We start from the raw sequence: 54,620 nt of genomic DNA, 5'->3' as shown, positions 1-54,620 counted from the left end.
GGCCGCCCTGCAGCCCCGGGAACACCGCCTGGTCGATCGCCTTGCGGAACGGCTCGCGGCACAGGATCAGCCCGCCGCGCGGGCCGCGCAGGGTCTTGTGCGTGGTGGTGGTGACCACGTCGAAGCCGGCCGCCAGCGGGTTCGGCAGCGCCTTGCCGGCGATCAGCCCGCCGATATGCGAGACATCGGCCATGGTGATCGCCCCGACCTCGTCCGCGATCGCCTTGAAGGCGGCGTAGTCGATGTCGCGCGGATAGGAGGAGAAGCCGGTGATCAGCAACTTCGGCCGCTCGCGCCGCGCGGTCTCGCGGATCGCATCGAAGTCGAAGCCGCCGCCGGAGACGGTGCCATAGCGGACGAAGCGGAAGATCCGGCCCATCGCCGAGACCGGCGCCCCATGGGTCAGGTGGCCGCCATGCGACAGGTCCATCGCCAGGATGGTGTCGCCGGGCTGCAGCAGCCCGAAATACACCGCCTGGTTCATCGGCGACCCGGACAGCGGCTGGACATTGGCATGCTCGGCGCCGAACAGCGCCTTGGCGCGACCCTGGGCCAGTTCCTCGATCTCGTCGGCATGGAGGTTGCCGCCATAATAGCGCCGGCGCGGCTGGCCCTCGGCGTATTTGTCGGCGAAGACCGAGCCGAGCAGCGGCCGCAGCTCCGGAAAGGCGTGATTCTCCGACGCGATCAGGGTCAAGCCCTGATGCTGCCGGCGCTCCTCGCGTTCGAGGATGGCGGCGGCGTCCGGATCGGCGGCGGCCAAGATGGCGCGGACATCACGAGCGGCGAGCGCCGGGTCGGGCTGATGCTGGTATTCCATGGGGACTGCTCCGTTTCGATGCCTGGACACGAATCGCCCGACCAGCTTCCAAGGAAGGCTGCCCAGGCGAGCGGCATCGAAACGGTCCTCCACGCTCCCTCGGGGTGCTCCCCGTCTCGCCAGTCACGTGGAGGGTATGGCTGATCCTGCGATCGCGGGAATGATCGGCGGGATGCGTCGGCGCGTCAATGGCGGATCAGATCGGGGGGATCAGACCGGCCCCGCATAGCTGTCGCCGAGATAGGCCGCATGCGCGGCGGCATCGCGGGTGGAGCGCAGGTACCGCCGCCACGCCTGCTGCTCGTGCCAGACCGTGCCGAGTTCCCAGACGCAGAAGGTGCCGCGATGCGGCCCGGGCAGCGGGAACAGCTTGAAATCGGTGTCGGCGGCGGTCTTGGCGTAGACCGTCTCCCACAGCTCGTTCTCGTTGCGCCAGGTGCAGACCGCCAGGAAGTAGAAGTCGCCGCCGCAACGGTGCAGGACGGCGAAGCCGGGCTCGCCCGAGACCCTGAGAGATCCGGCCGCGACCTCCCGCGCGATGAAATCGCAGGCCAGGGCGTGGATCTCGACCGGCACAGGCGTATCGGCCAGGGCGATGTCGTACCATTTCAACCGGCTGTCCGGCAGCACGACCAGATCGCCCGGCGTGATCAGCTTGTCGCGATGGATATAGTCCGCGGCGACGCTGGTGATCGGGGGCAAGTCCACCCCGGCTGCGATTCCGTCCGGCATCGAACTCTCTCCGAAGCTGTCGGAGCACAGCTTGAACCCTGGTCTCCTGCCGGTCCAGCGGTCTGGCAGGCCGCCTAGTAAAGCCGCCCGCCATTCGGCACCGCGCGCTCGATCGCGGCCAGCACGACGTTGCCCTCGGCATCGGGGAAGCCCAGCACCAGGATCTCGGAAAGGAAGCGGCCGATCTGCTTCGGCGGGAAGTTCACCACCGCCGCCACCTGGCGGCCGAGCAGCGTCTCGGGCGTGTACAGCGCCACCAGCTGGGCCGAGCTGCGCTTCCGGCCGATCTCCGGCCCCAGATCGACGGTCAGCTTGTAGGCCGGCTTGCGCGCCTCGGGATACGGCTCCACCGCCACGATGGTGCCGACCCGGATATCGACCTTGGCGAAATCATCGTAGCTGATCGTCATGCTGCCCTCCGCGAGACCGGCGGCACCCTGCCGCGCCGGCGCCCGGATGGCAAGAAGGCCGCCCGGGGACGGCCTTCTTTACGTCGGGATCAGCGCGTTCAGCGCTTCGTCGTCGGAGCCTTCAGCACGCCCTTCAGCTCGTCGAAGCTGGCGCTGACGCGCTTGCTGACGATCTCGGCGGCCTCGGTGTTCGACTTGGCCAGGAGCTCGGCCAGTTCCTTCATGTCGGCGATCGCCTTCTCGAAAGCGGACTTCGCCAGCTCGGTCTGCTTCGCCAGCTTCTGGTCCGGCGCGCCGGGTGCGGCGATCGAGGAGAACTGGCTCTGCAGCTCGGCCAGGTTCTGGCGCAGGATCTCGCCCTGGCGGCGGGCGAAGGCCTGCACCCCCTCGGCCGCGGTGCGGTTGGCGGCGGTCAGCGCCTCGATGTTCTTGCGCTGGGCCTGCAGCACCGCGTCGAGATCGACGCCCGGCACCTTGAACTCGCTCAGCAGCTTGGTGAAGTCGACGTCCCAGACCGGCGGCACCTTGCTCATGACCTGCTCCCACTATGCATAATAAAGTAGCAGCCTACACGGCACGACCGCATTGCAAAAGAAAATTGTGCGCTGCAGCAAAGTTGTCATTCAGCGCAGCGCGACTCTCATTCTAGTGCAGCGTCGGCTCCTGACCCGCCGAGGCCGCCGGCTGGGCCGGCTGTTCGGTCCGACGCGCGCCGCGGCGGCGACCGAAGGTGTTCTGCCACTGCTCGGCCTGGCGCAGCCGCTGGTCCAGCGCCTTCATGGTGCGGTCGAGCTCCGGCGAATCATCTTGCTCCCAAGTCCGCAGCACCAGGCCGTAGACCAGGCACAGCGCCTGCACCCGCGCCCGGCCGAGCAGGCCGGCGGTCGAGATGCCGGCTGATTGCAGCGTCCAGCGCATCGACAGCTCCAGCTGCCGCGCCTGCAGCAACGTGGCCAACGGGTCGCGCCGCAGGTCGCGCAGGATCGCCTTGACCCCGGCGCGATGCGCCGACAGCACGTCGAAGCGGCGCATCATCAGGTCGAACAGCCGGTCGCGCGGGCTCTCATCGGCGCTCGGCAGGCCTTCGGACAGCACCGCCTGGTCGATCATCCGGCTGAACCCGGCCAACAGGGCCGGCTTGGTCGGGCAATGGCGGTACAGCGCCGACATCGGCACCCGCGCCGCCTGGGCGACATCGGAAAGCGTCAGGGCGCGCCACCCCTTCTCCGCCGCCAGGTCGACCGCGGTGGTGACGATGTGGTTCGCAATATCGGCCTTCTTTGCCATGGTCCCGGCCCTCGCGCCATCGGCCTTGCGGCCCCGAGCGCCCGCCGGGGCGGGCGCGATCGGTTCCAATCTAGCGTAATTCGGCCGGAAGGCGAGCGGGACCCGCTCAGACGCTCACGACCGCAGATGCTCCAGGATCTGGATGGCGTTGAGGGCGGCCCCCTTCAGGAGCTGGTCGCCGGAGACGAACAGCGACAGCGAACGCCCGGTCGGGTCGCCCAGATCGGCCCGGATACGGCCGACCAGAACGTCGTCCTGCCCGCTCGCCTCGGACGGCATCGGGAAGTGGTTGGCGGCCCGGTCGTCGACCAGGCGAAGGCCGGGCGCGCCCGCCAGCAGGTCCCGCGCCTCCTCCGGCGTCACCACGGTGTCGAATTCGACCGTCAAGGCGATCGAATGGGCCCGCAGCACCGGCACGCGGATGCAGGTGATGCCGATCGGCAGGTCCGGCGCGCCGAGGATACGGCGGCTCTCAGCGATCGCCTTCAACTCCTCGCCATTATAGCCGCTGGCCGGGTCGACATCGGCATTGTGGCTGAACAGGTTGAAGGCATAGGGGTGCGGCAGCACCTTGGGCTCGAAGGGCTGGCCCTGGAGATGGGCGGCGGTGGCAGCCTGCAACTCCTCCATCGCTGCGGCGCCAGCACCGGAGGCGGATTGGTAGGTCGCGGCCGTGACCCGCCGCAACGGATGCGCCCGGTGCAGCGGCGCCAGCGCCACCGTCATGATCGCGGCGACGCAGTTCGGGTTGGCGATGATGCCGGCATGGCCGGCCAGCGTCCCGGCATTCACCTCGGGCACCACCAGCGGCACCTCCGGCAGCATGCGGAAGGCCGAGGAGTTGTCGACCACCACCGCCCCGGCCGCCACCGCCGCAGGTGCGTAGCGCCGGGAGATGCCGGCCCCGGCCGAGAACAGGGCGATGTCGACACCGGCAAAGCTGGCCTCGGTCAGCTCCGCCACGGCCAGGTCGCGGCCGCGGAACGGGATGCTGCGGCCGACCGATCGGGCCGAGGCCAGCAGCCGTACCGCCGCGGCCGGGAAGCGCCGCGCCTCCAGGCAGCGCAGCAGCTCGACGCCGACCGCCCCGGTGGCACCGACGATGGCGATCACGGGTTCGGGCGAGCGGACGCCGCGCACAGCGTCTCGGAGATCGGGGGATGAAAGCATAATGTCGTCCTTCCTGTGGGTCGGGAGGGACGATGGCTGCACCGTTAGGCCCCGTCCGTCCTCGGCGGGGCCTCTGGCTGCTATGTCGCGGTGATCACCGCACGCGCCAGAGAACGCCCGCCGCAGCGGTCGTCTTGGTGGTGCGCTTCAGGGTGATCATCGTCGCCATGCAACCGTCGTAGCGTCCGGCCGTGGGGCTCGTCAAGCCGCCGCAGCTCGGCTCGCTATTGGCAGACGGCTTCCAGCTTGTGGCCGTCCAGGTCGAACACGAAGGCGGCGTAGTAGCTGGGCCCGTAATGCGGCCGCAGCCCAGGCCCGCCGGCGTCCCGCCCGCCTTCGGCCAGCGCGGCAGCATGAAAACGGTCGACGGCCTCGCGCGTCGGCGCATTGAAGGCCAGGTGGAAGCCCGGCCCCGGCGGCACCACCGGCTGCTTCTGCCGCTTCAAGGCGAGCGTGTCGTTGCCGCCCGGCGGGCCGTAGCCCGCGGCGGTGGCGTCGGCCCACACCCGCACCATGCCGACCGGGGCCAGCACCGCATCGTAGAAGCGGACAGCGCGGTCGAGGTCGAACACGCCCAGGGAGAGATGGCCGATCATTTTTGCCCTCCTTCTTTGCCGAGGCGCGCTCAGAGATCGTTCGAGACGGCGCTGGTGTGAGTCGGCTGGCGGTGGTTTCGAGAACCGGAGCGCAGCGGACGTTGGTCCGTGAGCACCGGAAGCTTCGAGTCCGCCGTCAGACGGCCGCACCAGTAGCCGTATCGGACAGTCTCTGCGCGATGTCGGCGACCACGCCGCCGGTCAGCGCCACCAGCTGGTCCGGCGTCAGGGCGAAGACCGAGTTCGGCGTCCCGGCCGCGGCCCAGATCCGCGGCAGGGCCAGCAGGTCGCGGTCGATCACCACATGCGGCGGCGTGGCATGGCCGACCGGGGCGACGCCGCCGATGGCGAAGCCGGTGGCGTCGCGCACGAAACCGGCATCGGCGCGCTCGATCTTCAAGCCGTCGATGCGCCCGGCCAGAGCCGCGGCAACGGCAGCCTCGTCGACCCGGTTGACGCCGCTGGCGATCACCAGCACCGGCCGGTTGCTGCCGCGGGCCCGGAACACCAGCGACTTGGCGATCTGCGCGACCTCGCAGCCGATCGCCGCCGCGGCATCGGCCGAGGTCCGGGTCGACGAGTCGAACACCCGGATCTCGGGCGCATGCCCCGCCGCCGCCAGCGCCGCGGCGACGCGCTCGCTGCTGCTCGCCACTACGCCAGTTCCCGGCCGCGCTGCGTCGCCGCGGCGACGGCCTTGGTCATCAGCGGCTGCAGCCCGTCCGGCGCCATCAGCACGTCAAGCGCCGCCTGGGTGGTGCCCTTCGGGCTTGTCACCGCGATCCGCAGCTCGGCCGCGCTCTCGGTCGCGGCGCCGGCCAGGGCGCCGGCGCCGACCACGGTCTGCCGCGCCAGCTGCATGGCCAGGTCGGCCGGCAGCCCGGCGGTGCGGCCGGCCTCGGCCAGGGTCTCGATCAGGTAGAAGACATAGGCCGGGCCGCTGCCGGAGACGCCGGTGACCGCGTCCATCAGCGCATCGTCCTCGATCCAGGCGGTCTGCCCGGCGGCCTGCATCAGCGTCTCGGCCCGCTTGCGCTGGTCCGGCGACACCGCGGGGTTGGCCACCAGGACCGAGATGCCCTGGCCGATCGCGGCCGGCGTGTTCGGCATGGCACGGACCACCGCGGCCTCCGGCCCCAGCCCCTGCTCGAGATACGCCAGAGTGCGGCCGGCGGCGATCGATAGGAACAGCGCTCCAGGCCGGACGAAGCGGCGATAGGCCGGCAGCGCCTCAGGCATCATCTGCGGCTTCACCGCCAGCACCACCACCTCGGGCGCCAGCTCGGGCGGCAGACCGGCGGTGTCGCGGACATGGTGCAGCCGCGGATCGGCGAGGCCGAGATCCGCCGGCTCCACCGCCCAGATCCGGTCGGCGGCGTTGCCCGCCAGCCAGCCCTTGACCAGTGCGCTTCCCATCCGGCCGCAGCCGACCAGCAAGAGATCGGACACCCTGTCGCTCCCCGTTCCATCGAGACGCGCCATCATGGCGCCGTCCCGGACGGGCGCAAGGTTCTTCGCGAAGCGAAGCGGAACCTGGACGGATGCTCTCCGTTTCTTAAGCTGCGGAGATCCCGGTTTTGCCGGAGATTGAGGCGTTTCCGCCGCCGTGCGACCGCCCGGCGCCGAAGATGGAGAGCGAACCATGATGACCCGCGCAGCCTCAATCCTTCTCGCCGGCCTGGTGGCCGCATCGCCGGCCTGGGCCCAGACCACCGTGATCCCCACCGCGCCGGGCCCGACGACCGTGCCGGAGAAGGCGATGCCCTATCCGGTGCCCCCGGGCACCCAGGTCGAAGAACCGCGCCGGGCACCGGTCGCGCCCGACCCCACTCATCCCGCGGTATCGGCGACGGCAGGCGGGGCAGCCCCGACCGATCCGCGCGAATACGCGACCAGCACGCCGATCACCGTGACCGGCCGGATCGACGGCGTCTCCCACCGCAACGGCGTGACCTCGTTCCGCCTGCAGACCCCGACCGAGGCCTGGACCGTCGTGGTGCCGCCGGACCAGCCCGGCAAGCTCGCCGGCGGCCGTCGGGTCACCGTGGTCGGCTCCCCGCATGTCGAGATCCGCAACCAGCTGCTGGCCCAGAGCGTCACCGCAGGGAAGTAGCCGGCTAGGCGACGCAGATGCCTGGCACCGCGACGGCCTGGAACAGGTGCGGTGACGCCACGGCCGAGGCCGGATAGGCCGACAGCTTCGCCCGGAACTCCGGATGCATGAAGGCGGCCCGGAAGTCGGCGGTGGATTCCCAGACGGCATAGTTGAAATAGGTCGGGCTGTCGCCGATGGCGCGGTGCAGCTGGGTCGAGATGAAGCCCGGCTGCCGCTTCATCACGGCCGCATCGGCTTGCCACGCCTGGAGGAACGCCGGCTCGTCAGCCTGGTCCAGCGTGAACACATTGACCAGCACGACCGGCGAGGCGTCGACGGCGATCTGGCGGTCGATCGGAAAGGCCGGATCCAGGGGACGCATCTGCGGCATGACAAGCTCCGTTCGATATGGTTGCATGATGTCAAATTGGCACAACGACGCCAACAAGCCACATTGACATCATGATGTCAATGTCACTCTATGGTGACATGTGAACCACACGACGCTGACTCCCGCAGGGACTGCCCTGACCGATCTCATTCTCGACCTGTTCCGGCTCAACAGCCGGGTGGTGAATGCGGGCGACCGGCTGGTCGCCGGGCTCGGCCTGACCAGTGCCCGCTGGCAGATCCTCGGCACCATCATCGCGGCAGACCGGCCGCAGCCGGTGGCATGGCTGGCGCGCGACCTGGGGGCCAACCGCCAGAACGTCCAGCGCATCGTCAATGATCTGCAGAGCGACGGGCTGGTGGAATTCCAGCCCAACCCGCATCACCGCCGGGCGCAGCTGGTCGTGCTGACCGACAAGGGGAGGGCGACCTTCGACGCCGCCATGCGGCTGCAGGCCCCCTGGGTCAACCGGCTGGCCGAAGGACTCCCGGTCGAGGACATCGCGACGACGCATAGCGTCATGTCAGCGCTGCGCCGGACGCTGGAGTCCGACGGGGACGCCCGCGGACCGGACTGACCTATCCCTTGGTATGATCCGCTCTAATCGCATGTCCGATAAGCTTCGTGGCCTCGTTCCTCTACCTTGTCATTGCACAGCGGCTCTCCCCCCGACACCGCTGATGTTAACGCCCGCCACTGTCCCTGCCCCCCCGACAGTGGCGGGCGCCCCCTTCCCGAAGACGAGAGTTCGAGCCGAGCATCATTCCCGCTCTCCTTGCCCAGCGGAGGCGCGATATCCTCGGATCGAACTCCCGAGTCCCTGCACAACGAGGCTGGAATGCCGCAACGATCGCCCGGGCGCTCCGCCCTCGGGTCGCTGGTCCTAATCGCAGCCATTGTTGGCGCCGGCGGCGCGGCCTTCGCCTATACGGCGGGCTGGTTCTCGCCCCAGCGCCTGACCCCGGACAAGCTGGTGGCGGCGCTGGCACCGCCCGGCGGCGCGGCACCCGGCCATCGCCGCAACCACGCCAAGGGCATCTGCTTTACCGGCGTCTTCGACTCCAACGGCGCCGGGGCAGAGCTTTCGAAGGCCCAGGTCTTCGCCAAGGGCCAATACCCGGCCCTTGGTCGTCTCAACCTCGCCACGCCCAATCCGAACGCCGCAGATGCGACGGTCCGCGTGCGCGGCATCGGGCTGCAGATCTCGACGCCGGACGGGCAGGAATGGCGCAGCGCCATGATCGACCCGCCGGTCTTCGCGGTGGCGACGCCGCAGGCCTTCTATGAGCTGCTGACCGCCTCCGGCAGCAAGGATCCGGAGGCGATGAAGAGCTTCGCCGCGGCCCACCCGGAATTCGGCGCCTTCGTCGCCTGGGCGCAGAGCGCGCCGTGGACCGGCAGCTTCGCCGAAGACCGCTTCAACAGCCTCAACAGCTTCGTCTTCACCGATGCCGCCGGCGCCGACCACACCGTGCGCTGGTCGCTGCTGCCGGCGGCGCAGCCGGTGGCCGTGGCGCCGGACGAGCTGGCGAAGCGGGGGCCTGATTTCCTCGACCAGGACATCACCCAACGCGTCGCCGCCGGGCCGCAGCGCTGGACCCTGGCGGTGACGGTCGCGAACCCGGGCGACCCGACCGCGGACCCGACCAAGGCCTGGCCGGCGGACCGCCGCACCGTCGAGGTCGGCACCCTGGTGGTGCAGAAGATCGAGACCGAGCCGGACGGCCCCTGCCGCGACATCAACTTCGACCCGACCGTGCTGCCAGACGGCATCCGCACCTCGGACGACCCATTCCCGGCCGCGCGGTCGGCCGCCTATGCCAAGTCCTATGACCTCCGCACGGCGGAAGATCAGGCCTATCCGCGAACCGAGACCGGAGCCAAGCCATGACCGGCCGCCGCCACTTCACCGCCTCGCAGCGCCTGGTGCACTGGCTGATGGCGATCTGCATCCTGGCCATGCTGTTCATCGGCGTCGGCATGGTGTCCACCGTGATGCCGAAATATCTGACGCTGGTGGCGATCCACAAGGCGCTCGGCATCGCCATCCTGGTGCTGGTGCTGATCCGCCTGGCGCTGCGCCTGCGTTACGGCGCGCCGGCGCTGCCGGCCGACATGCCCGAGCCGATGAAGCTCGCCGCGCATCTGTCGCACATCGCCTTCTATCTGCTGATGATCGGCATGCCGCTGATCGGCTGGGGCATGCTGTCCGCCGCGGCCTACCCGGTCGTGCTGTTCCCGGGCGTGACCCTGCCACCGATCCTGCCGCAGAGCGCCAGCCTGCATGCGCTGCTCTGGACCGCGCATGTCTACCTGGCCTTCGCCTTCTTCGCGCTGATCCTGCTGCATGTCGCGGCGGCCCTGCACCACGCCTTCGTTCGGCGCGACGGCGTGTTCGAGGCGATGGCTGCCGGGCCGGGCCGCGACGACGCCACCCCGTCCAAGCGACGGATCGCCTGAACGGAGCGGCGCCGCGGGGTCAGCGCCCGCCTTCGATCTTCCGGCGGCGCTGGTTGATGCCGCCGGTGCCGTAGGGGTACTCCGCCATCTCGGGCTTGCTCACCGCGTCGAGCGCGGCGATCTCGTCAGCGGTGAGAACCAGCGTCGCCGCGCCGAGATTGTCGGCCAGCTGTTGCCGGGTGCGGACGCCCAGGATCACCGAGGTGACCGCCGGCTGCGCCGCGACCCAGGCCAGCGCCACCTGCGCCATACCGACCCCGCGCGCCGCGGCGATGTCCTCGACCGCCCCGATCACCGCCCAGGTGGTCGATTTGGCGTTGCGGGCGTCATAGGCCTCCATGCCGCGCTGGGGGTTCTCACCCAGCCGGGTGGCGCCGGTCGGCATCTGGTCGCGCTTGTATTTCCCGGACAGCCAGCCGCCACCCAGGGGCGACCACGGCAGCAGCCCGATGCCGGCGTCAAGCGCCGCCGGCACGATCTCGTGCTCGATGTCGCGGACCAGCAGGTTGTATTGCGGCTGCAGCGTTACCGGCGGCGCGTAGCCGTTGGCCTTGGCCAGCCACACCGCCTTGGTCAGCTGCCAGCCGAGGAAGTTCGAGAAGCCGTAATAGGCGATCTTGCCGTTGCGCACCGAATCGTCGAGGAAGCGCAGCGTCTCCTCCAGCGGCGTCAGCGCGTCCCAGGCGTGCATCTGGTAAAGATCGACCTGCTCGACCCCCAGCCGCCGCAGCGAGGCGTCGAGCGCCGCCCCCAGATGCTTGCGCGACAAGCCTAGGTCGTTCGGCCCCTGCCCCATCGGGAACCGGCCCTTGGTGGCGATCACCAGGTCCTGGGCGATGCCGGGCCGGCTCTTCAGCCAGCGGCCGACGATCTCCTCCGACACCCCGGCGCTGTAAACATCGGCGGTGTCGAGGAAGTTGCCGCCGGCCTCGACATACTCGTTCATCAGCACGAAGGACGTGGCCTCGTCCGACTCCTTGCCGAAGGTCATGGTGCCGAGGCAGTAGGCCGTCACCACCGCGCCGCTGTTGCCGAGCTTGCGATACTCCATGGTCTTCCTCCCGTGGGGATGTCGAGGTCGAGCGCCCGGGCCATGGCCGGGAGTCGCTGTCTTCTGGAGAGCAATCGAACAGGAAGTCCGGCCCTGCCGCGCCGCCTGGATCCGAAGCCAGAATGGGACGCTCGGTTAGATCGGACAAATAGATTGTGCAGATCCGATTGATCGGATTCTCAGCACAATGGCGGCGAAATCAGACCCGCCCGAGGAACCCGAGCACCCGCTGGGTCAGCAGCGCGGTCGCCGCCGCATCGTAGGACGGCAGCGAGCTGTCGGCGAAATAATGCTGGTCGCCCGGGTACAGGAACAGCTCCGCGTCCGCGACCTTGGCCACGATCTCGCGGGCGGCGTCGACATCGCCCTCGCCGACGAAGATCGGGTCGGCATCCATGCCATGAATCTGCACCGGGACATCGTCCGGCCAGGGCCCGAAGGCCCAGTCGCCGCTGATCGGCAGGCAGGAATAGAACAGCAAGGCGCCGCGCGCGCCCGGCCGGGTCTGGGCCAGCTTCTGCGCCGGCAGCACGCCGAAGGAGAAGCCGGCATAGACCAGCCCGGGCGGCAAGCCATCGGCGAGCCGGACGCCACGCTCCCGCAACTCGTCGAATCCGGCCTGGTGGATATGGGCCATCCCCTCTTCGATGCTGCCGAAGGTGCGTCCGTCGAACAGGTCGGGCGTGTGCACGGTGTGGCCCGCGGCCCGCAGGTCGTCGGCGAAGGCATGGACGCCGGGGGTCAGCCCCTGGGCGTGGTGGAACAGCAGGACCTCGGTCATGGGAAACCTCCGGGTCTTGGGTTGAGTGGATAAGATTCGCTACCGCGGCTCTGTATAGGGCGTGCCGTCCTTGTGCAGGAACCGGCCATCGGTGCTGGGGCTCATCATGTCGATGTCGGAGCAGGTGATCACGTCAGTCGGCGAGCGCGTGCCGACCTCGAGATAGACCGCCATCACTCCCGACCGGTTGATCATGTGATGGCCGTTGCCGGAGTTCTTCGGAAAGGCCGCGCAATCGCCGGCGCGCAGCACCGTCTCGCCGCCATCCTCGATCAGAACGAGCTCGCCCTCGAGCACGTAGACGAGCTCATCCTCCTCCGAATGCCAGTGGCGCTGGCTCGACCAGTTGCCCGGCGGCAGGCGCATCAGGTTAACCCCGACATCGGTGAGGCCTCCCGCATCGCCCAGCCGCTGCCGGATGCGGTCGGCGCAGGGGGCGTCGAAGGGCGCCGGATAGCCGGTGCCCTTGCGCTCCGGTACGGCGGTGATGTCGATCTTCGGCATGGCGGTCTCCCCGCGAGCGCTGGCCCGCCCGCACTGTCGGGCAAAGCACAGCCAGGAGACAAGGCCGAGAAAACCCGCCGCGCGCAGTCGCTGGGCCTTCCGCTAACCGAATAGTCGGGACATCAGGAAGATCGCGCAGCCGACCAGCGCCCCGACGATCGTGCCGTTCATCCGGATATATTGCAGGTCGCTGCCGACCACGAGCTCGAGCCGATCGGTCAGCGTGCGCGTGTCCCAGCCGCGCACCACCTCGGCAACGAAGCCGCCGAGCTTGCGCCGCCAGGCGACGAGCTGGACCGCGAGCCGCCGGACCACGGCATCGACATGCGCCTGCATCGCATCGTCCGCGGCCAGGGCGCGGCCGACCAGGGCGATGCCGTGCTCGAGCGCCGCGCGCGTCTTCGACGCCGGGTCGGCCAGGTCCTGCAGCGCCGTCCGGGACAGCTGGCCCCAGATCGAAGCCAGCCAGGCCTGCACCTCCGGGCTGTCGAGAATCCGGTTCTTCGAGGCGTTGATCTGGTCGCGCCGGGCCGGCGAGCGCAGCAGTTCCTCGATCAGCCCGGTCAGCGCCTCGCGGAACTTGAGCCGCGCCTCGCTGTCCGGCTGGCGCAGATCGCCCAGCAGGTCGGCAATGGCCGAGACGATCGCGGCGGCGATCCGGCGGTCAACCGTCTTCGGAACCCACCAGCGGCTGCGGGCCTCCACCAGCCGGTCTATCTGGTTCCGGTTCTCCTCCAGCCAGCCGACGCCGATGCCGATCGCCCGCTCGAACAGGATGTCGGCCTCGCCGCTGGCGGTCGCCAGCTCGACCACGCGGCCGAGGATCGGCGCGAGGTCGGCGCGCCGGAGCTGCTCGCCCAGTGTGCGGTTGGCGAAATCCTGCAGGTCGTGGTCCTCCAACGACCGGATCAGGCCCGGCAGCGCGCCGGCGACCAGCCCGGCGATCACCGGCGCGCCCGGTGCCGCCAGCCAGGCCGCGAAGCGCTGCCCGACCTGGCCATCGGCGAGCTTCCGCAGCAGGATCTCCTCGGTCAGGAAGTTCCGCTCGATAAAACGACCGAGGGTGCGCGCGATCCGATCCTTGCTGTTCGGGATGATGGCAGTGTGCGGGATCGGCAGGCCGAGGGGGCGGCGGAACAAGGCGGTGACCGCGAACCAGTCTGCAACGCCGCCGACGATCCCGGCCTCGGCCCCGGAGCGCAGCAGCAGCACGGCGAAGCCGGGCGCCTCGGCCAGATGCGTGCCGACGAAAACCACTCCCATCCCCGCCAGCAGCCCGGTCGCGAGCCGGCGGTTGCGCCGGAGACGGCGGCGCGCGGCCTCCTCCGCCCGGTCGGACGCGAAGGGCGGGGCCACGAGCAAGGCGGCGGATTCGGGCTGCGGCTGTGGGCCAGAGGCCATGTCTCGGCCCTCCTCTCTCTCGGAACGAAGCTGAGGTCCGCCAGTCCGGATTCAGCGCTTCGATCAAAACTCGTCATGGCGAGACCTCTTCGGAATCCCCACGCCGTCATCCCCGTGAAAGCAAGAATTTGGTCACGCTTGATCGGAAGGAGAGTCCCGCTTTCGCGGGAGTGACGGCAACGGGCTGGATTGCCGTTCTGAGACGGCCTCGCCTGGCGGCAGAGGCAATCCGCTGTCCCTCGGCTCGCCGCCGACGCGAAAAAGCCCGGCCTCTCGCGAAGCCGGGCTCGTCGTCTTGCCGATCGGTCGGCTCAGGCTTCGCCGACCGTGTCCAGGATCGCGGCGGAGACCGCCTCGCCGACGCTCTTGCCGCCCCGGAGGATGAACTGGAAGGCCGGGTAGAAGCGCTCGCATTCGGTCAGCGCGATGTCGACCAGGTCCTCGAGCTGCTCCTGGCTCGCCGCCTGGGCGCCGCGCAGCAGCGTGGTGTGCCGGAACATCGGCGTCAGCTCCTCGGAGTCGACATCGAAATGGCCGAGCCACATCCGCTCGTTGATGATGCCGAGCAGCTCCGCCACGTCGCGGCGCTTCTTCTCCGGCACCTTCAGGTCGAATTGGCAGGAGAACTGCATGGCGCTGATCTCCTCCTGCCAGAAGAAGAACAGGCGATAGCTGCACCACCGGCCGGCGACCTCGGCCAGCATCTCCTCGTTGCTGGCCCGCTCGAAACTCCAATCATTGGCACCGATGATTTCCTCGAGCGTGTCGAGGGGGTTTTGGGTGAAGGCGGCTTCCTCGAAGATCTCGGACGCTGTGGTCATGATCCTCCGCTCCCGTACCGCGGCGAGGCACATCTATGGCGCTCGCACTCGGCCAATACCCAATGTGTAGTGGTGTTAACCATTACAGCCTTTCCAAGACAACGGTCGCACAAGGGCTTGTTAGGCGCAACCGATATGCCATCGCTGTCACGATAAAGTTGTGGATGATTTATGACGAAATTCAGTCCACGACCTTGGCACGGGGCCTGCGGCCCTTCAGCGCAGGTGCCGAATCCGCGGCCGGTTTGGCCTTGCGGGCGGGCTTGGCCGCTGCCGCGGGAGCCGCACGTTTCGAAGTCGCCGGCTTGGCCGCGGCCTCTAGCGCCGCCACCCGGGCGGCCAGCAGCTCCTGCTCCTCACGCGCCCGCTGGGCCAGGGCGCGGACAATCTCGAACTCCTCGCGGGTGACGACGTCGAGCCGCGACAGGATATGCTCGAACTGCTCGCGCAGACGGGTCCTCGCCTCCTCGCGCACGCCGGCGACGGCACCGAAGGCTCCGGTCGCGACGCGGACCAGATCGTCGATCAGCTTGGTGTCGAAGGGCATGTCAGGCGGTATCCGGAACAAATCATCATCATCGGACAATATGGCCGCCGGTCCCCCGCGTTGCAACACGCTGGACCGCGCGCCTATAACGGCACGCTTCGCCACCCGGAACGGGAACACACATGGGCTGGTTCGATCCGGTCGCCCTGCAGATCGGTCCTATCGCGATCCGCTGGTACGCCCTCGCCTACATCGCCGGCTTCATCCTCGGCTGGCGCTATGCCCTCTGGCTGACCCGCCGCACCGCGCTGCCGCCCGACCGGACCGCGCTGGACGATTTCCTGACCTGGGCGGTGGTCGGCACCATCCTGGGCGGCCGGCTCGGCTATGTCCTGTTCTACAATCTCGACGAATACCTGGCGGCCCCGTTGTCGATCCTGGAGATCTGGCATGGCGGCATGTCCTTCCATGGCGGCTTCCTCGGGGTCAGCGCCGCGATCATCCTGTTCGCCCGCAGCCGCGGCTTCTCGCCCCTGCTGCTGGGCGACGTGGTCGGCGCCGCCGCGCCGATCGGGCTGTTCTTCGGCCGCATCGCCAATTTCGTGAATGGCGAGCTGTGGGGTCGCGTCACCGACGAGCCATGGGGCATCGTCTTCCCCAATGGCGGGCCGCTGCCGCGGCACCCCAGCCAGCTTTACGAGGCCGGGCTGGAAGGGCTGGTGCTGTTCCTGATCCTGCTGCCGCTGGCCGCCAGCCCGCGCATCCGGGCCAGGCCGGGCATCGTGCTGGGCGCCTTCATCGCCTGGTACGGCGTGTCGCGCTTCCTGGTCGAGTTCGTGCGCGAGCCGGATGCCCAGCTGGGCTATCTGATGGGCACCGACTGGTTCACCCGGGGCCAGCAGCTGTCGATCCCGATGATCCTGATCGGCCTCGCCGTGGTGCTGTGGGCCGCGCGCCGGCCGGCGGTCCAGGCCCCTGCCCCGGCCGCCTCGTCACCGGCCGCGTGACCGCGCTGCTCGACCTGCTGCGTCGCCGCATCGCCGTCGACGGCCCGCTGACGGTGGCGCAGTACATGGCCGAGGCGCTGGGGCATCCCCGGCACGGCTATTACGTCAAGCAGGACCCGCTGGGCGCGGCCGGCGACTTCACCACCGCGCCGGAGATCAGCCAGGTCTTCGGCGAACTGATCGGGCTGTGGTGCGCCGATCTGTGGCAGCGGATGGGCACGCCCGATCCGGTGCTGCTGGTCGAGCTCGGCCCCGGCCGCGGCACGCTGATGCAGGATGCGCTGCGCGCCATCGGCCGTGCCGCCCCCGGCTTCCGCGCCGCGCTGCGGCTGCACCTGGTCGAGACCAGCCCCGCCCTGCGCGCCGCCCAGGCGACGCGGCTGGCCGATGCCGCCTGGCTGGACCGGCTGGCCGACTTGGCCGAAGGGCCGGCGGTGGTGGTCGCCAACGAGTTCTTCGACGCCCTGCCGATCCGGCAATGGCAGCGCGGCGCCAAGGGCTGGCACGAGCGGCTGGTCGGCTGGGACGAGGAGACCTGTCGGCTGCACTGGGAGCTGTCGGCCCGCGCCGATCCGGGGCTGGCGCTGATCCCGGAGGCGGTGCGGGATGCGCCGGAGGGATCGATCGCCGAGGCTTGCCCGGCCGGGCTGTCGCACGCCGCCCTGCTCGGCCGTCGACTGGCGCAGCAGGGCGGCGCCGCGCTGATCGTCGATTACGGCCCGGCCCGCAGCGCGCCCGGCGACAGCTTGCAGGCGGTGCGGCGACACGCCTTCGCCGACCCGCTGGAGGCGCCGGGCGACGCCGACCTGACCGCCCATGTCGACTTCCAGTCCCTGGCCCAGGCCGCAAGCCAGGCCGGAGCCATTGCCCACGGCCCGGTGACGCAAGGCGCGTTCCTGGAGACGCTGGGGCTGCGCCCCCGTGCGGCGCAGTTGCAGAAGGCCTCCCCGGCCCGCGCTGCCGAGATCGACGCCGCGGTCGCCCGGCTGGCCGGCCCGCAGCAGATGGGCACGCTGTTCAAGGCCCTGGCCCTGACCGCGCCGGGCCTCGGTACGCCGGCAGGATTTCCCTGACCCGGCCGGCAATGCTATTCCGGTCCCGTCCGAATCGGCCGGAGCCCGCCCCGTGATCACCGTCGACGCCCTCGCCCTGCCCGGCATCGGCCATGGCTTCTTCCCGCGCACCGGCGGCGTCAGCGAGGGCATCTTCGCCTCGCGCAACTGCGGCTTCGGCTCGGGTGACCGGCGCGAGGCCGTGGCCGAGAACCGCGACCGTTGCCGGCGCGAGCTCGGCCCGGCCGAGACACTCCTGACCGTCTATCAGGTGCACAGCCCCAACGTCGTGACCGTCACCGAGCGCTGGACGCCGGAGACGTCGCCCCAGGCCGATGCCATGGTCACCGACCGCCCCGGCCTGGCGCTCGGCATCCTGACCGCCGACTGCGCCCCGATCCTGTTCGCCGATGCCGAGGCCGGGGTGATCGGCGCCGCCCATGCCGGCTGGAAGGGCGCGCTCGGCGGCGTCACCGACGCCACCGTCGCGGCGATGCAGGCCCTGGGCGCGGTGCCGGAGCGGATCACGGCGGCCATCGGCCCCTGCATCGGCCCGGACAGCTACGAAGTCGGCCCCGAATTCCGCGACCGGTTCCTGACCGAGGATCCGGACAGCGCCGGCTTCTTCCACATGCCCGGCGCGCGGCCGCATTTCGACCTGCCGGGCTATGTCGCCCAGCGCCTGCGCCGCGCCGGCCTCCGTGGCGTCTCGGTCACCGGGCTCGACACGTTGGCGCGCGAGGACCAGTTCTTCAGCTACCGCCGCACCACCCTGCGCAAGGAGCCGGATTACGGCCGGCAGATCTCGGCCATCCTGCTGACGGGTGGATCGTCGTGCCGCATCTGATCACCCTGTTCCTGTTCATCATCGTGGCGCTGCTCGGCGGCTGCGTGCTGATGCTGATGTGACAATTCGGGGTCAGGGTTGCGTGAAGTCCGTTTACACCCCGGTGCGCGCGGGATATACGCAGCCGCATCCGGCCCCGGCCACCGCCCGAGACCACCGAGCCGCCCCGCATGAAAATCATCGCCTGCAACAGCAATCGCCCGCTCTGCGAGGCGATCGCCGCCTATTTGCAAATTCCGCTGACCAAGGCTCAGATCCGGCGCTTCGCCGATATGGAGGTCTTCGTCGAGATCCTCGAGAACGTCCGCGGGGAGGACGTGTTCGTGATCCAGCCGACCAGCTTCCCGGCCAATGACAACCTGATGGAGATGCTGGTCACCATCGACGCGCTGCGGCGCGGCTCGGCCCGCCGGATCACTGCGGTGATGCCCTATTTCGGCTATGCCCGGCAGGACCGCAAGACCGGCGGGCGCACGCCGATCTCGGCCAAGCTGGTGGCCAACCTGATCACCCGCGCCGGCGCCGACCGGGTGCTGACCCTCGACCTGCATGCCGACCAGATCCAGGGCTTCTTCGACATCCCGCTGGACAACCTGGTGGCCGCGCCGGTGTTCGTGAAGGACATCCGCAGCCGCTTCCCCGGCGACAACCTGGTCATCGTCTCACCCGATGTCGGCGGCGTGGTCCGCGCCCGCTTGGTGGCGCAGCGTCTGGGGGCCGACCTCGCCATCATCGACAAGCGGCGCGAGCGCGCCGGGACGTCGGAGGTGATGAACGTGATCGGCGACATCGACGGCCGCCGCTGCATTCTGATCGACGACATCGCCGACAGCGCCGGCACGCTGTGCAATGCCGCCGTCGCGCTGATCGAGCGCGGCGCGGCCGAGGTCTTCGCCTATATCAGCCACGGCGTGCTTTCGGGCGGCGCCGTCGCCCGCGTCGGCGCCTCGCCGATCAAGGAGATGGTGACGACCGACAGCATCCTCGCCACCGAGGCGGTGCGGCTGAGCCACAATGTCCGCCAGCTCACCATCGCGCCCTTGCTGGCCGAGGCGATCCTGCGCATCGCCGAAGAGAAGTCGGTCTCCAGCCTGTTCCAGTAAGCGCGGGCCGCCCCCGGGAGCCGGCCCGCTTCGTCTGTGCGATCCTGCGTCAGAGTGCGAAGTCGCCGGCGGCCAGTCCCAGATGGCCGGAAAGAACGACGCTGAAGTCGGAGGCGCCGTCGCCATTGACGTCCCCGGAGACCACGGTGTCGGAGCCGCTGTAGTAATAGTGCAGCTCGCCGGCATGATGGGTGTAGGCGCCGGCGCCGAGGAAGTGGAAGGCCTGGTTGCCGGTCGCGCCGGTGCTGGCGTCGATGCCCGACAGGTCGATCTTGTCCCCTTGGGCGTGGCTGAAATCGGTGATCCGATCGGCATTGGCCCCGGCCACGCTGTCGCCGAGGGCAGTGAAGTGGAAACGATCCGCCCCGGCACCGCCGGTGAGCGTGTCCTGGCCGGCCCGGCCGACGAGCGCATCGTTGCCGTTCCAGCCTTGCAGCGCATTGGCGCCCGCATTGCCGTAGAGGCCGTCGCTGCCCTGGCTGCCGGAGAGATTCTCGATGCCGAACAGGGTGTCGCCCTGGGCCTCGCCGCCGCTGCCGGTGCCGCTGGCGAGGCTGACCAGGATTCCGGTGATGCCGCCGTAATAGCTGGCGGTGTCGCTGCCGAACTGGCCATCGAGCCGGTCCGCCCCCGTCCCGCCGCGGAGCACGTCGCTGCCGTCGCCACCGGCCAGCACATCGTTTCCGGCGCCGCCGTCCAGCGTGTTGGCAGAGGTGTTCCCGGTCAGGTGATCGCTGGCCTGGGTGCCAATCAGGTTCTCGATGTTGGAAAGCCGGTCGCCCTCGGCATTGCCGCCATGCCCGATGCCGACCCCATCGGTCCCGTAGAGGTCGACGGTGACCCCGATCGTGCCCTCGCTGTAGGACGCGGTGTCGCTGCCCGCCCCGCCATCCATCTGGTCCGCCCCGGCGCCGCCGCGCAGCTGGTCGGCATCCGGAGTGGTGCTGAGCGTGTTGGCGCGGAGGATGTCGTTGCCGGCGCCGCCATCGAGGATATCAACCCCGTCCTCGGCCTCCAGCACGTCGTTGCCGTCCCCGCCATAGAGCTGGTTGTTGCCCTGGTAGCCCTTGAGCGTGTCGTCGCCGGCGCCGCCATAGAGCTGATCATGGCCCAGGCTTCCCCACAGCACATCATTGCCGCCCAGGCCGTAGAGGATGTCGTTGCCCCAGCCATTGCCGCCGTTGAGGAAGTTGTCTGCGGCGGACCCCGTCAGCCGGTCGGAATAATCGGTGCCGACAACGTTCTCGATGTCGCCATGGATGACGTCGCCATTGGCCTCGCCGCCGGACGCGGTCAGGGCGGTCAGGTTGATGGCGACGCCGACGCTGCGATTGTCCCAGTAGCTGATCGTGTCGATGCCGGCGCCGCCGAACAGCTCGTCCGCGCCGGAGCCTCCGAACAGCTCGTCATCGCCGGCACCGCCGTTGATCAGGTCGTTGCCTTCCAACCCCCAGATCCGATCGTCTCCGGCGTTGCTTTGGTCGGGCCGGGGCAGCTGGTTGTCGTTCTCGTCGCCTCTGATATCCGTCATCGAGTTCTCCTGAATGGGTGGGTGAGGACGCGGACACCCCTGTCGGCATGCCGCATCCGGGGCCGATCTCGACGTCCGCATTTGCCTCCCAAGGTGATGAAACAGGCATTAGGACAGCAATCCCCGACGATTGGGGGGTGGACATCCTTTCCCTTGCCCGGCGACGCCGGCTAGTCTGGCGCGGCAGCACAGGGCCGGCATGACCGCGACGCTTCCTCCCTTCTTCGATCCGGCCCGGGCCGGGGACTGGTCGTGCCGGCCGGACATCGCCGGGCTGCGCGCCGCCGCCGAGCGTTGGCGTGGCGAGATCAGGACGGTCGAGGGGACGCGCACGGACCTGCTGCTGATCGACCTGCAGCGCGATTTCTGCCTGCCGGAGGGCGCGCTCTATGTCGGTGGCCGGTCCGGGCGCGGCGCGGTCGAGGACACGGTGCGGATCGCCGCCTTCATCTACGGCAACCTCGACACCCTCGACCGGATCGTCCCGACCTTCGACACCCACACGCCGCTGCAGATCTTCCACCGCTCGTTCTGGGCCGATGCCGAAGGCCGCGCGCCCGAGCCCTTCACCGTGATCACCGAGGAAATGCTGGCCGACGGCACGCTGCGGCCGAGCCCGGGCGTGCTGGAGCTGCTGCCTCGCAACGTTGCGGCGGAAGGGATGGCCTGGGTCGAACGGCAGCTGCTGCACTATGTCCGCAGTCTGGCGCGGCAGGGTCGCAACGCGCTGATCATCTGGCCCGACCACTGCCTGATCGGGTCGGAGGGCCACGCCATGCCGGGGCTGGTCCAGGAAGCTTGGCTGTTCCACGCCATGCTGCGCGGCGCGCCGACACCTGTCATCATCAAGGGCGACGATCCCTGGAGCGAGAGCTATTCCGCCTTCGCGGCCGAGGTGCCGGACCGCTGGGACGGCGGGCGGCTGGTGCGGCCACAGGACGATTCGGCGCTGCTGGAGCTGCTGCGCGCCGACCGGATCGTGGTTGCCGGCCAGGCCGCCAGCCATTGCGTGCGCTGGTCGGTCGACGACCTGCTCGATCGGATGCGGGCGCTCGACCCGGCCCTGCCGCGCCGCGTCTTCGTGCTGCGCGACTGCATGTCAGCGGTGGTCGGGCTCGACCCCGAGGGCCGGCCGATCCCGGCGCTCGACTTCACCGCGCAGGCCGAGGAGGCCTTCGCCCGCTGGGCGGAGCTCGGTGTCCACATCGTCCAGTCCGGCCAGCCGATGGCGGAGTGGCCGCGATAAGGTTCAGGCCGGCGCCAGTCCGCCCGTCACCGCCTTGAGCCCGAGCTTGGCCAGCAGCCGGGCATCACGATCCGGGCCGGGATTGGCCGTGGTCAGCAGCACCTCGCCGAGGAAGATCGAGTTGGCACCGGCGACGAAGCACAGCGCCTGCAGCTCGTCGCTCATGGTCTGCCGCCCGGCAGAAAGGCGGACCACGCTGCGCGGCAGCAGGATCCGCGCCACCGCGACCAGCCGGACGAAGGCGATCGGATCGGGCGCCTCCGCCGTCGTCATCACCGGGGTCCCCGCCACCTCGTTCCACAGGTTCAGCGGCACGCTTTCCGGATGCGGATCCATCCCGGCCAGGAGCAGCAACAGGCCCAGCCGGTCGTCGACCGCCTCGCCCATGCCGACGATGCCGCCGCAGCACACCTTGATGCCAGCGGCGCGGACATGGCCCAGCGTCTCCAGCCGGTCCCGCAGCGTCCGCGTGGTGATGATCCGGCCGTAGAATTCGGGCGAGGTGTCGACGTTGTGGCTGTAATAGTCGAGTCCCGCCGCCTTCAGCCGKTCCGCTTGCGGCCGGGTCAGCATGCCGAGGGTGACGCAGGTCGACATGCCGAGCGCCTTGACCGCCGTCACCATCCCGCAGATCCGGTCGAGATCGCGGTCCTTCGGGCTGCGCCAAGCCGCGCCCATGCAGAAGCGCCCGGCCCCAGCAGCCTTGGCCTCTGCCGCCCGATCGACCACCGCGCTGGGATCCATCAGCCGCGTGGCCTTGACCCCGGTGTCGTAGCGGGCGCTCTGCGAGCAGTAGCCGCAATCCTCGGGACAGCCGCCGGTCTTGATGCTGAGCAGGCTGGCGGTCTCGATCGCCGCCGGATCGAAGCTCTCGCGATGAATCAGTTGAGCCCGGTGCAGCAGCTCCGGGAACGGCAGGCCGTACAGCGCCTCGGCCTCGGCCCGCGTCCAGTCGAATCGAATCGCGGGCCTGGAACCGGCGTCAGTCGCCGTCACGCGGCCCGCCGGACGCGGCGCAGGGCAACGGTCACCGCGGCAGCCAGCAGCACCTTCAGCGCATCGCCGAGCAGGAAAGGCGCAACGCCGGCGGAGATCACGGCCGCCCAGCCGGTGAACTGCGCCAGCCAGAGGCAGCCGAGCAGATAGACCACGGCTAGGCCTGCGAGCATCGGCACGGCCGTGGCGATCATCCCCCGCGGGCGGCGCCGGATCCACTCGCCGGCGAGGAAGGCGGCGACGACGAAGCCGACGAGATAGCCGCCGGTCGGCCCCATCAGCGGTGCCAGCCCGCCGCTGCCGCCGGCCAGGACCGGCAGACCGACCGCGGCCTCCGCCAAGAACGTTGCGACCATCGCCGCCGCCAGCCGGCCGCCGGCCAGCCCGGCGAGGAGGAAGGTGGCGCAGACCTGCATGGTCATCGGCACCGGCCAGAATGGGATCTGGATCTGGCCGCTGAATGCCATCAGCAGGCTGCCGCCGATGATGGCGGCCGGGATGCGCCAGCCGGTCTGGGCGAGTGCGGACAGCGGTGTTTCGACGGGCGAATGCATGATCTGACTCCTCAAAATCATAGATAATCTTTTCAGTTGATCTATGATCATTGCGACTCAGTCGAGTTTAGAGATGCGAAATCCTATGCGCACCGATTTACTCAGTAGATAATCTATGATCCAGAAAGCGAGTGCTTCCCAGCAGACCGTCTCCGACCGGATCGCCGATATTCTGGCCGAGCGGATCGTGAGCGGCGAACTGGCGCCGGACGCGCCGCTGCGCCAGGACCACATCGCCCATGAGTTCGGATCGAGCCATGTGCCCGTCCGCGAGGCGTTTCAGCGCCTGCAGGCCCAGGGGCTGGCGGTCAGCGAACCGCGGCGCGGCATGCGCGTGGCGCCGCTGGACGAACGGTCGATGCGCGAGGTGGTGGAGATCCGGGCGGCGCTGGAGGCGCTGGCACTGCGCCATGCCGCCCGCCGGCTGACGCCGTCACAGATCGAGCGGATCGAGGATGCGGTGGTTGCCGGCGACCAGGCGCAGTCCTTCGCCGAGTGGGAAGCCGCCAACCGCAGCTTCCACCGCGAACTGGTGGCCGCCTGCCGCATGCCGCGCCTGCTGGCGATGCTGGCGGAGCTGCAACTGGCCAATTCCCGCTTCGCCTTCGCGGCGACCCGTTCGGCCGGCTGGCAGCCGCGCTCGAACCAGGACCACCGGCAGATCCTCGATGCGCTGCGGCGGGGCGCCGTCGATCAGGCGATCGCGCTGCTGGGCCGACACATTCTGACGCTGGAACGGGCCGGCGGCCTCACCGAAGCCCCGGGCCGGTAGGGCGGGATCAGGCCCGGCGGCGCCGGCGGCCTTCGCGCTCGCCGCCGCCTTCGGTCGGGCGGCCGGATTGCGCCTTGATCGGGCCCAGCAGCCGCTCGACCGTCTCGACATCCGGCACCGGGCCGCGGGCGGCGCCGTTCACCGCCGCGACCATGGCGCGGATATGCTCCGGCGTCGTGCCGCAGCAGCCGCCGATGATGCGGGCGCCGGCATCGCGCGCCAGAATGGCGTAGTCGGCCATGATCTGCGGCGTGCCGTCATAGACGATGGCGCCCTCGCGATACTGCGGGATGCCGCAATTGCCCTTGGCGACGATGATGTCGCCGGTCTCGGAGGCGCGCACCAGGCCGAGGATGCTGTCCAGCAGCTGGGCCGGGCCGATGCCGCAATTGGCGCCGAAGGCGCTGGGCCGGCAAGCACAGTTGCGGCCATGGGTGATCGCCGCCTCCGGCGTCAGCCCCATCATGGTGCGGCCATTGGTGTCGAAGGTCATGGTCGAGACGATCGGCAGGCCGGTGCGCGATGCGCCCTCGATCGCCGCCTGGATCTCCTCCGCCGCCGAGATGGTCTCGATCCACAGCACGTCGACGCCGCCCTCGGCCAGCGCCTCGGCCTGCTCGGCGAAGGCGGCGACGCCCTCCTCGTAGCTCAGCGCGCCGACCGGCTGGAAGATGTCGCCGGTCGGGCCCATCGAGCCGGCGACGATGACCGGGCGGTCGAATTCCTCCGCCACGGCGCGGGCGATACGGGCGCCGGCGACGTTCAGCTCGCGCACCCGGCCCTGGGCGCTGTGCAGCGCCAGCCGCCGCGCATTGCCGCCGAAGGTGTTGGTCAGGATGATGTCGGACCCGGCCTCGGCGAAGCCGCGATGCACCACCTGCACCCGCTCCGGCCGATCGAGGTTCCACAGCTCCGGGCTGTCGCCGGTCTCCAGCCCCTGGGCGAACAGGCCGGTGCCCATGCCGCCATCGGCGAACAGGACCGGCTTGGCGGCGAGAAGATCGTGGAAACGAGTGCTGGACATGGCCGGACCTTCCTGAAACCGCGGCGGGCGCAAGGCGACGGTACCGCCGGGCTGATGCGAACTCCATCTAAATATAAGGACATCGTTATGAATTTATATCCCGCCTGCGACGCGGGCTCGCTCGGCCTCACCGCGCTGCGAGTCGTTCGTTATTGCCTTTGCCCACCGTCCGGCTGAGAAGCGGAAGGCGAGCGAAGCGGAGACGGCGATGAAGGACTTTTCCGAGCTGACCGAGCGCGAGCTGCTGGCCCTGGCGATTTCGCTGGAGGAGGAGGACGCGCGGATCTACGGCGACTTCGCCGAGGGCTTGGCCGCCGACTTCCCGGCCTCGGCCGCGGTGTTCCGCGGCATGGGGCGCGAGGAGGACGGGCATCGCCACCGGCTGCTCGACCTGTACCGGGAGCGCTTCGGCGACCACATCCCGCTGATCAACCGCCATGTGGTCCGCGGCTTCATCCGCCGCCGGCCGGTCTGGCTGTCCCGGCCGCTGTCGCTGGACACCGTGCGCAAGCAGGCCGAGGCGATGGAGGCGGAGACCCGGCGCTTCTACGAGCGCGCGGCCGGCCGCGCCACCGACATTGCCGTGCGCCAACTGCTGGGCGACCTGGCGGCGGAGGAACGGCGGCACGAGCATGTCGCCGGGCAACTGGAGGAGAAGCACGTCCCGGCCAAGGTACAGGCGCGCGAGGGCGAGGACGAGCGCCGGCTGTTCGTGCTGCAGATCGTGCAGCCGGGCCTGGCCGGTCTGATGGACGGGTCGGTCTCCACCCTCGCCCCGCTCTTCGCCGCGGCCTTCGCCACCCATGACAGCTTCGACACCTTCCTGGTCGGCCTCGCCGCCTCGATCGGCGCCGGCATCAGCATGGGCTTCGCCGAGGCGCTGTCGGACGACGGCAGCCTGACCGGCCGCGGCCGGCCCTGGCTGCGCGGCCTGGTCTGCGGCGGCATGACCGCGTTGGGCGGCCTGGGCCACACCCTGCCCTATCTGATCCCGGATTTCCGCGTCGCCACCGGCATCGCCGTCGGCGTCGTGGCGGTGGAGCTGGCCGTGATCTCCTGGATCCGCCACCGCTTCATGGACACGCCGCTGTTGTCCTCCGCCTTCCAGGTCGTGGTCGGCGGCGTGCTGGTGTTCCTGACCGGCATTCTGATCGGGAGCGCGTAACGACAATGCGGCGCGCGACGGGTGATTATCATAGGCTGACGACAGCGCACGGGAAAGGCAGTCACGTCATGCAGACGGAACGAGAGAAGGCGAGAGCGGAATTTCGGGCGGAGGCCCTTGCTGCTTGGCAGGAGTATCAGGATACAGGCCTCCACCTCACTCACGGCGACGTCGAGAAATGGCTGAAGAGCTGGGGCACGAAAGAAGAGATCCCAGCGCCTCCCTGTCACCGATGACGTCGGCCGAGTGGCTTGTCTTCTGTTATGCCCGGGCTTGACCTACGGGTGTCCGGTTGAGTTTTTGAGGTTGTGGACAGAGCCGCTGGCTTCAACTTTTATTGTCATTGCCGGGCTTGACCCGGCAATCCAGGGCCACGAAGAGCCGCTCTGGCCGCCCCTGGATCCTCGGGTCAAGCCCGAGGATGACAATAAAATAGAATAAATCCCAAGATAAACGCGCCTCGGTTGCCATTTTCCCTGAACCGGACACCCGTGGGTCAAGCCCGGCAATGACAGCAAGGGGTGATATCTGAGCACACAGAGACCGTCAGCCGGCCGCACCGGTAGCGTTTGCAGGCGGTCTCTCAGTCGCTCGGCACCCCGCCCTCTTCCTTGCGCTTCGCGACGAAGGCGTCGAGCTCCTCGGCGATGGCGGGGTCGAGCGGCGGCGGCTCGTATTCGGCGAGGATGCGCTTGTACAGCTGGTGCGCCCGCTGGGTGGCATCCGGCGCCCCGACCTCTTGCCAGCTCTCGAAGTTGCGCCAGTCGGACAGCAGCGGCGCGTAGAAGGCGGTCTCGTACCTCGCCAATGTGTGCTGGCAGCCGAAGAAATGGCCGCCCGGCCCGACCTCGCGGATGGCATCGAGGCCGAGCGTATCGTCATCGACCACGATCGGCTTCAGAAACTCCCTCATCGTCTGCACCAGCTCGGCATCGATGATCATCTTCTCGAAGCTGGCGCGCAGCCCGCCTTCAAGCCAGCCGAGGCTGTGCATGACCATGTTGGCGTGCCCCTGCACCGCGGCCCACAGCGACACCATGCTCTCATAGGTCGCCTGGGCATCGACCGCGTTCGAGGCGTTGGTGTTGGAGGATCGGTAAGGCAGGCCGTAGCGCCGCGCCAGCTGGCCGCCGGCCAGCGCCGCCTTGGCGTATTCCGGCGTGCCGAAGGCCGGGGCGCCGGACTTCATGTCGACATTCGAGGTGAAGCCACCGTACATCACCGGCGCGCCGGGCTTGATCAGCTGGATCAAGGCGATGGTCGCCAACGCCTCGGCGTTCTGCTGCGCCAGGGCGCCGGCCAGCGTCGCCGGGGCCATGGCGCCGGCCAGGGTGAACGGCGTAACGGTGACGATCTGGCCGGCCTGCGCCATCTCGATCAGGCCCTCGATCATCGGCCCGTCCAGGCGCAGCGGCGAGGAGGTGTTGACCACGGTGAACAGGCTGGGCTCGCGCTGCAGCTGCTCGCGGCTGATGCCGCGGGCGATGCGGGCGATCTCGATGCCGTCGCGCATCCGCACCCGGCCCAGCGCATAGGCATGGAATGGCTTGTCCGACAGGGTGACGAAGGCGCGTAGGGCGTCGAGATGACGAGTCGAGGGATGCAGGTCCACCGGCTCGACCGGATAGCCCCCGAAGATGTGCATCGCGTTCAGCGCCTGGCCGAGGCGCAGCAGGTTGCAATAGTCGCGGTAGTTGCCGACCCGCCGCCCGCCTTCGATGTCGGAAACGTTCGGGGCCGAGCCGACCGAGGCGAAGACGATCGAACGGCCGCCAATTCGGACGTCCCGCTCCGGGTTGCGGGCGTGGAAGGTGTAAGCGGACGGTGCCTTCGCCACCGCGTCCAGCACCAGCCCGCGATCGAATCGGACGCGGCGGCTGCCCGGCGAAGTCTCGGCCCCGGCACGCCGCAGGATCTCGATCGCCTCGTCGTGCAGGAAATCCATCCCGATCTCTTCGAGGATGGTGAGTGAGGCGTCGTGGATTCGCTCGATCTGGTCGGCCCGAAGCACCTCGACCGGCGGCATCGGATTCTCGACCAACTGCCAGGGCAGCTGGGCAAGGCCGCCCGCACGGTCGCGGCGACGGGGCGTGGTGCGGGTGCGGCTCATCCTGACCTCGTCTCGATCTCGGGCGAATCCCGTTGCTCAACCCTGGCATGATCGGTGGGAAGCACGCCGCCCGGATTCGCCATGCAGCAGCCTCGTCGCGACACGCATCGGGCATATCGCGACATGTGACATCGGGCACGACGGCGGCCATAATCCTGCTGTAATATGCGAGCAGATCGCAACTGCATCGCATTTCCGTGGAGGATTGAATGCCCCGTCTGCTGGAGCCCGGTGATCCCGCTCCGCTCTTCGTGGTCCCGACGCCGCAGCGGCCGGATTTCCGCTTCGATACGGTGGCCGGACGCTACGTCGTTCTCAGCTTCTTCGGCTCGGCCGGCGACGCGCAGTCGGCGCGGCTGTTGTCGGCGATCGCGGCCGAGGTCGGGCCGTTCAACGACGGCCACGCCGCCTTCTTCGGCGTCAGCCAGGACAAGGACGACGCCCAGCCGGGACGGCTGCCGACCCGCGTCCCCGGGCTGCGCCACTTCTATGATTTCGATCGCAAGATCGCGGCCTCTTACGGCGTCGACCAGCGCAAGTTCAGCTACGTGCTGTCGCCCGGCCTGCGCGTGCTCGCCCGCTTCCCGATCGAAGACGGCGTCGAGCATGCCAAGATGCTGACGGAGTTCGTCAGCCGGCTGCCGCCACTGACCCGGCTGGGCACGGCCACGCCGGGCGCGCCGGTGCTGGTGGTGCCGTATCTGTTCGAGCCGGAGTTCTGCCGCGCCCTGATCGACTACTACAACAAGGTCGGCGGCGAGGAGAGCGGCTTCATGCAGTCGCTGCCGGACGGCCGCACTGCCGCCGCGGTCGACCATGCGCACAAGAAGCGCAAGGACGCGACGATCGAGGACGATACGCTGCGCTTGGCCATGAAGGCCCGGATCGAGCGACGCCTGGTGCCGGAGATCAAGAAGGCGTTCCAGTTCAACGCCACCCGGATCGAGCGCTACATCGTCGCCTGCTACGATTCCGGCGAGGGCGGCTATTTCCGCGCCCATCGCGACAACACCACCAAGGRCACGGCGCATCGCCGCTTCGCCGTCACCATCAACCTGAATGCCGACGAGTTCGAGGGCGGCGAGCTGCGCTTCCCCGAATATGACCGCCACAGCTACAAGGCGCCGACCGGCGGTGCGGTGGTGTTCTCGTGCTCGCTGCTGCACGAGGCTTTGCCGGTGACCAAGGGCACGCGCTACTGCACCCTGCCCTTCCTGTATGACGAGGAGGGCGCCAAGATCCGCGAGCAGAACCTGTCCTATTTCGCGGATGACGGCCTGCGCAGCCAGCTCGAGCGCAACCTGCTGGGCAAGGAGGCGACGGCCGCCGGCTGACCGGAGGGGCACGCCTTCACCGCTGATCGGCGCGGCTCCCGTTTGGTCCGGTTTGGTGTAAATTCTCTCGGTCGGGCACGGCTGGGCTTCTGAAGATGCTTCGGTTCGACGCGGTGCATCGTGCGGTCGAAGGGCTGATGGAGGGGGCGCTGATCGGCGCCCCCTGGGACGAGCCGTTGCTCGAACTGGCCCTGGCCGTCGAGGCGGCCGGTGCGACCCTGGTGCGGACTCAGCCGGGTTCCAGGGACATCGTGCTGCCGACCCGGTCGATCGCGGCCCCAGTCGCCGAATACAATGCCGGCCTGCACCCGCCGGATCCCCGCAGCCGGCGTGTGGTGATGACGCTGGATGAGGGTTTCAAGACCGATTTCGACCATTTCGCGACGGAGGAGATCGAGCGGGACCCGTTCTATGCGGAGTTCCTGCGCCCGCACGGCCTGCGCTGGCACGCCTGCGCCCTGATCGCCGGAACCCCAGGCGACGGCGTGTTCCTGAGCCTGAAGCGGTCGCCGCTGCGGGACCCGTACCAGGCGGAGGAGATCGCGGCGCTGGACCATGTGCTGCCGCGGCTGCGCGCTGCCGCGCTGATCGCGCCGGCGATGGTCGAGACCCGGGCCGAGGACCAGGCGCAGATCTTCCAGCGCCGCGGCGAAGGCGTCTTCCATCTCGACCGGCAAGGCCGGGTGCTGCGCATGAACGCGGTCGCCGAGGGCATGCTGGGCCATTCCGTCCGGCTGGCCGGCGGACGCCTGACCGCCTGTTTCGCCGACGAGCAGCCGGGCGTGAGCCGGATCGTCACCGCGGCGACCACCCTCGGCCAGCCCGGCTTGGTCCGCCTGACCAGCCCGGACTCCGCATCGCGCCCGCTGCTGCTGGCAACACCGAACATCGGCGCCGGCCGAGACGTCTTCGCCGCGACCGCCGCCCTCGCCGTCCTGGTCGATGCGCGGCGACACCCGGTGATGGCGCCGCCGCTGCCCCGGCCGGTCCGCGACGCCTTCGGCCTGACCCCGACCGAAAGCAGCGTCGCCGCCCTGCTGGCCGCGGGCCTGTCGCCCGGCGCCATCGCCGCCCATCTCGGCATCGGCCGCGGCACCGTGCGCAATCATCTGAAGTCGGTTCTGCACAAGACCGACACGACCCGGCAGGCCGAGCTGGTGGCACTCCTGTCCCGGCTGCAGTGAGGGCCTGCCGGGCTGCTGCCGTTAGAGCACGAAGTCGATCGCGCCGAGGGCCAGGGCGCCGCTGATCTCGACATGGAAATCCGAGACCTTGTCGCCGTTCACATCGCCGGCGACCACCGTCGTGCTCCCGACGTTGCTGTAGCGCAGCTGTCCGGCGACGCCCGTGTACAAGCCGGTGCCGATGAAGGCAAAGGCCTGATCACCGACAACGGTTGTACTGGCGTCGATCCGCGACAGGTCGATCCGGTCCCCCTCGACCTGCGACAGGCCCGTGATCACGTCGCGATCGGCGGTGGCCGGGCTGTCCCCCAACACGGACAGCACGAACCGATCGGCCCCGCCGCCGCCGGTCAGCAGGTCCTTTCCCGCACCGCCGTCGAGCACGTCGGCGCCCGCGCCGCCGATGAGCGTGTCATTGCCGGCCGCGCCGTTCACGGTCTGGCCGCCGGCGACGCCGGCCAGGGTGACGACGTCATTGCCGGCCGAGCCGCGGATCTCGTCGATGTTGCTGATCGATGCGCCGGTCAGGTCCGCCGTGCCCGCCGCCGACAGGATCAGGATGTCCGGCCCGAACCCGGCGACGATGGTGGAGAAGGCGCCAAGCTGCGCCGCGGTCAGGGTCACGGTATTGCCGCCGCCGGCGAGATCCAGCTCCTCGATGCTGGTGAGGGTCGCGAGGCTGAGAGTCACGCTGCCGGACAGGCCGCCGGTGGCGAAATCCAGCCGGTCGTCATCGACGCCGCCGTCGAGCTTTTCGGCCAGGCCGCTGATCTCGGACAAGGAGCCGAAGCGGAAGACGTCGTAGCCGAGACCACCGTTCAGGGTATCGGCCCCCTGGCCGCCATAGAGGATGTCATTGCCGACGCTGCCCCACAGCGTGTCTGTGCCGTCGCCGCCGTTGAGCACGTCGGCACCGCTGCCGCCCGAGATGACATCGTTGCCGGCAACGCCGTTCACGACCTGGCCATTGACGACGCCGGTCAGGGTGATCACGTCGTTGCCGGCCGAGCCGCGGATCTCGTCGATGTTGGCGATCGAGGCGCCGGTCAGGTCCGCCGTGCCCGCCGCCGACAGGATCAGGATGTCCGGCCCGAACCCGGAGACGATGGCGGAGAAGGCGCCGAGCTGCGCCCCGGTCAGGGTGACGGTGTTGCCGCCGCCGGCGAGATCCAGCTCCTCGATGCTGGTGAGGGTCGCCAGACTGAGATTGACGCTGCCGGACAGGTTGCCCGTGGAGAAATCCAGCCGGTCGTCGTCGGTGCCGCCGTCGAGGCTCTCGGCCAGGCCGCTGATCTCGATCAGCGAGCCGAAGCGGAACACGTCATAGCCGATGCCGCCGGTCAGGGTGTCAGTGCCCTGGCCGCCATAGACGATATCGTTGCCGGCGCCACCCGCAACTCCATCCGCGCCGTCGCCGCCGTTGAGCACATCCGCGCCATTGCCGCCAATGATCACGTCATTGCCGCCGACGCCGTTCACGATCTGGCCGTTGGCGACGCCGGCCAAGCCGATCACGTCGTTGCCGGCGGAACCACGGACCTCGTCGATGTTGCTGATCGAAGCACTGGTCAGGTCGGCCGTGCCCGCCGCCGACAGGACCAGAACATCCTGGCCGAAGCCGGCGCTGATCGTCGAAAAGGCACCAAGCTGAGCCGCGGTCAGGGTGATGGTGTTGTTGCCTGCGCCCGAGATGTCCAGCTCCTCGACATTGGCGATCGTCGCGAGGCTGAGATTGATGGTGCCGAAGGCACTGCCGAAATCCAGCCGGTCATAGTCGGCCCCTCCATCGAATGTCTCGGCCAGGCCGCTGACCTCGGATGCCGCCTCGAAGCGGAAGATATCGTAGCCGACGCCGCCGCTGAGATTGTCCGTCCCCTGGCCGCCATAGAGGATGTCGTCGCCGCTGCCGCCGGAGATCGTGTCGTTGCCATCGTCGCCGTAGATCAGGTCGTTGCCTTCAGCGCCGGAGATGGTGTCGGCGCCGGTGGTGACGCCGGTCACCGGATTCCCGCCGCCCGACCGGCCATCACCGGCCCGGTGGATGAAATCACCCAGGGAAGTGCCCGTCACGTTCGCCATAATCCCTCCTTAGACCATGATTGCGCCGGGCCATGGCATCGCCTTCACCCGCTTGGGAGGCAGCCCCCGCAAGTGCGTCGATTCTAGGGGTGGCCTGCGGCGTGCGTCCCGTCCCAAACGGGATGGGAGCTGGCGGCAATCCAGAGCCGCCGCTGCCGCATGGCTCCGCTCTGGCCCTCCCGCCCCCCGCCCCGTTAGCCTCCGCATCGTTCCGCCACGACCGCGCCCGGAGACGGCCATGCAGCGCCTCGACACCATGATGACAGACGACCTCCGCGCCTTCCGGCGACAGGCGGGCGACCGGCATGCGGCCTTCCGCGCCCGCGGGCTGAAGCTGGACAGCAGCCGGGGCAAGCCGTCGGCGGAACAGCTCGACCTGTCGAACGCCCTGCTGTCCCTGCCCGGGCCGGACGGATACAAGGCGGCCGACGGCAGCGACTGCCGCAACTATCTCGGCGACGTCCGCGGCCTGCCCGAGGCGCGGGCCCTGTTCGCACCGATGCTGAGCGCGCCGGCGGAGCAGGTGCTGGTCGGCAACAACTCCAGCCTGACGCTGATGCACGACATCGTCGCCTTCGCGCTGCTGCACGGCGTGCCGGACGGCGACAGGCCCTGGGCGGCGCAGGGGCCGATCACGTTCCTGTGCCCGGTGCCCGGCTATGACCGGCATTTCGGCATCTGCGAGGGTTTCGGCATCCGCATGATCCCGGTGCCGCTGACCGGGCACGGACCGGACATGGATGTGGTCGAGCGGCTGGCGGCGCAGGACCCGTCGGTCAAGGGACTATGGGCCATACCGAAATACAGCAATCCGACGGCCGAGACCTATTCGACCGAGACGGTGGAGCGGCTGGCGGCGATGCCCACCGCGGCCCCGGACTTCCGGCTGTTCTGGGACAACGCCTATGCGGTGCACCACCTGACCGACCGGCCGCATGTCCTGTCGAACATCCTGGAGGCCTGCGCCCGGCGTGGCCACGCCAATCGGCCCTTCATCTTCGGCTCGACCTCGAAGATCACCCTCGCCGGCGCCGGCCTGGCGCTGTTCGCGAGCTCGGCCACGAATCTGGACTGGGCACGCACGCATCTGTCGCGGCAATCGATCGGGCCGGACAAGCTGAACCAGTTGCGTCACGTCCGGTTGCTGCGGGACGAGGCCGGCATCGCCGCGCTGATGGAGCGGCATCGGCAGATCATCGTGCCGAAGTTCCAGCGCGTGCAGGCAGTGTTCGCCGACCATCTCGGCGGCAGCGGCGTCGCCCGCTGGACCGAGCCCGAGGGCGGCTACTTCGTCAGCCTGGACGTTCGGCGCGGCTCCGCCCGCCGGACCGTCGCCTTGGCGCAGGAGGCCGGGGTGGCGATGGTGCCGGCGGGCGCGACCTTCCCGTACGGCCGCGACCCGGACGACCGCAACATCCGCATCGCTCCGACGTTCCCGGAGCTGCCGGAGGTGGGGCTGGCCGCCGAAGGCGTGGCGCTGTCGGTGCTGGTGGCGACCAGCGAGGCCATCCTGGCCGAGCGCGAGGCCGGCGGCGGCCACTGAGCCGACTGAGGCACCGGGCCGCTATGGCCCGGTGAGGCTCAGGGGCAGCGGATGGCCGCGAGCCCGCCGCGCCCCTCCTCCGCCACCGGCTCGAATTCGCCGGTGTCCGGGTCGCGCACCAGCAGCCGGCCCGAGGCGACGCCGAAATAGGCTCCATGCAGTTGCAGCTTGCCGCGCCCGACCAGAATCGAGACACAGGGGAAGGTCATCAGGTTCTTCAGGCTGAGCTCGACCGAGGCGAATTCGAGCCGGCGCAGATAGCCGTCGCCGTCCTCCGGCTTGCGGGGACCGAGGCTTTCCGCCGCGGGGGCGATCTGCGACATCCAGCGGCCGATGAAGTCGCCCGGCGACAGCGGCTCCTGCTCGTCGGCGAAGGCGCGGATGCCGCCGCAATGGGCGTGGCCCAGCACCACGATGTGCTTCACCCGCAGCGCCTGGACCCCGAATTCGAGCGCGGCGCTGGTGCCATGCTGGGTCTCCCGGTCGGGCTCGTAGGGCGGCACCAGGTTGGCGACGTTGCGCACCACCAGCAGCTCGCCCGGCGCCGCGTCGAAGATGACCTCGGGCGACACCCGCGAATCGACGCAGCCGATGACCATGATCTCGGGCTTCTGCCCGGCCTCGGCCAGCATCTCGTAGCGGTTGCGCTCCGCGGCGAACCGGCCGCTGAGAAAGGCGCGATATCCGTCGGTAAGCCGTTCGGGAAACATGGCCGCTCTCACATCCACCTCGCCGCCTTACGATTATGACGGCAGCGTGGCAATAGCAGAGATGGCCTCGGGCGCCAACAGACCGAAGCCGGTCGCGGGTGCGTCAGCCGCGGCGCCGCCGCCGCCGTCCTCCCTCGCCATCGCCGCCCTCGGCCGTCTTCGGTGCCGGCAGGTCGACCACGGCGGCCAGGTTCGGGAAGGCGGCGGTCTTGTGCGGCAGCGCCATCGCCTCGACGAAATGCTGCTGGAACATCGGCTCGACCGCGGTCTCGATCTTCTCGACCCGTCGCACCACCTCCTCGATCTCGGCGCGGGCCGCGCGGCTGACCAGGGCGATGCGGGCGCCGGTGCCCGCGGCGTTCCCGCCGGCCACGACCTTGGTCAGGTCGCAATCCGGGATCAGCCCCAGCACCATGGCGTATTTGACGTCGATATGGCTGCCGAAGGCGCCGGCCAGGGTGATGCGGTCGACCTGGTCGACCCCCAGCTTGTCCATCAGCAGGCGCACGCCGGCATAGAGCGCGGCCTTGGCCAGCTGGATGGCGCGGACGTCGTTCTGGGTGACCCGCAGCTCACGCTCGCCGTCGCGGTGCAGGACGTAGCTGAAGGTGCGGCCGTCGGCGACGATGCGGTCGCTGCGCGCCGCCATGCCGCCGTCGATCACCCCGTCCTGGGTGATCACGCCGGCCAGGAACATCTCGGCCAGCACCTCGATGATGCCGGAGCCGCAGATGCCGGTGACGCCGGTGCGACGGACCGCCTGAGCGAAGCCCCCGCCATCCGACCACAGCTCGCTGCCGATGATGCGGAAGCGCGGCTCCAGCGTGTCGCGGTCGATCCGCACCCGCTCAATCGCCCCCGGCGCCGCCCGCTGGCCGGAGGAGATCTGCGCCCCTTCGAAGGCGGGGCCGGTGGGGCTGGAGCAGGCCAGCAGCCGGTCCTTGTTGCCCAGCACGATCTCGGCATTGGTGCCGACATCGACGATCAGCCGCAGCTCGTCCGATTTGTGCGGCTCCTCCGACAGGATCACCGCGGCGGTGTCAGCGCCGACATGGCCGGCGATGCAGGGCAGGATATAGACTCGGGCGTTCGGATGGATCTTCAGGTCGATCTCGGTTGCCCAGATGTTGATCGCCTGGTCGGTGGCCAGGGCGAAGGGGGCGCCGCCCAGCTCGATCGGGTCGATGCCCAGCACCAGGTGATGCATGATCGGGTTGCCGACCAGCGTCACCTCCAGCACGTCCTCGACCTCCAGCCCCGCCTGGGCGGTGACCCGGCCGGCGAGATCGTTCAACGCGCCACGCACCGTCTCGGTCAGCGCCTTGTCGCCGCCGGGGTTCATCATGATGTAGCTGACCCGGCTCATCAGATCCTCGCCGAAGCGGATCTGCGGGTTCATGGCGCCGCCCGAGGCGACGACCTCGCCGGTCTCGATGTCGCAGAGATGGCAGGCGATGGTGGTGGAGCCGATGTCGTAGGCCAGGCCGTAGATCTTGTCGCGGAAGCCCGGCCACACGGCCAGCAGGCGCTTCACCCGCTGCTCGCGCACCGCCACGGTGCAGGTCCAGCTGCCTTCGCGGAGAGCCTTCTGCAGCCGCTGCATCACCCGCAGGTCGCAATCCAGGCCGGTGATGCCCCATTGCTCGGCCAGCGCCTCCTCCAGCCGGCGCAGGTCGCCGGAGGGGTCGTGCATGTCGGGCTCGCGCACCTCGACATAGTAGAGCTTGACCGGCGGATCGACCTCGATGACGCGGTGCTCGGCATCCTTGCGGACGACCTGCTTGTGCACCTGGCTCTCGGGCGGCACGTCGACGACGAGGTCGCCCTGGATCAGGGTCTGGCAGGACAGCCGGCGGCCCGGCTTCAGCCCGCGCTTCTCGGCATAGCGCAGCTCGGCCGCCCCGGTCCCGGAGGCGTGGCCGGCGCGGGATTCGATGCCGTGCTTGGCGAACTGGCCGTCGCCGATCTCAACCTGGCAGCGACCGCAGATCGACCGGCCGCCGCACACGCTGTCGACATCGACGCCGAGCGACCGCGCCGCCTGCAGCAGCGGCGTGCCCAGCGTGAAGCGCCCGCGCCGGCCGGACGGCGTGAAGACGACCAGCGCCGTCTGCGTCGCGTCCTGGCCCGGCTGCGCTGCGTCGATCATGTTCATCATCAACCCGTCGTCATCACGGCACCCCGGCCAGCGGGTTCGACCTCGAACCCGCTAGATTAAAGCGTTTGCAGGATTTCGGCAGAAATCCTGCTTGGGCGCCGCCCGTCACGTCACTGCGCCCGCCGCCGGCGCCCTTCGCGGCCGCCGCGCGCACCCGCGGCCTCGGCGCCTTCGGCGGCCGGCTCGCGGTACTGGCGGATCCAGCGGGCACAATGCGGATCGTGCCCCATCATCGTGTCCGCACCCAGCACCGCCTGCAGGCTCTCCGCATGCAGCGGGTTGGTGATGGCCGAGGTCATGCCGGCGCCRATCGCCATGGTCAGGAAGGCGGCGTTCAGCCCGTGCCGGTTCGGCATGCCGAAGCTGACATTGGAGGCGCCGCAGGTGGTGTTGACCTTCAACTCCTCGCGCAGCCGGCGGACCAGGGTGAAGACCTGGCGCCCGGCGGTGTTGATGGCGCCGATCGGCATCACCAGCGGGTCGACCACGATGTCGGCATAGGAAATGCCGTGGTCGCGCGCCCGCTCGACGATCTTCTTGGCGACGGCGAAGCGGACGTCGGGGTCCTCGGAGATGCCGGTCTCGTCGTTCGAGATTGCCACCACTGCGGCGCCGTATTTCTTCACCAGCGGCAGCACCGTCTCCAGCCGCTCGTCCTCGCCGGTGACCGAATTGACCAGGGCCTTGCCCCTGTAGACGGCCAGCCCGGCCTCCAGCGCCGCGACGATCGAGCTGTCGATCGACAGCGGCACGTTGGTGATCGACTGCACCAGCTGGATGCATTCGGCCAGGATGCGCGGCTCGTCGGCCAGCGGGATGCCGGCGTTGACGTCCAGCATCTGGGCCCCGGCCGCGACCTGGGCCAGCGCGTCGGACTGGACCCGGCTGTAGTCGCCGTTCTTCATCTCCTCGGCCAGGATCTTGCGGCCGGTCGGGTTGATCCGCTCGCCGATGATGACGAAGGGCCGCTCGAAACCGATGGCGATCTCCTTGGTCGCCGAGCTGATCACCGTGTCCGTCATGCCCTGCCTTCGGATGCTGGAGTTCTGTGAGATCGAGGCTAGGAGGAACGCCCTTGCCGGGATCGTCTTGCAGCGGCATCGCCTGCCGCAGGCGCGTCAGAGCATCTCAGCCCGCGATGCCGCCGCTCTCGACCAGGGCGCGCAGCCGGACATCGTCGTACTCCGCCTCGATCCGCGCCGCGGCCGCATCGGCCTCGGCCTGCAGGTCGTCGCTGCACTCGACCGGCTCGGACTTCTTCCATTCCTCGAGATAGCTGTCGGCGTCGCGCGCCTTGCCGCGCATGGCGGCGCGGTCGATCGCATCCTGGAAGCGCTGCGACAGCAGTACCTTGGCCTGGTCGCGCCGGCCGGCCTTGGCAGTGACCTGGCTTGGGATGTCCCGCCAGGAGACGATGATGAGCTGCGGCATGGAAGAACCTACGGAATGTCGCGGGGACGTTAGCAATGCCCCGGCTGGGGCACGAGCGTGATTTTGCTCCGAAAGAGCGGTCGGGCTTCGTTCCATTTCCGACGGATGCAGAGCGGGATGCGATCCGCGTCGAGTTCGATCAAGTTTGAAATCGAGCAGCACCGATGCCATCATTGCTGGCAATGCAGTCAACGAGGCGACGATGCCCGGCAATCTCAGCATCCGGAATGTGGACGATGCCCTCATCGCACGGTTGAAGCGGCGGGCCGGTCGTCATGGGCGCTCGGCGGAAGCCGAGCTGCGGGAGATTCTGCGTCAAGCCTTGGCGACGGAGGATGAACCCAATTTCGAGGACCTGGCCGCACAGTTCCGGGCTTTGACCGCCGGGCGACATCACACCCCGGCCGAGGACCTCCTGCGCGAAAGCCGCGACGAACGGTGAGCGAATACGTCGTCGACGCCAGCGTCGTCATCAAATGGGTGGTCGGCGAACCGGAAACCGTCCTCGCTCTCGCCTTGAGGCAACATCGCCTTTCGGCCCCGGATCTCTTGGTGGCGGAATGCGCCAACATCCTCTGGAAGAAGGTCCGGCGGAATGAGCTGGCCGGCGATCAAGCTGTGTTCGCAGCCCGCCTGCTCGATCGAGCCGATATAGAGCTGGTTCCAGCGCGGGGGCTGATGGAAGCCGCCACGAGCTTGGCGGTCGCCTTGGATCACCCGGCCTATGACTGCCTCTATCTCTCCTTGTCGGAGCGCTCCGGCCGCCCGCTGGTAACGGCCGATACAAGACTGCTGAAGAAGCTGGGGACAACGCCTACGGGGATCTATTCGGGCCGGGTCATCGATCTGCGAACCGTCCAGGCATCGCGACCATGAGGGAGACCAAGCGCAGCTTCAAACCGCTTCCGCCACAAACTGCGCGAGCTCTCCATACCCCGTGAACCTGTACTCATAGGCCAGCCCCAGCCGATCCGCCGCGGCCTTTGCCTGGGCCTGCAGGGCCGGGTCCTCGGTCTGGGCCAGGTAGACCACCCGACGGTAGTTGCCGAAGATCACCGGCAGCAGCTCCGGGTGGCGGTCCAGCCCCATGCCTTCGACAATCAGGGCCTGGAAATGCCGGACCAGGTAGTCGGTCAGGAAGAAACTACCCGGCTCCTCGTCCATCAGCCGGTCGAAATCGGCCGATCCGGCGAAGAAGGCGTAGCAATGCGGGCCGCCGATGCGCTCGGCCCCCTCCTCCGCCAGCACCCGGTCGATGGCGCCGCCGCTGCCGCAATCGGCATAGGCGATGCGGATCCGGCTCCAGCCCATGGCGCGGGCGGTGCGGATGCGCCGGCGCAGCCGGTCGGCGATGCGCTCGGGCCGGTTGTGCAGGATGGCGGGCAGGCAAGTGACGGCAACGCGGTCCGCAATGCCGTTGGCACGGATCACGGCCAGCGTCTCGCGCGCCAGGGCGCCGCAGGCGATCAAGAGCGTCCGGTCCAGGCCGGGGGCGACCCCGGCGACGCCGAACCGCCCGTCCGACAATACAGGGGGCCTCAGGCCGTCGCGCTCTTCGCCTGGTTGTGCTTGCGCCGCATGAAGTCCTTGGCCGTCTCCACCGCCACCGCCGCGTCGCGGCAATAGGCGTCTGCGCCGATTTCCCGTGCGAATTCTTCGTTCAGGGGCGCGCCGCCGACGAGCACGACGTAGTCGTCGCGGATCCCCTGCTCCTTCAACGTGTCGATGACGACCTTCATATAGGGCATGGTGGTCGTCAACAGGGCGGACATGCCGACGATGTCGGGCTGATGCTCCTCGATCGCCTTCAGGTAGTTCTCGACCGGGTTGTTGATGCCGAGGTCGATCACCTCGAAGCCGGCACCCTCCATCATCATCGACACCAGGTTCTTGCCGATGTCGTGGATGTCGCCCTTGACCGTGCCGATCACCATCTTGCCGACCTTGGGCGCGCCGGTCTCGGCCAGCAGCGGCCGCAGCACGAACATGCCGCGCTTCATCGAATTGGCCGCCAGCAGCACCTCGGGCACGAACAGGATGCCGTCGCGGAAGTCGATGCCGACGATTCGCATGCCCTCGACCAGCGCCTTGGTCAGCACGTCGTAGGGCGTCCATTTGCGCGCGAGCAGGATGTTGACGCCCTCGACCACCTCGTCGGCGAGGCCATCATAGAGGTCGTCCCACATCTGCTCGACGAGCTCTTCGTCGCTCAGCGCGTTCAGGTCGATATCGTCATCCGCCATGGGGGCCCTCGATCGCCGGCTGCTGACTAGCCACGGCTCGCATTAACCGGGATGCCGGGTGTCGCCGCTAGCCTGGAACCGACCCCGACTGCGAAGGCGGCGACACGTCATGCGATCGGCCGGGCGCGGCATCACCGCGCTTGCCAGCTGCCCCCTCCCCCCGGATGATGCCCCTCCTCCGGCCGTACGGTTGCCATGGACCTCCAGGATTCCCTCGTCACCTTCCTCCGCCACTTTCCGCGGACGGACGATGCCACCCTGATCATCCTCAAGGGCCATCTCTTGCTGGAGGAGGAGATCAACAACCTGCTGCAGGAGATGCTGCCCAACCCGCAGGCGCTGGACGGCCTTCAGATCAACTTCTTCATCAAGACCCAATTCGCCCGTGCCCTGATCAAGAACGAAGCGCTGGACGATCTGCTGGATGCGGCGGAGAAGCTGAACCGCCTGCGCAACCGGCTGGCGCACAACCTGGAGCCATCCGGGGTCGAGGCCGCTATCCGCGATTTCGTCACCGCCGCCGATGGCCGGATCCTGGGCGGCGAGACCGCGCCGGAGCAGCAGTTGAAGCGGCGCATCGCCTTCCTCTGCGGCCAGTTGCTGCGCTTCCGCACCGAGTATCGCGCCGCGCGCCAGATCCTGAAGACCAGGGTCGGCGGCGGCAAGTCGAAGCCAAAGCGGTCCTGAGGGCGACGATGCCGAACTGGCGCAACCGCGGCGGTGGGCGGCGTGACCCGGAGCGGGTCGAACGGGCCGTGAAGGCGGATCGGCTGCGGCGGGACCGCCGGGCCAAGGCCAACCACGAAGTGCAGGAGGCCGAGCGCAACACGCTGGCGATCGGCCTTCTGGCCGGGGAGATCGCCGACCGCGATGCCGCCGCCGCGCAGGAAGCCGATCCCATTCCCAAACGGCCTCCACCGCGGGATACTGGGTGATGCGGATCGACATCTTCTTCGACGTGGTCTGCCCCTGGTGCTACATCGGCAAGCACCGGCTGCAGCGCGCCCTGGCAATACGGCCGCTGCCCGGCATCGAGCTGCGCTGGCAGCCCTTCCAGCTGAATCCGGAGATGCCGAAGCAGGGGGTCGACCGGCAGAGTTACATGATCGCCAAGTTCGGCGGGCGCGAGCGCATGCGGCAGATCAACGCCGTGGTCGCCGAGGCCGCCGGCAAGGAAGGCCTGCCCCTGAACCAGAGCGTGATCCGCCGCACCCCGAACACGGTCGAGGCGCATCGGCTGATCCGTCATGCCGGCGAACTGGGCGAGGCCGACCGCATGGTCGATGCGCTGTTCGCCGCCTATTTCGTCGACGGACTGGACGTCGGCAACCGCGAGATCCTGATCGGCATCGCCGAGGAGCTCGGCTTCGATCGCCGCCGGATATCGGGAGTCCTGGCCAGCGAGATCGGCATCGCCGAGATCCAGGCGGCCGACCTCCGGGCCCGGCAGCTCGGCATCCAGGCGGTGCCGTGCTTCGTCTTCGACGGCCGCTATGCCGTCTCCGGCGCGCAGGAGCCGAGCGCCTTCCTGCCGCTGCTCGACCTGGCCCGCGAGCACGCCGTCTCCGCGCCGCTGTCGGAGCGGGCGTGAAGGCACGCGTGTAGGTTGGGTTCGCTCAAGCGAACCCAACACGTTTTTCGCTAATACTATCGGATACTCCGCAGCGCGGCACTGGCGCGCCGCCCAATCTCAGCGACGAAATCCTCAAGATCACCCAGCTCAATATCGCGATACCGGCCTTCCTCGATATCAGCGAAGCCGATGCGGGCGACCTCGCGCAGCCGCTGGAGAACGGGTTCGTCGAGATGATCGGTCAGGCCAATATCACGTGCCGGCATACCAACTCTCCCGTCTCGGTCGAGGGTAGCATGTCGGCGAGAGCGTTGGGTTCGCGATGCGAACCCAACCTACGCACAACACCCCTACCTCGCCAAATCAGCTAGGCGCTGCACCAGCTTGCGGGCGCCGCTGACCCGGTCCTGCGGCGTCTCCCAGCCGCGGGCATAGACCAGCTTCTGGTCCGGCCGGACCTTGATCGCCCCGGCCATGCGCTGGATGAAGCCGATCAGCTTGTCCGGCTTGGCGAACCGGTTGTCGCGGAAGCCGATCACGGCGCCCTTCGGCCCGGCGTCCAGCCGCTCCACCCCGGCGGTGCGGCACAGCTGCTTGATCGCCACCAGCTCGAGCAGGTTCTCGACCTCTTCCGGCAGGGCACCGAAGCGGTCGATCAACTCGGCGGCGAAGCCGTCAAGTTCCGCCTGCCCTTCCAGCGCCGAGACCCGGCGGTAGAGATCGAGCCGCACCTGCAGGTCGGCGACATAGGTCTCCGGGATCAGCACCGGCACGCCGAGATTGATCTGCGGCGTCCAGCTTTCGGCCACCTCGTCCGTCGCGGTGATGCCGGCACGGGCGGCGCGCACCGCCTCGTCCAGCATCTGCTGGTACAGCTCGGCCCCGACCTCGCGGATATGGCCCGACTGCTCCTCGCCCAGGAGATTGCCGGCGCCGCGGATGTCCATGTCGTGGCTGGCCAAAGTGAAGCCGGCGCCCAGCGTGTCCAGCGTCTCGATCACATGCAGCCGCTGCTGCGCCGTCTTGCTCAGCGCCTTGCGCGGACCGTAGGTGAGATAGGCATAGCCGCGCAGCTTCGACCGGCCGATGCGGCCGCGCAGCTGGTACAGCTGGGCCAGACCGAACAGGTCGGCGCGATGGATCACCATGGTGTTGGCGGACGGCACGTCGAGGCCTGATTCGACGATCGCGGTGGCCAGCAGCACGTCGAACTGGCCGTCGTAGAAGGCGCTCATCACCTCCTCGAGCTGGGTCGCAGCCATCTGGCCGTGGGCGACCGCGATCTTCACCTCCGGGACCAACTCCAACAGGGTCTGATGCGCCTCGCCCAGATCCTCGATCCGCGGGCAGACATAATAGGTCTGGCCGCCGCGGAAATGCTCGCGCATTACCGCCTCGCGGATGATCACCGGGTCGAAGGGCAGGACGAAGGTGCGCACCGCCAGACGGTCGATCGGCGGGGTGGTGATCAGCGACAGCTCGCGCACGCCGGACAGCGACATCTGCAGCGTGCGCGGGATCGGCGTGGCGGTCAGCGTCAGCACGTGCACATCCTCGCGCAGCGCCTTCAGCTTCTCCTTCTGCTTGACGCCGAAATGCTGTTCCTCGTCGACGATGACGAGGCCGAGATTCTTGAACGACACCTGCTTCGACAGGATGGCGTGGGTGCCGACAACGATGTCCATGGTGCCGGCCGCCAGCTCTTCCCGCACCAGCTTCGCCTCCTTCGGCGTGACCATGCGCGATAGCTGGGCGACACGCAGCGGCAGGCCCTTGAAGCGTTCGGAGAAGGTGCGGAAATGCTGCCGGGCCAGCAGCGTGGTCGGCACCACCACCGCGACCTGGACACCGTTGGCGGCGGCGGCGAACGCGGCGCGCAGCGCCACCTCGGTCTTGCCGAAACCGACATCGCCGCAGACCAGCCGGTCCATCGGCCGGCCCGCCTGCAGGTCGTCCAGCACCTCGTCGATGGCGCGCTGCTGGTCCTCGGTCTCGGCATAGGGGAAGCGGGCCGCGAACTCCTCGTACAGCCCTTCCGGCGGCGGCAGGGCGGCGGTGGTGCGCAGGGCGCGGGCGGCGGCGATGCGCATCAGCTCCTCCGCCATATCCTTCAGCCGCTTCTTGACCCGCGCTTTCCGCGCCTGCCAGCCGGCGCCGCCCAGCTTGTCCAGCTGCACGGCCATGTCGCCGGAGCCGTAGCGCGACAGCACCTCGATGTTCTCGACCGGAACGAACAGCTTGTCGCCGCCCTCATAGACGATGCGCAGGCAGTCATGCGCCGCGCCGCCGACGGTCAGCGTCTCCAGCCCCTCGTAGCGGCCGATGCCGTGATCCTGGTGGACGACGATGTCGCCCGCCGCCAGGGCCGAGACCTCGGCGATGAACTGCTCGGATTTGCGGCGCTTCTTCTGCGGCCGGGTCAACCGGTCGCCGAGGATGTCCTGCTCGGTGACGACGGCGAGGTCCGGGGCCGAGAACCCGTGCTCCAGCGGCAGCACCACCATGACGGCGCTGGCCGGCTTGGTCTTCTCCACGCCGGCCCAGCTGTCGGCGACGGCGAAGTCGGCGCGGCCCTGCTCCGACAGCATCGTGCGCAGCCGGTCGCGGGCGCCGGTGGTGTAGCCGGCGATCAGCACGCGCTTGCCGGCGGTCTTCAGTTCGCCGATGTGATTTCGCACCGCGGCGTAGAGATTGACCTCCGGATTGGCCCGGGCCTCGGCGAAATCATGGCCACGGCGGCCGCCGGCATCGACGCCGCCCTCCGGCGGGGCGAAGGGCGAGAAATTGGCCACCGGCCGGCCGGCCAGGCCGGCATCCCATTCCGCCACGTCGAGATACAGGCGATCGGGCGGAATCGGCCGGTAAGGCACGCCCTTGGCCTTCTTCTGCGCCGCCTGATGGGTCAGCCGCGCCTCGTAGAAATCGGCGATCTGGGCCAGGCGCTGGTCGCGCGCCTGCTCCAGCTGGTGGTCGAGCGTGACCGAGGCGTCGGGCAGGTAGTCGAAGACCGTATCGAGACGGTCGTGGAACAGCGGCAGCCAGTGCTCCATGCCGGGCTGCTTGCGGCCGGCCGAGATCGCCTCGTAAAGCGGGTCGTCGTCGTTGATGGCGCCGAACAGCTCGCGATAGCCGCTGCGGAAGCGGGCGATGGAGGCCGGATCGAGGAACACCTCGCCCATCGGCTTCAGCGTGATCCGCTCGACCTCGCCGGTGGTCCGCTGCGACATCGGGTCAAAGCGGCGGATCTTCTCCAGCTCGTCGCCGAACAGATCGAGCCGCAGCGGCTCCTCGATCCCCGGCGGGAACAGGTCGACGATGCCGCCGCGGATGGCGAATTCGCCCGGCTCGCGCACCGTCTGGGCGCGGACATAGCCGTTGCGCGCCAGGAAGCCCTGCAGCCCCTCAAGGTCCACCCGCTGCCCGGGCGCAATCGACAGGCTGGCCTCGGCGAAGGCGTCGCGCGGCGGCACCCGTTGCATCGCCGCGCCGATCGTGGTCAACACGACGAAGGGCCGGCCGGGCTCGCGCGCAACAAGCAGCCGCGTCAGCGCGTCGACGCGCTCCGCCACCGTCTCCGGATTCGGCGAGACGCGGTCATAGGGCAGGCAGTCCCAGGGCGGCAGCACCACGACCGGCAGGTCGGGCGCGAAGAAGGCCAGCGCCGCTTCCAGCGCCGGCAGCCGGGCGTCGTCGCTGGCGACATGCAGCAGGCCTTTGTCGCCGGCCTTGCGCGCCAGTTCGGCGATCAGCCGCGCATCCTGGCCCTGCGGCACGCCGCCGATGGTGCGATGGCGGGCGGCGCTGCGGGCGGCGACGGGTTCGGCCAGGGCGCTCATGCGCCACCCCGTGACCGGGCATAGTCGATCAGCAGCCGCAGGACGTCGCTGTCGGACTCGGGCGGCACGGGCAGCCGCTCGGTCACCCAATCCCACAGATCGGGGTCATTGTTCTCCAGCAACTCTCCGTAGCGGGCGAGCTGATCCGGGTCGAGTCGGCCCAGCACGGCGTCGGCGAAGCCGCCGAGCAGCAGGTCGGCTTCACGGGTGCCGCGGTGCCAGCTGCGGAAGCGCAGGCGACGGCGCAGCGGCTCCAAGGCATCGCTATCGGTCGGCTCGGTCATTGGCTTAAGGTGCGTGTCCACGTGAGCCCCATATAGACCCGAGCCTTGCGTCCGCAAATCCTCTTCCCGCTCTTTGCTGCCATCGAATCCCTGCACGGCATCGGTCCGAAGATCGCCCGGCTGATCGAAAGACTGGCCGGGCCGAAGGCGTTGGACCTGCTATGGCACCTGCCCTCTGGCGTGGTCGACCGGCGCCGGGTGGTCAGCCTGCGCGAGGCCCCGCCTGGTGGTATCGTCACCCTGACCCTCAGAATCGACGGCCATATCTGGGGCTCGTCCACCCGCGCGCCACACCGGGTCCGCGCCTCGGATTCGACCGGGACGGTCGATCTCGTCTTCTTCCACGCCCAGGCGAAGTGGCTGGAGACGACCTTCCCGATCGGCCAGACCCGGATCGTCTCCGGCCGGATCGAGCAGTATCAAGGCAGCCTGCAGATGCCGCATCCCGACCGGGTCGGCACGCTGGAGGAGCGCGAGGCGATCGCGGTGGTCGAGCCGATCTATCCGCTGACCGCCGGCTTACAGCCGCGCACCCTGGCCAAGGTGATCGCCGACGCCGTCGCCCGGGCGCCGGAGCTGCCGGAATGGCAGGACGCGGCCTGGCTGCAGCGCCGCGGCTGGCCGAGCTGGCAGGACGCGCTGCGTCGCGCCCATGCGCCGGAGGATGCGGCCGACCTGCTGCCCGTCGCCCCCGCCCGCCAGCGCCTGGCCTATGACGAGCTGCTGGCCAACCAGCTGGCCCTGGCGCTGTTCCGCCGCTCCACCCGCCAGCGCCCCGGCCGGCCGACCAGCGGCGAYGGGTCGCTGCGGGAAAAGGTCGAAGCCGCCCTGCCCTTTGCCCTGACCAACGCCCAGCGCCTGTCCCTGGCCGAGATCTATGCCGATCTGGCGGCACCGAACCGGATGCTGCGGCTGCTGCAGGGCGATGTCGGCAGCGGCAAGACCGTGGTCGCCCTGCTGGCCATGCTGGCGGCGGTGGAGGATGGCCGCCAGGCGGCGCTGCTGGCCCCGACCGAGATCCTGGCCCGGCAGCACCGGGAGACGCTGGCGGCGCTGCTGCAGCCGGTCGGGCTGGAGCCGGGCCTGCTGACCGGCCGCGACAAGGGCAAGGCGCGGAAGGAGACGCTGGCCGGGCTGGCCGACGGGTCGATCCGAATCGTCGTCGGCACCCATGCGCTGTTCCAGGAGAGCGTCGAATTCGCCGACCTGGCCGTGGCCGTGATCGACGAGCAGCACCGCTTCGGCGTGCATCAGCGGCTGCAGCTCTCGGCCAAGGGCGAGGGCGTCGACGTGCTGGTGATGACCGCGACGCCGATCCCGCGCACGCTGCAGCTGACCGCGTATGGCGACATGGAGGTGTCGAAGCTGACCGAGAAGCCGCCGGGGCGCACCCCGGTCGACACCCGCGCCGTCTCGGCCGAGCGCATCGACGAGGTGGTGGCCGGGATCGGCCGGCACCTCGCCGGCGGCGGCAAGGCCTATTGGGTGTGCCCGCTGGTCGAGGAATCGGAGACCAGCGACCTGGCCGCGGCGACCGACCGCTTCGACGACCTGCKCCGCATGTTCGGCGAGAAGGTCGGGCTGGTGCACGGCAAGATGAAGGCGGCGGAGAAGGACGCGGTGATGGCCGGCTTCGCCGAGGGCGGCATCGACCTGCTGATCGCCACCACGGTGATCGAGGTCGGCGTCAACGTGCCGGCGGCGACGGTGATGGTGATCGAGCATGCCGAGCGGTTCGGCCTGGCCCAGCTGCACCAGCTGCGCGGCCGGGTCGGGCGCGGCGACGCGGCGTCGCGCTGCATCCTGCTGTATTCCCCGCCGCTGTCGGAGACATCGCGGCAGCGCCTGGCGACGATCCGCGAGACCGAGGACGGGTTCCGCATCGCCGAGGAGGATCTGCGGCTGCGCGGCGCCGGCGAGGTGCTGGGCACACGGCAGAGCGGCCTGCCGGAATTTCGCGTTGCCGACATCGACTCGCAGGGCGACCTGCTGGCCGTGGCGAAGGACGACGTCGCCCTGATCCTGAACAAGGACCCGGAGCTGGAAGAACCGCGCGGCCAAGCGCTGCGCACGCTGCTGTACCTGTTCGAGCACGACAGCAGCGCGAAATATCTCAGGGCTGGATGACGGTTCGCCGCATCGGGATGAAAGCCGGGCGCCGTTCGCGCATCAGAATCGCTTCACCGCGGCGACCAGATCCCGGAAGGCCGGCGCCTTGCCGCGGAAGGCGGGATAGAAGGTCAGCAGCAGGCCGACATGGCCGAGCCCGGGATACAGATGGGTTTCGACCGGCACGCCCGCGGCATGCAGGCGTTCCGCCATCTCCGTCGTGTTGGCGGGCCTCACCGTGTCGTCGGCGGCGCCATGCAGCAGCACCATCGGCCGCGCCTGAGGCCCGACCTGGGCGATCGGCCGAGCCTTGTCCTCGTCGGTCAGCCCGGCGAAGACATCGCGCGTCGGCCCCCAGGTCAACGGGTGGAAGCTGTACGGCCCCGCTTCTCCGACCACGCCGCGGATGCGGGTCAGGGGCAGCCCTTCAGCCGCGAGATAGGACGGGTCGGTCGCCAGCAGCGCCGCGATATAGGCCCCGGCGGAATGGCCGACCAGCACGATGTGGTCCGGATCGCCGCCGAAGCGGCCCGCATTCGCCGCCGCCCAGGCGACCACGGCCGCCCCGTCCTCGACGAAGGCCGGGAACGGGCTGGCCGGGGCCAGGCGATAATCCGGCACGATCGCCACGATCCCCTCGGCCGCCAATGCCTGGCCGACGAAACGGTAGTCGCGCCGCTCACCGCTGGTCCAGCTGCCGCCATAGAAGAACACCACCACCGCGGCGGGTTTCGAGGACGGCACCCGGGGCTGGTACAGGTCGAGCCTCTGCCGGCCCTCCACGCCATAGGCGATGTCCGCCTGGGCCACGGCCGTGTCGTGGACCAGGGCCGCGTTGAGCATCCCAAGCGGCGAACAGCCGGCCGGCAGCAGGGCCAGGAGAGAGACGAGGAGCTTGTGCATCCATGATCCTAAGCGCCAACCCGGCGATCGGATCAATCCTGCCCGCCCAGGGCGCGGCGAACCGCGCCCTGGTCCGGGTCAGAAGTTGAGGATGCTGCCGACGCTCAGGGACGATGTCTCGAAGTCCGTGCCCTGGCGGAACTCGTCCTTCTCGTATCGTAGCTCGCTGAACACATCGAGGCCCGGCGCCAGATTGTAGACCAGCGTGCCGATCACGTTGTGGCTGGTCTTCAGGTCGTCGCCGTCGGTGAAGGTCGAGTTCAGCCCGCTGTTCTTCTCCGCCGTCGTATAGGCGTAGCCGATCGAGGCCAGCCACGGGCCGGTGGTGTAGGACAGGTCGCCGACGATCGAGTCGATCGCCTTGTCGGCCCGGAAGGTGCTGGCGAAATGCGTCCAGCTGGCGCTGGCCCAGATGCCGTTGGCGAAACCGACCTGGCCGGCCAGGTAATAGGCCTCGAGATCGTGGTTGCCGCTGACGCCGTTGCCGTCATAGGCCATGCCGGAGAAGCGCAGCTCGGTGCCGTCGAATGTCTGCCGGTAGTCGATGCCGCCGCCGATGACGTTCTCATAGACGGTGGTGCTGTCGTTGATCAGGTCGTTGCGGCCGCCATTGCCGGCATGGCCGTTGCCGCCGACCACGGGCGTGAAGTCGACGCCGAAGGACAGCCCCGCGAAGCTGGGTGACGTGTATTTGACCTTCGTGTCCTTGGTGTTCAGCCCGCCGAATTGCTGGTAGGGCGCCAAGGCGAAGAAAGCGTCGCTGCCGCCGATCCAGGTGCCGGGGCTGCGGAAGCCGTTGCCCCAGTCGGTGTCGAGGCCGAATTTCGTACCCAGCGTCTGCTGCGCGTAGACGTGGAAATCCTCCGCGATGTAGGGCGCATCGCCGAGGGTCACCGTGCCGAAATCGCCCTTCAGGTAGACATAGGTACGATCGACGGTGACGTCGTTGCGGCGGTCGACATTGTTGAAGCGGATCCGGGCACCGTATTCCAGGCCGGAATCGGTGACGTTCTTGATGTCGAACTGCAGCCGCGCGCCCGACTCGAAATCGTAGTCGCGATCGATGTCGGGGCTGCGATTGTCGTTGAACAGAACGCCGGCCAGAAAACCGATGCGGCCCGAAAGCTTGAGCTGCAGGCCGGAGGTCACGTTCGCGTCCTCGGCGTGGGCCGCGCTCGCAACCGCGAGGACCGCCAGCGCGGCCCCACAGAATAAGCTCTTCCTCATGGAAACCTCTGATCGCAAGCGATCGTTTCGGGGATGACGCGGCGCACCATGCTCCCGAGCATCCATAAAACAAAGCAAAAACAACGGTGTAATCGAATTGTCATAGCGTTACCCTGGACATAGGGACCGCGTCCTGCCAGGCGACCGGTCAGGAATCACAGACGGCGCCATTGCACTCCGCCCCGGATCGGGCCACGAAGGCGACGATGCAGATCATCGATCCGACTAAGATCCGCCCTGCCGACAAAGGCCCCGATTTCGTGCCGCGACCGCACCAGCGCGTCGCCCGCGACGCCATCCTGGCGGCCCGGGCGGCGGGGCGGCCGGGCTTCCTGCTGGGCGACCTGACCGGGCTGGGCAAGACCCTGTCGGCTTGGCTGGCGGTCGCGGCGATGCCGGAGGCCGAGGTGCTGGTGATCTGCCCGAAGGGTGCGGTGCCCCAATGGCGCCGGACCATCGCCCGCTCCGGCACCGCGGCGAAGCGGGTGACCCTGACCAATTTCGAGAAGACCAAGTCGCTGCTGGCACCGCCGCCCGCCAGCACCAAACGCTCGACGCGGGCCAAGAACAACGAGCTGGCGAAGCACGGCACGCCGAAGCGGACCTGGCCGATCGTGGTGATCGACGAAGCCCATCGCATCCGCAATCCGAACTCGCAGCAGGGGCTGGTCTGCCGGCAGATGGCCGCGGCCGCCGAGTTCACCATCTATATGAGCGCCACCGCCGGCCAGGCGCCGCACGAGCTGTCCTATCTCGGCCGGCTGCTGGCCGAGGCAGCCGGCGGCACCGGCGACCTCGACGGCTTCCGTGCCCTGATGAAGCGGCTGCGCATCGGTCGCGCCAAGGGCCGCTGGAAGAACTGGAGCTGGGAGCCAAACCCGGAGGATCGCCGGGTGATGGCCGACCTGCTGTACAAGGGGTCCAAGGCGATCGGGCTGCGCCGCCGGCCGGAGGACATCGCCGGCTGGCCCGAGGTGCAGCGTGAGCTGGCGCCGACCGCGCTGGACGTCCCGGCCCGGCGGCTCTATGAGGCGACCTGGCGCGAGTTCCGGCGCGAGCTCGGCCTGGCCGGCGGCAGCACCCGCCGCGCCACCGGCTGGGCCGCCGATCTGCGCTTCCGCCAGAAGGCCAGCCTGCTGCGCATCGCCGGCACCACCGATTTCTGCGAGGATCTGCTGGCGAACGGGCAGCAGGTGGCAGTCTCCGTCGCCTTCCTGGAGACCAGCGCCATGCTGGCGGAGGCGCTGCGCGGCCGCGGCTGGTCGGTCGGCGAGATCAACGGCACCCAGTCTGGCGACGCCAACGAGGCCACCCGCATCGCCTTCCAGACCGGCCGGCTGGACGCCGTGCTGTTCACCGTGACGGAATCGATCTCGCTGCATCGCGGCGAGCTGCCGGGCGGCGAGCGCGACCGGTCGCTGGTGGTGCACGACATGCGCCACAGCGCCATCCAGCTGCAGCAGATCGAGGGGCGCTGCCACCGCGACGGCGAGCGCGCGGTGATCTACTACGCCTATGCCGAGGGCACGGTGGAGGAGACTGTGGCCGCCACGGTGATCGCCCGCATGGCGTCGATGGAGGGGATGGCCGGCGACGACACCGCGATGCTCGACGCCATCGCCGCCGTGGTCGAGACCGCAGCGCTGCGGCGCGACGCTGCCTGATACGCTTGCTGTGAGAATGCCCCGATGAACGCGGACGACGTGCTGAGACGCTACCAGGATCTGCCCGACTTTGCCGGGACCGACCTGTCAGACGTGAACCAGCCGGGAGCCTTCGGCGACGCCCCGATCCATGTCGCGGCGAATCGCGGCCGGACCGATGAGATCACGGCGCTGCTGGACGGCGGCGCCGATGCGAATGCGCCGGGCGAGCTCGGCAACACCCCGCTGCACGAGGCGGTGATGCAGAACCGGATCGAGGCTGTAAAGCTGCTGCTGGAGCGCGGCGCCGATCCGCAGCGGAAGAACCATTTCGGCGGCTCGCCGCTGGACGCCGCCCGCTCCCGCCAGAACCGGCGCCTGGTCCGGCTGCTGGAGGGCGGCGCTCCGGCCCGCCGGTGACTACCAGAGGTTCTTGCCGTCGATCACCGTCACCGGCACTGCGTCCAGGTCGAAATCGTCGAGCAGCCGGGCATTGATGCTGACCTTGGGGTTGCTGAAATCCGGCTGGCCGGTGCTGAAGTCCGGCGTCTCGGTGTAGGTGGTGCAGCCGCACACACCGCAGTGGTGGTGGTGGATGGTGTAGCTGCCCCACTGATAGGTCGACACCCGGTCGCGCGCGGTCTTCAGCTTGAAGTCGGCGGCCGGGTAATAGCCCCACAGCGCGCCGCGTTTGGAACAGAAGGAGCAGGTGCAGCGGGTCACGCTCTCCGGCGCCGTCGGCACCTCGAACTGCGTCGCGCCGCAATGGCAGCTTCCCTTGACGGTCATGGCGTTTCCCCCTCTCTCGCCCGGTGAGTCCCGGCCGGGCAGTGTGGCCGAGATCGCCTGCGCTATGCCACCGCCGTAGCTCCGATCACGTCGGCCAGCGCCTCGACGGCATCGACCATGCGGTCGGTCGCCTCCAGCAGTGCGATGATCACCGGCAGATCCGCCTCGGGCTGGCGGGCCAGGTCGAGCAGTTCGCTCAGCGCCCGGTGCCGCGCCGGCAGGTCGGACGGGATCGCCGGCACCCGGTGGTCGCGCAGGGCAGCGGCCAGCTCGCCCAGGGCGGCGGCGATAGCGTGGCCGAAGGAACCGATCGCGGCGTGCTTCGCCAGCGCCGCGGCGCCATGGTCGTGCAGCGCGCTCTCCAGCGCCATGCCGGCGCGCAGGATGCGGTTGGCATTGGCGAAGATCGCCTCGGCCCGCGCCGGCTGCTCGGGATCGGCCGGCTCGACCCGCAGCCGCTCGACCGAGGCCTGGGCGTTGACCCGGGCGGCGCGGGCCGCGGCGCGGGCTTCGGCCTGGACCTTCGCGTCGGTGCCCAGCAGTGCCGTCAGATAGATGGCATAGGCATCGAGCATGGCGGCGATCACCGGCCGCTCGCGCCCGCGTTCCCAGGTCGGCCACAGCAGATAGGCGGCCAGCGCCAGCAGGCTGCCCAGCACGGTGGCGACGCCGCGGTCCAGCAGCGTATGCCCCGCCGGCTGCCCGGCCAAGCCCAGCAGCAGCACCACCACCGCGGTCAGCAGCGACACCGCCAGGCCGTAATGCACCGGCACCAGATAGCGGAAGCCGAAATAGAGCGGCGCGATCAGCAGCGCCTGGGCCAGCGGATGGTCGGCCACCAGATAGATGACGGCCGTGGCCACCAGCAGGCCGGCCAGGGTGCCGAACATGCGCAGCAGGCCGAAGCTGACCGTCCCGCCGAAATCCGGCTTCAGCACGATCACCACCGTCATCGCGATCCAGTAGAACTGCGGCAGGCCGATGGCGCGGCCCAGCGCCTCCGCCATCACCACGCAGACGGTCAGGCGCAGCGCGTGCCGGAAGGCGGCGGAGGACAGCGACAGGTTGGCGCGCAGCGTCGCCAGCGGCGCGCCAGGGCGCAGGGCGGCCGGCTGCAGGGCATCGCGTTCGGCCGCACGCCGGTCGCCGCGGACGCCGGCC

General features: G+C 69.2%; 57 protein-coding genes and 1 riboswitch (1 of these 58 running past the window's edge). Of the genes, 22 read left to right on the top strand and 35 right to left on the bottom strand.

Annotated features, from left to right (window positions below; translation table 11 throughout):
- From glyA to proC, 9 genes are all read right to left on the bottom strand, one after another.
- Positions 1-820: the 5' portion of a serine hydroxymethyltransferase gene (gene glyA, locus AB4Z01_RS06760; RefSeq protein ID WP_441691875.1), read on the bottom strand. The gene continues 458 nt to the left of window position 1, outside the view; only the first 820 of its 1,278 coding nucleotides appear in the window; it begins with the start codon at positions 818-820; its stop codon lies off the left edge, out of view.
- A gap of 53 nt (positions 821-873) precedes the next feature.
- Positions 874-957, bottom strand: a riboswitch (ZMP/ZTP riboswitch).
- Between the two features lie 73 nt (positions 958-1,030).
- Entirely contained in the window at positions 1,031-1,552 is a 522-nt protein-coding gene (locus AB4Z01_RS06755) for a hypothetical protein (RefSeq protein WP_441691874.1), read from the bottom strand.
- A 74-nt stretch (positions 1,553-1,626) separates the two neighbouring features.
- Positions 1,627-1,962, bottom strand: coding sequence for a tRNA-binding protein (locus tag AB4Z01_RS06750; protein ID WP_441691872.1), 336 nt, complete (start codon positions 1,960-1,962; stop codon positions 1,627-1,629).
- A gap of 98 nt (positions 1,963-2,060) precedes the next feature.
- Positions 2,061-2,495 (bottom strand): phasin family protein, encoded by a 435-nt coding sequence (locus tag AB4Z01_RS06745; RefSeq protein WP_441691870.1) that lies wholly within the window; start codon positions 2,493-2,495, stop codon positions 2,061-2,063.
- Between the two features lie 112 nt (positions 2,496-2,607).
- Positions 2,608-3,249 (bottom strand): TetR/AcrR family transcriptional regulator, encoded by a 642-nt coding sequence (locus AB4Z01_RS06740; protein ID WP_441691868.1) that lies wholly within the window; start codon positions 3,247-3,249, stop codon positions 2,608-2,610.
- Between the two features lie 114 nt (positions 3,250-3,363).
- Positions 3,364-4,389 (bottom strand): aspartate-semialdehyde dehydrogenase, encoded by a 1,026-nt coding sequence (locus AB4Z01_RS06735; protein WP_441691866.1) that lies wholly within the window; start codon positions 4,387-4,389, stop codon positions 3,364-3,366.
- A gap of 254 nt (positions 4,390-4,643) precedes the next feature.
- Positions 4,644-5,015: a VOC family protein gene (locus AB4Z01_RS06730; RefSeq protein ID WP_441691864.1), complete on the bottom strand. Its 372-nt coding sequence runs from the start codon at positions 5,013-5,015 to the stop codon at positions 4,644-4,646.
- A gap of 136 nt (positions 5,016-5,151) precedes the next feature.
- A complete protein-coding gene (locus tag AB4Z01_RS06725; RefSeq protein WP_441691862.1) occupies positions 5,152-5,670 on the bottom strand; it encodes a YbaK/EbsC family protein in 519 nt (172 codons plus the stop codon).
- A complete protein-coding gene (gene proC, locus AB4Z01_RS06720; RefSeq protein ID WP_441691861.1) occupies positions 5,670-6,464 on the bottom strand; it encodes a pyrroline-5-carboxylate reductase in 795 nt (264 codons plus the stop codon). Before proC ends, AB4Z01_RS06725 begins: the two co-directional genes overlap by 1 nt.
- Before the next feature lie 193 nt (positions 6,465-6,657).
- Between proC and AB4Z01_RS06715 the strand changes: the two genes are divergently transcribed.
- On the top strand, positions 6,658-7,128 hold the full coding sequence (locus AB4Z01_RS06715) for a hypothetical protein (RefSeq protein WP_441691859.1): 471 nt from the start codon (positions 6,658-6,660) through the stop codon (positions 7,126-7,128).
- 4 nt (positions 7,129-7,132) lie between these two features.
- On the opposite strand, the gene AB4Z01_RS06710 is transcribed toward AB4Z01_RS06715, so the two are convergent.
- Positions 7,133-7,501, bottom strand: a complete 369-nt coding sequence (locus AB4Z01_RS06710) for an antibiotic biosynthesis monooxygenase family protein (protein ID WP_441691857.1) — start codon at positions 7,499-7,501, stop codon at positions 7,133-7,135.
- A 100-nt stretch (positions 7,502-7,601) separates the two neighbouring features.
- Here AB4Z01_RS06710 and AB4Z01_RS06705 point away from each other — a divergent pair, with 100 nt between their 5' ends.
- The 3 genes from AB4Z01_RS06705 to AB4Z01_RS06695 all read left to right on the top strand — a co-directional run bounded on the left by AB4Z01_RS06705 (position 7,602) and on the right by AB4Z01_RS06695 (position 9,961).
- Positions 7,602-8,078: a MarR family winged helix-turn-helix transcriptional regulator gene (locus AB4Z01_RS06705; protein WP_441691855.1), complete on the top strand. Its 477-nt coding sequence runs from the start codon at positions 7,602-7,604 to the stop codon at positions 8,076-8,078.
- 261 nt (positions 8,079-8,339) lie between these two features.
- Positions 8,340-9,392 (top strand): catalase family peroxidase, encoded by a 1,053-nt coding sequence (locus AB4Z01_RS06700; protein WP_441691853.1) that lies wholly within the window; start codon positions 8,340-8,342, stop codon positions 9,390-9,392.
- Positions 9,389-9,961 carry a cytochrome b gene (locus AB4Z01_RS06695; protein WP_441691852.1) on the top strand — a complete coding sequence of 191 codons (573 nt, stop codon included), beginning with the start codon at positions 9,389-9,391 and terminating at the stop codon, positions 9,959-9,961. Before AB4Z01_RS06700 ends, AB4Z01_RS06695 begins: the two co-directional genes overlap by 4 nt.
- A 19-nt stretch (positions 9,962-9,980) precedes the next feature.
- Here the strand turns inward: AB4Z01_RS06695 and AB4Z01_RS06690 are convergent, their stop codons facing one another.
- The 6 genes from AB4Z01_RS06690 to AB4Z01_RS06665 form a co-directional block, all read right to left on the bottom strand.
- Complete coding sequence (locus tag AB4Z01_RS06690) at positions 9,981-11,012, bottom strand: aldo/keto reductase (RefSeq protein WP_441691851.1); 1,032 nt, start codon at positions 11,010-11,012, stop codon at positions 9,981-9,983.
- A 199-nt stretch (positions 11,013-11,211) separates the two neighbouring features.
- On the bottom strand, positions 11,212-11,829 hold the full coding sequence (locus tag AB4Z01_RS06685) for a dienelactone hydrolase family protein (protein WP_441691976.1): 618 nt from the start codon (positions 11,827-11,829) through the stop codon (positions 11,212-11,214).
- A 3-nt stretch (positions 11,830-11,832) separates the two neighbouring features.
- Complete coding sequence (locus AB4Z01_RS06680; RefSeq protein ID WP_441691850.1) at positions 11,833-12,297, bottom strand: cupin domain-containing protein; 465 nt, start codon at positions 12,295-12,297, stop codon at positions 11,833-11,835.
- A 102-nt stretch (positions 12,298-12,399) separates the two neighbouring features.
- Positions 12,400-13,698 carry a DUF445 domain-containing protein gene (locus AB4Z01_RS06675; RefSeq protein ID WP_441691849.1) on the bottom strand — a complete coding sequence of 433 codons (1,299 nt, stop codon included), beginning with the start codon at positions 13,696-13,698 and terminating at the stop codon, positions 12,400-12,402.
- A 311-nt stretch (positions 13,699-14,009) separates the two neighbouring features.
- Positions 14,010-14,519, bottom strand: a complete 510-nt coding sequence (locus tag AB4Z01_RS06670) for a YbjN domain-containing protein (protein WP_441691848.1) — start codon at positions 14,517-14,519, stop codon at positions 14,010-14,012.
- Between the two features lie 181 nt (positions 14,520-14,700).
- The gene (locus AB4Z01_RS06665; protein ID WP_441691847.1) at positions 14,701-15,066 is read right to left on the bottom strand and encodes an accessory factor UbiK family protein; all 366 of its coding nucleotides are present in this window, start codon (positions 15,064-15,066) and stop codon (positions 14,701-14,703) included.
- Positions 15,067-15,188: 122 nt separating this feature from the next.
- Here AB4Z01_RS06665 and lgt point away from each other — a divergent pair, with 122 nt between their 5' ends.
- From lgt to AB4Z01_RS06645, 4 genes are all read left to right on the top strand, one after another.
- Complete coding sequence (gene lgt / locus AB4Z01_RS06660) at positions 15,189-16,013, top strand: prolipoprotein diacylglyceryl transferase (RefSeq protein WP_441691845.1); 825 nt, start codon at positions 15,189-15,191, stop codon at positions 16,011-16,013.
- Complete coding sequence (locus AB4Z01_RS06655; RefSeq protein WP_441691844.1) at positions 16,010-17,086, top strand: class I SAM-dependent methyltransferase; 1,077 nt, start codon at positions 16,010-16,012, stop codon at positions 17,084-17,086. The genes lgt and AB4Z01_RS06655 overlap by 4 nt, the downstream gene beginning before the upstream one ends.
- 52 nt (positions 17,087-17,138) lie before the next feature.
- The gene (gene pgeF, locus AB4Z01_RS06650) at positions 17,139-17,912 is read left to right on the top strand and encodes a peptidoglycan editing factor PgeF (RefSeq protein ID WP_441691843.1); all 774 of its coding nucleotides are present in this window, start codon (positions 17,139-17,141) and stop codon (positions 17,910-17,912) included.
- A gap of 170 nt (positions 17,913-18,082) precedes the next feature.
- Positions 18,083-19,015 carry a ribose-phosphate pyrophosphokinase gene (locus AB4Z01_RS06645; RefSeq protein ID WP_441691841.1) on the top strand — a complete coding sequence of 311 codons (933 nt, stop codon included), beginning with the start codon at positions 18,083-18,085 and terminating at the stop codon, positions 19,013-19,015.
- Between the two features lie 49 nt (positions 19,016-19,064).
- Here the strand turns inward: AB4Z01_RS06645 and AB4Z01_RS06640 are convergent, their stop codons facing one another.
- On the bottom strand, positions 19,065-20,546 hold the full coding sequence (locus AB4Z01_RS06640; protein ID WP_441691840.1) for a calcium-binding protein: 1,482 nt from the start codon (positions 20,544-20,546) through the stop codon (positions 19,065-19,067).
- A 199-nt stretch (positions 20,547-20,745) separates the two neighbouring features.
- Here AB4Z01_RS06640 and AB4Z01_RS06635 point away from each other — a divergent pair, with 199 nt between their 5' ends.
- The gene (locus tag AB4Z01_RS06635) at positions 20,746-21,792 is read left to right on the top strand and encodes a hypothetical protein (RefSeq protein ID WP_441691839.1); all 1,047 of its coding nucleotides are present in this window, start codon (positions 20,746-20,748) and stop codon (positions 21,790-21,792) included.
- A 3-nt stretch (positions 21,793-21,795) separates the two neighbouring features.
- On the opposite strand, the gene bioB is transcribed toward AB4Z01_RS06635, so the two are convergent.
- Positions 21,796-22,788, bottom strand: coding sequence for a biotin synthase BioB (bioB, locus tag AB4Z01_RS06630; RefSeq protein WP_441691837.1), 993 nt, complete (start codon positions 22,786-22,788; stop codon positions 21,796-21,798).
- Entirely contained in the window at positions 22,785-23,342 is a 558-nt protein-coding gene (locus AB4Z01_RS06625) for a biotin transporter BioY (protein WP_441691835.1), read from the bottom strand. Before AB4Z01_RS06625 ends, bioB begins: the two co-directional genes overlap by 4 nt.
- Before the next feature lie 115 nt (positions 23,343-23,457).
- Between AB4Z01_RS06625 and AB4Z01_RS06620 the strand changes: the two genes are divergently transcribed.
- Complete coding sequence (locus AB4Z01_RS06620; protein ID WP_441691833.1) at positions 23,458-24,114, top strand: GntR family transcriptional regulator; 657 nt, start codon at positions 23,458-23,460, stop codon at positions 24,112-24,114.
- 7 nt (positions 24,115-24,121) lie between these two features.
- Here the strand turns inward: AB4Z01_RS06620 and bmt are convergent, their stop codons facing one another.
- Positions 24,122-25,138: a betaine--homocysteine S-methyltransferase gene (gene bmt / locus AB4Z01_RS06615; protein WP_441691832.1), complete on the bottom strand. Its 1,017-nt coding sequence runs from the start codon at positions 25,136-25,138 to the stop codon at positions 24,122-24,124.
- A gap of 208 nt (positions 25,139-25,346) precedes the next feature.
- Between bmt and mbfA the strand changes: the two genes are divergently transcribed.
- A complete protein-coding gene (gene mbfA, locus AB4Z01_RS06610) occupies positions 25,347-26,303 on the top strand; it encodes an iron exporter MbfA (RefSeq protein WP_441691830.1) in 957 nt (318 codons plus the stop codon).
- Between the two features lie 583 nt (positions 26,304-26,886).
- On the opposite strand, the gene AB4Z01_RS06605 is transcribed toward mbfA, so the two are convergent.
- Positions 26,887-28,413, bottom strand: coding sequence for a trimethylamine methyltransferase family protein (locus AB4Z01_RS06605; RefSeq protein WP_441691828.1), 1,527 nt, complete (start codon positions 28,411-28,413; stop codon positions 26,887-26,889).
- A 209-nt stretch (positions 28,414-28,622) separates the two neighbouring features.
- Between AB4Z01_RS06605 and AB4Z01_RS06600 the strand changes: the two genes are divergently transcribed.
- Entirely contained in the window at positions 28,623-29,747 is a 1,125-nt protein-coding gene (locus tag AB4Z01_RS06600; protein ID WP_441691826.1) for a 2OG-Fe(II) oxygenase, read from the top strand.
- A gap of 95 nt (positions 29,748-29,842) precedes the next feature.
- Positions 29,843-30,931: a helix-turn-helix transcriptional regulator gene (locus tag AB4Z01_RS06595; protein WP_441691824.1), complete on the top strand. Its 1,089-nt coding sequence runs from the start codon at positions 29,843-29,845 to the stop codon at positions 30,929-30,931.
- A gap of 21 nt (positions 30,932-30,952) precedes the next feature.
- Here AB4Z01_RS06595 and AB4Z01_RS06590 read toward each other — a convergent pair whose 3' ends face one another.
- A complete protein-coding gene (locus tag AB4Z01_RS06590; protein ID WP_441691822.1) occupies positions 30,953-33,010 on the bottom strand; it encodes a beta strand repeat-containing protein in 2,058 nt (685 codons plus the stop codon).
- 238 nt (positions 33,011-33,248) lie between these two features.
- Here AB4Z01_RS06590 and AB4Z01_RS06585 point away from each other — a divergent pair, with 238 nt between their 5' ends.
- Positions 33,249-34,553: a hypothetical protein gene (locus AB4Z01_RS06585; RefSeq protein ID WP_441691820.1), complete on the top strand. Its 1,305-nt coding sequence runs from the start codon at positions 33,249-33,251 to the stop codon at positions 34,551-34,553.
- Positions 34,554-34,591: 38 nt separating this feature from the next.
- Here AB4Z01_RS06585 and AB4Z01_RS06580 read toward each other — a convergent pair whose 3' ends face one another.
- The 4 genes from AB4Z01_RS06580 to AB4Z01_RS06565 all read right to left on the bottom strand — a co-directional run bounded on the left by AB4Z01_RS06580 (position 34,592) and on the right by AB4Z01_RS06565 (position 38,852).
- Complete coding sequence (locus AB4Z01_RS06580) at positions 34,592-35,263, bottom strand: carbonic anhydrase (protein ID WP_441691818.1); 672 nt, start codon at positions 35,261-35,263, stop codon at positions 34,592-34,594.
- A gap of 103 nt (positions 35,264-35,366) precedes the next feature.
- A complete protein-coding gene (locus AB4Z01_RS06575; protein WP_441691816.1) occupies positions 35,367-37,412 on the bottom strand; it encodes an ASKHA domain-containing protein in 2,046 nt (681 codons plus the stop codon).
- A gap of 119 nt (positions 37,413-37,531) precedes the next feature.
- On the bottom strand, positions 37,532-38,443 hold the full coding sequence (locus AB4Z01_RS06570) for a methyltetrahydrofolate cobalamin methyltransferase (RefSeq protein WP_441691814.1): 912 nt from the start codon (positions 38,441-38,443) through the stop codon (positions 37,532-37,534).
- 106 nt (positions 38,444-38,549) lie between these two features.
- Complete coding sequence (locus tag AB4Z01_RS06565; protein ID WP_441691813.1) at positions 38,550-38,852, bottom strand: virulence factor; 303 nt, start codon at positions 38,850-38,852, stop codon at positions 38,550-38,552.
- Positions 38,853-38,997: 145 nt separating this feature from the next.
- On the opposite strand from AB4Z01_RS06565, the gene AB4Z01_RS06560 reads away from it, so the two are divergent.
- Positions 38,998-39,294 (top strand): FitA-like ribbon-helix-helix domain-containing protein, encoded by a 297-nt coding sequence (locus tag AB4Z01_RS06560; RefSeq protein WP_441691811.1) that lies wholly within the window; start codon positions 38,998-39,000, stop codon positions 39,292-39,294.
- On the top strand, positions 39,291-39,728 hold the full coding sequence (locus AB4Z01_RS06555) for a type II toxin-antitoxin system VapC family toxin (protein WP_441691809.1): 438 nt from the start codon (positions 39,291-39,293) through the stop codon (positions 39,726-39,728). The genes AB4Z01_RS06560 and AB4Z01_RS06555 overlap by 4 nt, the downstream gene beginning before the upstream one ends.
- A gap of 18 nt (positions 39,729-39,746) precedes the next feature.
- Here AB4Z01_RS06555 and AB4Z01_RS06550 read toward each other — a convergent pair whose 3' ends face one another.
- On the bottom strand, positions 39,747-40,379 hold the full coding sequence (locus AB4Z01_RS06550) for a DUF1638 domain-containing protein (RefSeq protein ID WP_441691808.1): 633 nt from the start codon (positions 40,377-40,379) through the stop codon (positions 39,747-39,749).
- Positions 40,380-40,390: 11 nt separating this feature from the next.
- Entirely contained in the window at positions 40,391-41,095 is a 705-nt protein-coding gene (locus tag AB4Z01_RS06545) for a corrinoid protein (protein ID WP_441691806.1), read from the bottom strand.
- A gap of 195 nt (positions 41,096-41,290) precedes the next feature.
- Between AB4Z01_RS06545 and AB4Z01_RS06540 the strand changes: the two genes are divergently transcribed.
- From AB4Z01_RS06540 to AB4Z01_RS06530, 3 genes are read left to right on the top strand one after another with little or no spacing between them, the layout of a single operon-like run.
- Positions 41,291-41,782 (top strand): hypothetical protein, encoded by a 492-nt coding sequence (locus AB4Z01_RS06540; protein ID WP_441691804.1) that lies wholly within the window; start codon positions 41,291-41,293, stop codon positions 41,780-41,782.
- Positions 41,783-41,790: 8 nt separating this feature from the next.
- Complete coding sequence (locus tag AB4Z01_RS06535) at positions 41,791-42,030, top strand: hypothetical protein (RefSeq protein ID WP_441691803.1); 240 nt, start codon at positions 41,791-41,793, stop codon at positions 42,028-42,030.
- A complete protein-coding gene (locus AB4Z01_RS06530; protein WP_441691801.1) occupies positions 42,030-42,686 on the top strand; it encodes a DsbA family oxidoreductase in 657 nt (218 codons plus the stop codon). Before AB4Z01_RS06535 ends, AB4Z01_RS06530 begins: the two co-directional genes overlap by 1 nt.
- 56 nt (positions 42,687-42,742) lie before the next feature.
- Here the strand turns inward: AB4Z01_RS06530 and AB4Z01_RS06525 are convergent, their stop codons facing one another.
- The 3 genes from AB4Z01_RS06525 to AB4Z01_RS06515 all read right to left on the bottom strand — a co-directional run bounded on the left by AB4Z01_RS06525 (position 42,743) and on the right by AB4Z01_RS06515 (position 46,788).
- Positions 42,743-42,934 (bottom strand): hypothetical protein, encoded by a 192-nt coding sequence (locus AB4Z01_RS06525; RefSeq protein WP_441691800.1) that lies wholly within the window; start codon positions 42,932-42,934, stop codon positions 42,743-42,745.
- An 84-nt stretch (positions 42,935-43,018) separates the two neighbouring features.
- On the bottom strand, positions 43,019-46,504 hold the full coding sequence (mfd, locus tag AB4Z01_RS06520) for a transcription-repair coupling factor (RefSeq protein ID WP_441691798.1): 3,486 nt from the start codon (positions 46,502-46,504) through the stop codon (positions 43,019-43,021).
- Positions 46,501-46,788, bottom strand: a complete 288-nt coding sequence (locus AB4Z01_RS06515) for an FAD assembly factor SdhE (RefSeq protein ID WP_441691796.1) — start codon at positions 46,786-46,788, stop codon at positions 46,501-46,503. Before AB4Z01_RS06515 ends, mfd begins: the two co-directional genes overlap by 4 nt.
- Positions 46,789-46,833: 45 nt before the next feature.
- On the opposite strand from AB4Z01_RS06515, the gene recG reads away from it, so the two are divergent.
- A complete protein-coding gene (gene recG / locus AB4Z01_RS06510) occupies positions 46,834-48,915 on the top strand; it encodes an ATP-dependent DNA helicase RecG (protein ID WP_441691795.1) in 2,082 nt (693 codons plus the stop codon).
- Between the two features lie 42 nt (positions 48,916-48,957).
- Here the strand turns inward: recG and AB4Z01_RS06505 are convergent, their stop codons facing one another.
- Positions 48,958-49,800, bottom strand: coding sequence for an alpha/beta hydrolase (locus tag AB4Z01_RS06505; RefSeq protein ID WP_441691794.1), 843 nt, complete (start codon positions 49,798-49,800; stop codon positions 48,958-48,960).
- A gap of 78 nt (positions 49,801-49,878) precedes the next feature.
- Positions 49,879-51,027 carry a porin gene (locus AB4Z01_RS06500; RefSeq protein ID WP_441691792.1) on the bottom strand — a complete coding sequence of 383 codons (1,149 nt, stop codon included), beginning with the start codon at positions 51,025-51,027 and terminating at the stop codon, positions 49,879-49,881.
- Positions 51,028-51,233: 206 nt separating this feature from the next.
- Between AB4Z01_RS06500 and AB4Z01_RS06495 the strand changes: the two genes are divergently transcribed.
- Both AB4Z01_RS06495 and AB4Z01_RS06490 read left to right on the top strand, forming a co-directional pair.
- Entirely contained in the window at positions 51,234-52,691 is a 1,458-nt protein-coding gene (locus AB4Z01_RS06495; protein ID WP_441691790.1) for a DEAD/DEAH box helicase family protein, read from the top strand.
- Between the two features lie 24 nt (positions 52,692-52,715).
- Positions 52,716-53,090: an ankyrin repeat domain-containing protein gene (locus tag AB4Z01_RS06490; protein WP_441691789.1), complete on the top strand. Its 375-nt coding sequence runs from the start codon at positions 52,716-52,718 to the stop codon at positions 53,088-53,090.
- Here AB4Z01_RS06490 and AB4Z01_RS06485 read toward each other — a convergent pair whose 3' ends face one another.
- Both AB4Z01_RS06485 and AB4Z01_RS06480 read right to left on the bottom strand, forming a co-directional pair.
- Positions 53,091-53,459 carry a GFA family protein gene (locus AB4Z01_RS06485; protein WP_441691787.1) on the bottom strand — a complete coding sequence of 123 codons (369 nt, stop codon included), beginning with the start codon at positions 53,457-53,459 and terminating at the stop codon, positions 53,091-53,093.
- Positions 53,460-53,521: 62 nt separating this feature from the next.
- On the bottom strand, positions 53,522-54,620 hold a 1,099-nt coding region (locus tag AB4Z01_RS06480), incomplete at its 5' end, for an FUSC family protein (protein WP_441691785.1).

The sequence above is a fragment of the Inquilinus sp. YAF38 genome, from assembly GCF_052113205.1.
Lineage (GTDB): Bacteria > Pseudomonadota > Alphaproteobacteria > DSM-16000 > Inquilinaceae > Inquilinus.
Note: the sequence above shows the minus strand (reverse complement) of the source record. Positions and strands in the feature narration are given on the sequence as shown.

Excerpts from the sequence above, each read along its gene's own strand:
- AB4Z01_RS06755 (WP_441691874.1), bottom strand. The coding sequence starts at position 1,552 with ATGCCGGACGGAATCGCAGCCGGGGTGGACTTGCCCCCGATCACCAGC.
- AB4Z01_RS06750 (WP_441691872.1), bottom strand. The coding sequence starts at position 1,962 with ATGACGATCAGCTACGATGATTTCGCCAAGGTCGATATCCGGGTCGGC.
- AB4Z01_RS06745 (WP_441691870.1), bottom strand. The coding sequence starts at position 2,495 with ATGAGCAAGGTGCCGCCGGTCTGGGACGTCGACTTCACCAAGCTGCTG.
- AB4Z01_RS06740 (WP_441691868.1), bottom strand. The coding sequence starts at position 3,249 with ATGGCAAAGAAGGCCGATATTGCGAACCACATCGTCACCACCGCGGTC.
- AB4Z01_RS06730 (WP_441691864.1), bottom strand. The coding sequence starts at position 5,015 with ATGATCGGCCATCTCTCCCTGGGCGTGTTCGACCTCGACCGCGCTGTC.
- AB4Z01_RS06715 (WP_441691859.1), top strand. The coding sequence starts at position 6,658 with ATGATGACCCGCGCAGCCTCAATCCTTCTCGCCGGCCTGGTGGCCGCA.
- AB4Z01_RS06710 (WP_441691857.1), bottom strand. The coding sequence starts at position 7,501 with ATGCCGCAGATGCGTCCCCTGGATCCGGCCTTTCCGATCGACCGCCAG.
- AB4Z01_RS06700 (WP_441691853.1), top strand. The coding sequence starts at position 8,340 with ATGCCGCAACGATCGCCCGGGCGCTCCGCCCTCGGGTCGCTGGTCCTA.
- AB4Z01_RS06695 (WP_441691852.1), top strand. The coding sequence starts at position 9,389 with ATGACCGGCCGCCGCCACTTCACCGCCTCGCAGCGCCTGGTGCACTGG.
- AB4Z01_RS06690 (WP_441691851.1), bottom strand. The coding sequence starts at position 11,012 with ATGGAGTATCGCAAGCTCGGCAACAGCGGCGCGGTGGTGACGGCCTAC.
- AB4Z01_RS06680 (WP_441691850.1), bottom strand. The coding sequence starts at position 12,297 with ATGCCGAAGATCGACATCACCGCCGTACCGGAGCGCAAGGGCACCGGC.
- AB4Z01_RS06675 (WP_441691849.1), bottom strand. The coding sequence starts at position 13,698 with ATGGCCTCTGGCCCACAGCCGCAGCCCGAATCCGCCGCCTTGCTCGTG.
- AB4Z01_RS06670 (WP_441691848.1), bottom strand. The coding sequence starts at position 14,519 with ATGACCACAGCGTCCGAGATCTTCGAGGAAGCCGCCTTCACCCAAAAC.
- AB4Z01_RS06665 (WP_441691847.1), bottom strand. The coding sequence starts at position 15,066 with ATGCCCTTCGACACCAAGCTGATCGACGATCTGGTCCGCGTCGCGACC.
- lgt (WP_441691845.1), top strand. The coding sequence starts at position 15,189 with ATGGGCTGGTTCGATCCGGTCGCCCTGCAGATCGGTCCTATCGCGATC.
- AB4Z01_RS06645 (WP_441691841.1), top strand. The coding sequence starts at position 18,083 with ATGAAAATCATCGCCTGCAACAGCAATCGCCCGCTCTGCGAGGCGATC.
- AB4Z01_RS06640 (WP_441691840.1), bottom strand. The coding sequence starts at position 20,546 with ATGACGGATATCAGAGGCGACGAGAACGACAACCAGCTGCCCCGGCCC.
- AB4Z01_RS06635 (WP_441691839.1), top strand. The coding sequence starts at position 20,746 with ATGACCGCGACGCTTCCTCCCTTCTTCGATCCGGCCCGGGCCGGGGAC.
- AB4Z01_RS06625 (WP_441691835.1), bottom strand. The coding sequence starts at position 23,342 with ATGCATTCGCCCGTCGAAACACCGCTGTCCGCACTCGCCCAGACCGGC.
- AB4Z01_RS06620 (WP_441691833.1), top strand. The coding sequence starts at position 23,458 with ATGATCCAGAAAGCGAGTGCTTCCCAGCAGACCGTCTCCGACCGGATC.
- bmt (WP_441691832.1), bottom strand. The coding sequence starts at position 25,138 with ATGTCCAGCACTCGTTTCCACGATCTTCTCGCCGCCAAGCCGGTCCTG.
- mbfA (WP_441691830.1), top strand. The coding sequence starts at position 25,347 with ATGAAGGACTTTTCCGAGCTGACCGAGCGCGAGCTGCTGGCCCTGGCG.
- AB4Z01_RS06605 (WP_441691828.1), bottom strand. The coding sequence starts at position 28,413 with ATGAGCCGCACCCGCACCACGCCCCGTCGCCGCGACCGTGCGGGCGGC.
- AB4Z01_RS06595 (WP_441691824.1), top strand. The coding sequence starts at position 29,843 with ATGCTTCGGTTCGACGCGGTGCATCGTGCGGTCGAAGGGCTGATGGAG.
- AB4Z01_RS06590 (WP_441691822.1), bottom strand. The coding sequence starts at position 33,010 with ATGGCGAACGTGACGGGCACTTCCCTGGGTGATTTCATCCACCGGGCC.
- AB4Z01_RS06585 (WP_441691820.1), top strand. The coding sequence starts at position 33,249 with ATGCAGCGCCTCGACACCATGATGACAGACGACCTCCGCGCCTTCCGG.
- AB4Z01_RS06580 (WP_441691818.1), bottom strand. The coding sequence starts at position 35,263 with ATGTTTCCCGAACGGCTTACCGACGGATATCGCGCCTTTCTCAGCGGC.
- AB4Z01_RS06575 (WP_441691816.1), bottom strand. The coding sequence starts at position 37,412 with ATGATCGACGCAGCGCAGCCGGGCCAGGACGCGACGCAGACGGCGCTG.
- AB4Z01_RS06565 (WP_441691813.1), bottom strand. The coding sequence starts at position 38,852 with ATGCCGCAGCTCATCATCGTCTCCTGGCGGGACATCCCAAGCCAGGTC.
- AB4Z01_RS06545 (WP_441691806.1), bottom strand. The coding sequence starts at position 41,095 with ATGGCGGATGACGATATCGACCTGAACGCGCTGAGCGACGAAGAGCTC.
- AB4Z01_RS06540 (WP_441691804.1), top strand. The coding sequence starts at position 41,291 with ATGGACCTCCAGGATTCCCTCGTCACCTTCCTCCGCCACTTTCCGCGG.
- AB4Z01_RS06535 (WP_441691803.1), top strand. The coding sequence starts at position 41,791 with ATGCCGAACTGGCGCAACCGCGGCGGTGGGCGGCGTGACCCGGAGCGG.
- AB4Z01_RS06530 (WP_441691801.1), top strand. The coding sequence starts at position 42,030 with ATGCGGATCGACATCTTCTTCGACGTGGTCTGCCCCTGGTGCTACATC.
- AB4Z01_RS06525 (WP_441691800.1), bottom strand. The coding sequence starts at position 42,934 with ATGCCGGCACGTGATATTGGCCTGACCGATCATCTCGACGAACCCGTT.
- mfd (WP_441691798.1), bottom strand. The coding sequence starts at position 46,504 with ATGAGCGCCCTGGCCGAACCCGTCGCCGCCCGCAGCGCCGCCCGCCAT.
- AB4Z01_RS06515 (WP_441691796.1), bottom strand. The coding sequence starts at position 46,788 with ATGACCGAGCCGACCGATAGCGATGCCTTGGAGCCGCTGCGCCGTCGC.
- AB4Z01_RS06505 (WP_441691794.1), bottom strand. The coding sequence starts at position 49,800 with ATGCACAAGCTCCTCGTCTCTCTCCTGGCCCTGCTGCCGGCCGGCTGT.
- AB4Z01_RS06500 (WP_441691792.1), bottom strand. The coding sequence starts at position 51,027 with ATGAGGAAGAGCTTATTCTGTGGGGCCGCGCTGGCGGTCCTCGCGGTT.
- AB4Z01_RS06495 (WP_441691790.1), top strand. The coding sequence starts at position 51,234 with ATGCAGATCATCGATCCGACTAAGATCCGCCCTGCCGACAAAGGCCCC.
- AB4Z01_RS06490 (WP_441691789.1), top strand. The coding sequence starts at position 52,716 with ATGAACGCGGACGACGTGCTGAGACGCTACCAGGATCTGCCCGACTTT.
- AB4Z01_RS06485 (WP_441691787.1), bottom strand. The coding sequence starts at position 53,459 with ATGACCGTCAAGGGAAGCTGCCATTGCGGCGCGACGCAGTTCGAGGTG.